Annotated in this window: 53 protein-coding genes and 1 pseudogene (1 of these 54 running past the window's edge); 20 read left to right on the forward strand and 34 right to left on the reverse strand. The window is 65.4% G+C overall.

The genetic code is table 11. The features are described from left to right. Positions 1-82 precede the first annotated feature (82 nt). The 4 genes and pseudogenes from AC1Q7F_RS28720 to AC1Q7F_RS28735 all read left to right on the forward strand — a co-directional run. Positions 83-742, forward strand: coding sequence for a response regulator (locus AC1Q7F_RS28720; RefSeq protein WP_492511992.1), 660 nt, complete (start codon positions 83-85; stop codon positions 740-742). A gap of 374 nt (positions 743-1116) precedes the next feature. Then, positions 1117-2157 (forward strand): efflux RND transporter periplasmic adaptor subunit, encoded by a 1041-nt coding sequence (locus tag AC1Q7F_RS28725; protein WP_492511993.1) that lies wholly within the window; start codon positions 1117-1119, stop codon positions 2155-2157. Further along, positions 2154-5237, forward strand: coding sequence for an efflux RND transporter permease subunit (locus tag AC1Q7F_RS28730; protein WP_492511994.1), 3084 nt, complete (start codon positions 2154-2156; stop codon positions 5235-5237). The genes AC1Q7F_RS28725 and AC1Q7F_RS28730 overlap by 4 nt, the downstream gene beginning before the upstream one ends. 300 nt (positions 5238-5537) lie before the next feature. Continuing rightward, a pseudogene (locus AC1Q7F_RS28735) lies at positions 5538-6064 on the forward strand (integrase core domain-containing protein); the annotation flags it as partial. 132 nt (positions 6065-6196) lie between these two features. Here AC1Q7F_RS28735 and AC1Q7F_RS28740 read toward each other — a convergent pair. Beyond that, complete coding sequence (locus tag AC1Q7F_RS28740; RefSeq protein WP_492511995.1) at positions 6197-6397, reverse strand: helix-turn-helix transcriptional regulator; 201 nt, start codon at positions 6395-6397, stop codon at positions 6197-6199. 253 nt (positions 6398-6650) lie between these two features. Between AC1Q7F_RS28740 and AC1Q7F_RS28745 the strand changes: the two genes are divergently transcribed. After that, the gene (locus AC1Q7F_RS28745; RefSeq protein WP_492511996.1) at positions 6651-7907 is read left to right on the forward strand and encodes an EAL domain-containing protein; all 1257 of its coding nucleotides are present in this window, start codon (positions 6651-6653) and stop codon (positions 7905-7907) included. Positions 7908-7914: 7 nt separating this feature from the next. On the opposite strand, the gene AC1Q7F_RS28750 is transcribed toward AC1Q7F_RS28745, so the two are convergent. The 12 genes from AC1Q7F_RS28750 to AC1Q7F_RS28805 all read right to left on the reverse strand — a co-directional run bounded on the left by AC1Q7F_RS28750 (position 7915) and on the right by AC1Q7F_RS28805 (position 16070). Further along, positions 7915-8715: an OmpA/MotB family protein gene (locus AC1Q7F_RS28750; RefSeq protein WP_492511997.1), complete on the reverse strand. Its 801-nt coding sequence runs from the start codon at positions 8713-8715 to the stop codon at positions 7915-7917. Beyond that, entirely contained in the window at positions 8705-9070 is a 366-nt protein-coding gene (locus AC1Q7F_RS28755; protein WP_492511998.1) for a hypothetical protein, read from the reverse strand. The genes AC1Q7F_RS28750 and AC1Q7F_RS28755 overlap by 11 nt, the downstream gene beginning before the upstream one ends. 69 nt (positions 9071-9139) lie before the next feature. Next, on the reverse strand, positions 9140-9898 hold the full coding sequence (locus AC1Q7F_RS28760) for a hypothetical protein (RefSeq protein ID WP_492511999.1): 759 nt from the start codon (positions 9896-9898) through the stop codon (positions 9140-9142). Further along, positions 9895-11373, reverse strand: coding sequence for a F0F1 ATP synthase subunit alpha (locus tag AC1Q7F_RS28765; RefSeq protein WP_492512000.1), 1479 nt, complete (start codon positions 11371-11373; stop codon positions 9895-9897). The genes AC1Q7F_RS28760 and AC1Q7F_RS28765 overlap by 4 nt, the downstream gene beginning before the upstream one ends. Further along, entirely contained in the window at positions 11370-12089 is a 720-nt protein-coding gene (locus AC1Q7F_RS28770) for a F0F1 ATP synthase subunit B family protein (RefSeq protein ID WP_492512001.1), read from the reverse strand. Before AC1Q7F_RS28770 ends, AC1Q7F_RS28765 begins: the two co-directional genes overlap by 4 nt. Before the next feature lie 3 nt (positions 12090-12092). After that, the gene (locus tag AC1Q7F_RS28775; RefSeq protein WP_492512002.1) at positions 12093-12335 is read right to left on the reverse strand and encodes a F0F1 ATP synthase subunit C; all 243 of its coding nucleotides are present in this window, start codon (positions 12333-12335) and stop codon (positions 12093-12095) included. A 3-nt stretch (positions 12336-12338) separates the two neighbouring features. Beyond that, positions 12339-13016: a F0F1 ATP synthase subunit A gene (gene atpB / locus AC1Q7F_RS28780; RefSeq protein WP_492512003.1), complete on the reverse strand. Its 678-nt coding sequence runs from the start codon at positions 13014-13016 to the stop codon at positions 12339-12341. Then, complete coding sequence (locus AC1Q7F_RS28785) at positions 13016-13285, reverse strand: N-ATPase subunit AtpR (protein WP_492512004.1); 270 nt, start codon at positions 13283-13285, stop codon at positions 13016-13018. Before AC1Q7F_RS28785 ends, atpB begins: the two co-directional genes overlap by 1 nt. Further along, the gene (locus AC1Q7F_RS28790) at positions 13275-13553 is read right to left on the reverse strand and encodes an AtpZ/AtpI family protein (protein ID WP_492512005.1); all 279 of its coding nucleotides are present in this window, start codon (positions 13551-13553) and stop codon (positions 13275-13277) included. The genes AC1Q7F_RS28785 and AC1Q7F_RS28790 overlap by 11 nt, the downstream gene beginning before the upstream one ends. Next, the gene (locus tag AC1Q7F_RS28795) at positions 13550-13966 is read right to left on the reverse strand and encodes a hypothetical protein (RefSeq protein ID WP_492512006.1); all 417 of its coding nucleotides are present in this window, start codon (positions 13964-13966) and stop codon (positions 13550-13552) included. The genes AC1Q7F_RS28790 and AC1Q7F_RS28795 overlap by 4 nt, the downstream gene beginning before the upstream one ends. Next, on the reverse strand, positions 13963-15384 hold the full coding sequence (gene atpD / locus AC1Q7F_RS28800; protein WP_492512007.1) for a F0F1 ATP synthase subunit beta: 1422 nt from the start codon (positions 15382-15384) through the stop codon (positions 13963-13965). The genes AC1Q7F_RS28795 and atpD overlap by 4 nt, the downstream gene beginning before the upstream one ends. 293 nt (positions 15385-15677) lie before the next feature. Continuing rightward, positions 15678-16070, reverse strand: coding sequence for a RidA family protein (locus AC1Q7F_RS28805; RefSeq protein WP_492512008.1), 393 nt, complete (start codon positions 16068-16070; stop codon positions 15678-15680). Between the two features lie 220 nt (positions 16071-16290). Between AC1Q7F_RS28805 and AC1Q7F_RS28810 the strand changes: the two genes are divergently transcribed. After that, the gene (locus AC1Q7F_RS28810; protein WP_492512009.1) at positions 16291-17187 is read left to right on the forward strand and encodes a LysR family transcriptional regulator; all 897 of its coding nucleotides are present in this window, start codon (positions 16291-16293) and stop codon (positions 17185-17187) included. 31 nt (positions 17188-17218) lie between these two features. Beyond that, positions 17219-17596: a RidA family protein gene (locus tag AC1Q7F_RS28815; protein ID WP_492512010.1), complete on the forward strand. Its 378-nt coding sequence runs from the start codon at positions 17219-17221 to the stop codon at positions 17594-17596. Between the two features lie 3 nt (positions 17597-17599). On the opposite strand, the gene AC1Q7F_RS28820 is transcribed toward AC1Q7F_RS28815, so the two are convergent. The 3 genes from AC1Q7F_RS28820 to AC1Q7F_RS28830 are packed head-to-tail and all read right to left on the reverse strand — an operon-like array spanning position 17600 to position 20745. Continuing rightward, positions 17600-18490 (reverse strand): SDR family oxidoreductase, encoded by an 891-nt coding sequence (locus AC1Q7F_RS28820; protein WP_492512011.1) that lies wholly within the window; start codon positions 18488-18490, stop codon positions 17600-17602. Between the two features lie 24 nt (positions 18491-18514). Then, on the reverse strand, positions 18515-19129 hold the full coding sequence (locus tag AC1Q7F_RS28825) for a 2-hydroxychromene-2-carboxylate isomerase (protein WP_492512012.1): 615 nt from the start codon (positions 19127-19129) through the stop codon (positions 18515-18517). A gap of 5 nt (positions 19130-19134) precedes the next feature. After that, positions 19135-20745 (reverse strand): AMP-binding protein, encoded by a 1611-nt coding sequence (locus tag AC1Q7F_RS28830; RefSeq protein WP_492512013.1) that lies wholly within the window; start codon positions 20743-20745, stop codon positions 19135-19137. A gap of 244 nt (positions 20746-20989) precedes the next feature. On the opposite strand from AC1Q7F_RS28830, the gene AC1Q7F_RS28835 reads away from it, so the two are divergent. The 6 genes from AC1Q7F_RS28835 to AC1Q7F_RS28860 all read left to right on the forward strand — a co-directional run bounded on the left by AC1Q7F_RS28835 (position 20990) and on the right by AC1Q7F_RS28860 (position 28399). Continuing rightward, entirely contained in the window at positions 20990-23440 is a 2451-nt protein-coding gene (locus tag AC1Q7F_RS28835) for a TonB-dependent receptor (protein ID WP_492512014.1), read from the forward strand. Between the two features lie 24 nt (positions 23441-23464). Further along, positions 23465-24289 (forward strand): alpha/beta fold hydrolase, encoded by an 825-nt coding sequence (locus tag AC1Q7F_RS28840; protein WP_492512015.1) that lies wholly within the window; start codon positions 23465-23467, stop codon positions 24287-24289. 11 nt (positions 24290-24300) lie between these two features. Further along, positions 24301-25728 (forward strand): aldehyde dehydrogenase family protein, encoded by a 1428-nt coding sequence (locus tag AC1Q7F_RS28845; RefSeq protein ID WP_492512016.1) that lies wholly within the window; start codon positions 24301-24303, stop codon positions 25726-25728. 12 nt (positions 25729-25740) lie between these two features. After that, positions 25741-26703: a cyclase family protein gene (locus AC1Q7F_RS28850; protein WP_492512017.1), complete on the forward strand. Its 963-nt coding sequence runs from the start codon at positions 25741-25743 to the stop codon at positions 26701-26703. A 54-nt stretch (positions 26704-26757) separates the two neighbouring features. After that, entirely contained in the window at positions 26758-27564 is an 807-nt protein-coding gene (locus AC1Q7F_RS28855; RefSeq protein ID WP_492512018.1) for a 3-ketoacyl-ACP reductase, read from the forward strand. Positions 27565-27634: 70 nt separating this feature from the next. Beyond that, positions 27635-28399 (forward strand): IclR family transcriptional regulator, encoded by a 765-nt coding sequence (locus tag AC1Q7F_RS28860; protein WP_492512019.1) that lies wholly within the window; start codon positions 27635-27637, stop codon positions 28397-28399. Between the two features lie 37 nt (positions 28400-28436). Here AC1Q7F_RS28860 and AC1Q7F_RS28865 read toward each other — a convergent pair whose 3' ends face one another. Genes AC1Q7F_RS28865 through AC1Q7F_RS28875 form a run of 3 tightly spaced genes read right to left on the reverse strand, consistent with a single transcriptional unit; the run spans position 28437 to position 32585 of the window. Continuing rightward, positions 28437-29363: an alpha/beta hydrolase gene (locus AC1Q7F_RS28865; RefSeq protein ID WP_492512020.1), complete on the reverse strand. Its 927-nt coding sequence runs from the start codon at positions 29361-29363 to the stop codon at positions 28437-28439. A gap of 11 nt (positions 29364-29374) precedes the next feature. Next, a complete protein-coding gene (locus tag AC1Q7F_RS28870; protein WP_492512021.1) occupies positions 29375-30835 on the reverse strand; it encodes an NAD-dependent succinate-semialdehyde dehydrogenase in 1461 nt (486 codons plus the stop codon). 4 nt (positions 30836-30839) lie between these two features. Then, positions 30840-32585 carry an acetolactate synthase catalytic subunit gene (locus AC1Q7F_RS28875; protein ID WP_492512022.1) on the reverse strand — a complete coding sequence of 582 codons (1746 nt, stop codon included), beginning with the start codon at positions 32583-32585 and terminating at the stop codon, positions 30840-30842. A 449-nt stretch (positions 32586-33034) separates the two neighbouring features. On the opposite strand from AC1Q7F_RS28875, the gene AC1Q7F_RS28880 reads away from it, so the two are divergent. Next, the gene (locus tag AC1Q7F_RS28880) at positions 33035-35356 is read left to right on the forward strand and encodes a TonB-dependent receptor (RefSeq protein ID WP_492512023.1); all 2322 of its coding nucleotides are present in this window, start codon (positions 33035-33037) and stop codon (positions 35354-35356) included. Positions 35357-35432: 76 nt separating this feature from the next. Here AC1Q7F_RS28880 and AC1Q7F_RS28885 read toward each other — a convergent pair whose 3' ends face one another. Both AC1Q7F_RS28885 and AC1Q7F_RS28890 read right to left on the reverse strand, forming a co-directional pair. Next, positions 35433-35852 (reverse strand): hypothetical protein, encoded by a 420-nt coding sequence (locus AC1Q7F_RS28885; protein WP_492512024.1) that lies wholly within the window; start codon positions 35850-35852, stop codon positions 35433-35435. Positions 35853-35893: 41 nt separating this feature from the next. Then, positions 35894-36859, reverse strand: coding sequence for an SDR family NAD(P)-dependent oxidoreductase (locus tag AC1Q7F_RS28890; RefSeq protein WP_492512025.1), 966 nt, complete (start codon positions 36857-36859; stop codon positions 35894-35896). 140 nt (positions 36860-36999) lie between these two features. Between AC1Q7F_RS28890 and AC1Q7F_RS28895 the strand changes: the two genes are divergently transcribed. Next, a complete protein-coding gene (locus tag AC1Q7F_RS28895; protein ID WP_492512026.1) occupies positions 37000-37884 on the forward strand; it encodes an AraC family transcriptional regulator in 885 nt (294 codons plus the stop codon). A gap of 15 nt (positions 37885-37899) precedes the next feature. On the opposite strand, the gene AC1Q7F_RS28900 is transcribed toward AC1Q7F_RS28895, so the two are convergent. Genes AC1Q7F_RS28900 through AC1Q7F_RS28910 form a run of 3 tightly spaced genes read right to left on the reverse strand, consistent with a single transcriptional unit; the run spans position 37900 to position 40496 of the window. Next, positions 37900-39180, reverse strand: coding sequence for an MFS transporter (locus AC1Q7F_RS28900; RefSeq protein ID WP_492512027.1), 1281 nt, complete (start codon positions 39178-39180; stop codon positions 37900-37902). 49 nt (positions 39181-39229) lie between these two features. After that, a complete protein-coding gene (locus AC1Q7F_RS28905) occupies positions 39230-40027 on the reverse strand; it encodes a sugar phosphate isomerase/epimerase family protein (protein WP_492512028.1) in 798 nt (265 codons plus the stop codon). 1 nt (position 40028) lies between these two features. Then, positions 40029-40496, reverse strand: coding sequence for a C-glycoside deglycosidase beta subunit domain-containing protein (locus AC1Q7F_RS28910; protein ID WP_492512029.1), 468 nt, complete (start codon positions 40494-40496; stop codon positions 40029-40031). A 704-nt stretch (positions 40497-41200) separates the two neighbouring features. On the opposite strand from AC1Q7F_RS28910, the gene AC1Q7F_RS28915 reads away from it, so the two are divergent. From AC1Q7F_RS28915 to AC1Q7F_RS28925, 3 genes are all read left to right on the forward strand, one after another. After that, positions 41201-42316 (forward strand): Gfo/Idh/MocA family protein, encoded by a 1116-nt coding sequence (locus AC1Q7F_RS28915; RefSeq protein WP_492512030.1) that lies wholly within the window; start codon positions 41201-41203, stop codon positions 42314-42316. Between the two features lie 2 nt (positions 42317-42318). Then, positions 42319-43386, forward strand: coding sequence for a sugar phosphate isomerase/epimerase family protein (locus tag AC1Q7F_RS28920; protein WP_492512031.1), 1068 nt, complete (start codon positions 42319-42321; stop codon positions 43384-43386). A gap of 151 nt (positions 43387-43537) precedes the next feature. After that, positions 43538-45154 carry a GMC family oxidoreductase gene (locus AC1Q7F_RS28925; RefSeq protein WP_492512032.1) on the forward strand — a complete coding sequence of 539 codons (1617 nt, stop codon included), beginning with the start codon at positions 43538-43540 and terminating at the stop codon, positions 45152-45154. A 54-nt stretch (positions 45155-45208) separates the two neighbouring features. Here AC1Q7F_RS28925 and AC1Q7F_RS28930 read toward each other — a convergent pair whose 3' ends face one another. The 5 genes from AC1Q7F_RS28930 to AC1Q7F_RS28950 all read right to left on the reverse strand — a co-directional run bounded on the left by AC1Q7F_RS28930 (position 45209) and on the right by AC1Q7F_RS28950 (position 50142). Further along, on the reverse strand, positions 45209-45691 hold the full coding sequence (locus AC1Q7F_RS28930) for a DUF6644 family protein (RefSeq protein ID WP_492512033.1): 483 nt from the start codon (positions 45689-45691) through the stop codon (positions 45209-45211). A 10-nt stretch (positions 45692-45701) separates the two neighbouring features. Further along, a complete protein-coding gene (locus tag AC1Q7F_RS28935) occupies positions 45702-46103 on the reverse strand; it encodes a DUF6644 family protein (protein WP_492512034.1) in 402 nt (133 codons plus the stop codon). A gap of 67 nt (positions 46104-46170) precedes the next feature. After that, on the reverse strand, positions 46171-48510 hold the full coding sequence (locus tag AC1Q7F_RS28940) for a TonB-dependent receptor (protein WP_492512035.1): 2340 nt from the start codon (positions 48508-48510) through the stop codon (positions 46171-46173). A gap of 231 nt (positions 48511-48741) precedes the next feature. Further along, positions 48742-49251: a luciferase domain-containing protein gene (locus AC1Q7F_RS28945; RefSeq protein ID WP_492512036.1), complete on the reverse strand. Its 510-nt coding sequence runs from the start codon at positions 49249-49251 to the stop codon at positions 48742-48744. Between the two features lie 75 nt (positions 49252-49326). After that, positions 49327-50142: a GntR family transcriptional regulator gene (locus AC1Q7F_RS28950; protein ID WP_492512037.1), complete on the reverse strand. Its 816-nt coding sequence runs from the start codon at positions 50140-50142 to the stop codon at positions 49327-49329. Between the two features lie 110 nt (positions 50143-50252). Between AC1Q7F_RS28950 and AC1Q7F_RS28955 the strand changes: the two genes are divergently transcribed. Both AC1Q7F_RS28955 and AC1Q7F_RS28960 read left to right on the forward strand, forming a co-directional pair. Continuing rightward, positions 50253-50564, forward strand: a complete 312-nt coding sequence (locus AC1Q7F_RS28955) for a putative quinol monooxygenase (RefSeq protein WP_492512038.1) — start codon at positions 50253-50255, stop codon at positions 50562-50564. After that, positions 50561-52201 carry an FAD-dependent monooxygenase gene (locus tag AC1Q7F_RS28960; RefSeq protein ID WP_492512039.1) on the forward strand — a complete coding sequence of 547 codons (1641 nt, stop codon included), beginning with the start codon at positions 50561-50563 and terminating at the stop codon, positions 52199-52201. The genes AC1Q7F_RS28955 and AC1Q7F_RS28960 overlap by 4 nt, the downstream gene beginning before the upstream one ends. Positions 52202-52355: 154 nt before the next feature. Here AC1Q7F_RS28960 and AC1Q7F_RS28965 read toward each other — a convergent pair whose 3' ends face one another. The 5 genes in view from AC1Q7F_RS28965 to AC1Q7F_RS28985 are tightly spaced (at most 41 nt apart) and all read right to left on the reverse strand, a layout consistent with a single transcriptional unit that may run on beyond the window. Next, complete coding sequence (locus tag AC1Q7F_RS28965; protein ID WP_492512040.1) at positions 52356-53102, reverse strand: SDR family oxidoreductase; 747 nt, start codon at positions 53100-53102, stop codon at positions 52356-52358. Between the two features lie 14 nt (positions 53103-53116). Next, a complete protein-coding gene (locus AC1Q7F_RS28970) occupies positions 53117-54040 on the reverse strand; it encodes a VOC family protein (protein WP_492512041.1) in 924 nt (307 codons plus the stop codon). Between the two features lie 41 nt (positions 54041-54081). Beyond that, positions 54082-54681 (reverse strand): NAD(P)H:quinone oxidoreductase, encoded by a 600-nt coding sequence (wrbA, locus tag AC1Q7F_RS28975; RefSeq protein WP_492512042.1) that lies wholly within the window; start codon positions 54679-54681, stop codon positions 54082-54084. Positions 54682-54696: 15 nt separating this feature from the next. Then, positions 54697-55656, reverse strand: coding sequence for a 3-carboxyethylcatechol 2,3-dioxygenase (locus AC1Q7F_RS28980; RefSeq protein WP_492512043.1), 960 nt, complete (start codon positions 55654-55656; stop codon positions 54697-54699). A gap of 13 nt (positions 55657-55669) precedes the next feature. Next, positions 55670-55808, reverse strand: the end of a protein-coding gene (locus tag AC1Q7F_RS28985; protein WP_492512044.1) for an alpha/beta fold hydrolase. It continues 743 nt past the right edge of the window; the window shows 139 of its 882 coding nt (coding positions 744-882); the start codon falls outside the window, past its right edge; its stop codon occupies positions 55670-55672.

A 55808-nucleotide genomic window follows, 5' to 3' on the forward strand; every position in this document is an offset into this window, starting at 1 on the left:
TTCGGCGACAGGTTCACAAAGGCCATGAACGCCTGATTTGAAACCGCCCAGCCGAGCACGGAATTCCCGATAGTCCCGAATCATGACGGATCGGATTACACTTATCATTGCGGACGATCACGCCATGGTCCGCCGCGGGCTGACCGCTTTTCTAGCCACTGCTCCTGACATCCAGGTGATGGCCGTCGCCACCTGTGGTGTGGAGGCGGTATCGGCCGCCCGCAGGCATGCACCCGATGTGGTGTTGCTGGACCTGTTCATGCCCGACCAGCCGGCCGTCGATACCGTGCGCCAGATTAAGCGGGTCAGCCCGCGCAGCCAGATCATCATGGTCACCTCCCACGAGGGGGATGAATATGTCGTGCCCACCACGCAGGCGGGTGCCATCTCCTATATCTTGAAGGACACGACGCCGGAGGACCTTGTCCGCGCCGTGCGCAAGGCGGCGGCGGGGGAAAGCGTGCTGAGCCCGCGCATCGCCAAGGCATTGGTGACGATCGTGTCCGGCACGCGTGGTGGCAAGCCGCAAGAGGACCAGTTGCACGCCGACCTGACCGAGCGGGAGATGGAAGTGCTGCACTGTATCGCCGGGGGCCTGTCCAACCTGGATATCGCAACGCGCCTGTCGATATCGGAGAAGACCGTGAAATCCCATGTCAGCAATATCCTGGGCAAACTCTACCTGACCGATCGCACGCAGGCCGCCGTCTACGCCTGGCGTGAGGGCATCGTCAAGGAATAGCGCTGCCATCATCCTTAAGGCCGATGTGCACCAGGGGCGCCTGAATACACTGGATATATCGCGGTGCCGCCTGCCTTCGCACGATGCGGGAACGGGCATTGCCGCCCCTATCGGTGGAGGGATCAGATGCCCGGTTTCCCCTGTTCGCTTCTGCTGTTCCCGCGCCGGCCCGACCACGCGTCCCGGCCGGCGGTGGACGAGTTCGCAGGCGGTCAAAACGACATATGCCGGATCTACGGCTGGCCGGGGAAATCGCCGCGCCCGGATGTTCCGGCGGATGGCTCAATCCCGCCACGGGTGCCCTTCGACTGGGGATGACCGACCCGGAAGCCATGCCGGACGCGCACCCGTGCCGCCCTTGAATGAGAAGATCCATGAACAAGCGTGTCCTGCTTCCGGCAATGGCCGGAATGCTGTTTTGTGGCCTTGTCGCCCTGACCGGGGGACAAGATGCGCCCACTCCCGGCGCCGTCACCGCCCTCAGCGTCACCGTGGCCAGGCCATGGCAGGGCCGCATCGCGCAGACCATCTCCGCGACCGGCATGACCGTCCCGCGGGAGGAAATCCAGCTCATGACGGAACTGGCCGGCATGCGGGTCCGCGACGTGCTGGCCGATGTCGGCGACGTGGTGGAGAAAGGGCAGGTGCTGGCCCGGCTGGACGGCCAGTCCATCGCCAACCAGTTGGAGCAGTTGCGCAGCGATTATGAGCGGGCGCTTGATGCCTTCAACCGCGTGGACGCGATCAAGGACAGCGGTGCGGTCAGCCGCCAGCTTGTCGTTGAAAGGCGCACGCAGATGCAGGCGGCCAAGGCCAGGCTGGACGATGCGGCGCTGAGCCTGAAACGCACCGCCATCCTGGCGCCGGAGGCCGGCATGGTGTTCGAGCGCAGGGCGGTGATCGGCGGTCTGGTCAGTGCCAGCGAACCGCTGTTCCGCATCGCCCGGCATCAGGAGATCGAGGTGGAGGCGCTGGTGCCGGAAGCCGCCCTGTTCGGGCTGCGGCCTGGCCTGCCGGCCACCGTCACGCTGACGGGCCAGGACGTGGCCATCGAGGGGGTGGTCCGCCTTGTCGCCCCGCGCGTCGATCCTGCGACGCGCATGGCGGCGATCCGCATCCGGCTTCCGGACGCGGACCCGGTTCCGGTCGGCCTGTTCGCCATGGTCCGCATCGTGCAGTCGCACCGGGAGGGCAAGGTGCTGCCCCGGACGGCCCTTCAGCAGGACAGTATCGGCACCTTCGTCTGGGACCTGGGCACCGGGAACAAGGCAAGGCGGCTGCCCGTGATGGTGGTCCTATCCGATGATGAACAGGTGATGGTGGATGCTGTTCCGCCGGATGCGAGCGTGGTCGCCCGTGCCGGTGCCTTCGTCAGGGAAGGCGACCATGTGCGCGTGGTGGGGGGCAATCGATGACCGGTTCCCACCGTTTCAGCTTTTCCACCTGGGCCATCCGCAACCCGATCCCGCCCATCCTACTCTTTCTCCTGCTGACGGTCGCGGGGCTGTTCGCCTATGGCCGGCTGCCGGTCAACAATATGCCCGCCATCGTGGTGCCCGTGGTCAGCGTGCAGGTCAGCCAGCCGGGCGCCACCGCCACGGAAATGGAAACGCAGGTCACCCAAAGAGTGGAAGGCGCGTTGACGGGCGTGCAGGGGGTGAAGCACATCACCTCATCGATTTCCGAGGGCTTGTCCAGCAGTACCGTCGAGTTTGACCTGGAAACCGATTTCGACCGTGCGGTCAACGATGCGCGCGACGCTGTCGCCAGCATCCGAGACCAGTTGCCGCGATCCGTTCGCGAGCCGCAGGTGCAGCGGGTTGACATGGATGGCGGCCCGATCCTGGTCTATGCGCTGGAGGCCCCGGAATTGCGCCCGGAGGAGGCGAGCTGGTACATCGACGATGTCCTGAATCGCGAACTGATGGGGATCCGGGGCGTGGCTGCCGTGCGGCGCCAGGGCGGCATCGACCATGAGATCACCCTGACGCTGGACCCGGTCCGGCTGATGGCGCTGGGCGTTTCCGCCGCCGATATCAGCCGGGCCTTGGCGATGACCAATATCGACCTGCCCGGCGGACGCATCACCGTGTCCGGCACGGAATATGCCCTGCGGACACTGGGCGGTGCCGGAACGGTGGCACGGCTGGCAGAAACCCGCATCGCAACGGCCAACGGCCGGGAGGTGCGACTGGGCGACCTGGGCACCGTCACCGATGGCGGGGCCGAAGCGCGCACCATCACCACGCTGGACGGAACTCCGGCCATCACCTTTCAGATCTTCCGTGCCAAGGGTGCCAGCGAGGTCGATGTGGCCCGCCGGGTGGGGGACAGGCTGGCGGCGCTGGAGGGGAGCCGCAACGATTTGCGGTTCCGCCCGGTCTTCTCCCTCGTGACCTTCACCGAGAACAGCCTTCACGCCACCCTCTCCAATTTTGTCGAGGGGGCTGCGCTGACGATCCTGGTCGTCTTCCTGTTCCTGCGCGACGGGCGGGCGACGCTGATCGCGGCCATTGCCATCCCGCTTTCGATCATTCCCACCTTCCTGGTGATGCATTGGCTGGGCTTTTCCTTGAACAGCGTCACCCTGCTGGCCATCTCGCTGGTCACCGGGGTGCTGGTGGATGATGCGATCGTGGAGATCGAGAATATCCACCGGCACATGCGGGAAGGGCGCCCGCCCCGTGACGCGGCCCTGATCGCGGCGGAAGAGATCGGGCTGGCCGTCATCGCCACGACGCTGGTGATCTGCGGCGTCTTCGTGCCAGTCAGCTTCATGCCGGGGATGGCGGGGAAGTTCTTCCTTCAGTTCGGCCTGACGGTGGCGATCGCCGCCTTCTTCTCCCTGGTCGTCGCCCGGTTGCTGACGCCCATGCTGGCGGCATATCTGCTGCGATCGCCCTTCCGGCATGCAGCCCCATCGCCATGGATCGCGCATTACCGCCGCCTCGTCGACTGGACGCTGGACAACCGGCTGAAGACCATGGGGCTGGCCCTGTTCAGCATGGTCCTGTCCTTCGGGTTGATCCCGTTCCTTTCCCCCGACTTCATCCCCTATGAGGACGTGTCCCAGTCCCGCCTGACGCTGGAAATGCCCCGTGGCACCACGCTGGCCGGGATGGAGGTGGCCGCCCGGCAGGCGGAGGCGATCCTTGTGAAGCGGCCGGAGGTGGAATATGTCCTGGCCTCGGTCGGTGGTGCCGCGATGAGCGTGGACGATCCCGGCGGGCCGGAAGGCATCACCCCGAGCGGCATCAATGTGGCTGTGCTGGACATTAAACTGGTGCCGCCGGATCGGCGCGACCTTGATCAGCGGTCATTCGAACGGCACCTGCTTCAGGAACTGCTGACGCTCCCGGACATGCGGATCAGTTTCGGGAATTCCGCCGGGGGAAAGGACGTGTCCATCACCCTGGTCAGCGATGATGGCGAGGCGCTGGCCCGGACGGCCGAAGCGCTGGAGCGCCAGATGCGCGCACTTCCCGAACTGAACAGCGTCAGCAACTCGGCCCCGCTCAGCCAGCCTGAACTGATTGTCACCCCGGATTTCGCCAAGGCAGCCCTGATGGGCATGTCGGTACAGGCGATCAGCGACGCGGTCAATATCGGCACCATCGGAGATATCGAGGCGAACCTGGCCAAGTTCAACTATGGCAACCGGCAGATCCCCATTCGCGTGCGCCTGCCGGCAGCGGCCCCTCGATCCATCGACATGCTGCGGAACTTGCCTCTGCCGACCGGCCATGGCGGCAGCGTGCCGCTTTCCGCCGTGGCCGACATCCGCTTCGACAGCGGCCCGACAAGTATCCAGCGCCATGACCGGCAGCGCCGGATCGCACTGGAAGCCAACCTCAACGGCGTGGCATTGGGCGTGGCGCTGGAAAGGGTCCAAGCGCTTCCGGCCCTGCGGCAGATGCCGGCCGATGTCCGGATGCAGAGTGCGGGCGATGCCGAGATCATGGAGGAACTGTTCGCCGGTTTCGGACAGGCCATGGGGGCGGGCCTGCTGATGGTCTATGCCATCCAGGTCCTGCTGTACCGGGACTGGATACAGCCCTTTACGCGGATGGCGGCCTTGCCGCTGTCCATCGGTGGGGCGTTCGTGCTGCTGCTCTTCACCGGTACTTCCTTCTCGATGCCGGCCTTGATCGGCATGCTGATGCTGATGGGCATCGCCGACAAGAACTCCATTCTGCTGGTGGACCATATGCTGGAATTGATCAAGCAAGGCCGTCCCCGGCGCGAGGCCATCGTGGAGGCCTGCATGGTGCGGGCCCGCCCCATCGTGATGACCTCGCTCGCCATGCTGGCCGGCATGCTGCCGGTGGCACTGCAACTGGGCTATGACACGGCCTTTCGCGCGCCGATGGCCATTGCGGTGATGGGGGGACTGATCTCCTCCACCGCCCTCAGCCTGGTTTTCGTGCCGGTCATGTTCAGCTATGTGCGGGATATGGAGGATTGGCTGTTGCCGAAGTTGAGGCGCCTCATCTGAAATCGCCATTGCGGTGGGTTAGCGAACAGAACGGCTTCGCTGGGCGATGCCGTTCAGCAGGGCGGCAAGCGGCGCTGCCGTCTGCATCGGACGCTGGCTGCCCTTCAGGCGATCCATCCGCCTTGGCATGGGGATGGCAGCATTGAGCAGGTATGCTATTCATTCTGGAGATGATACGAAATAACATATCTAATTATCGATTATTCGCGCGTCCGGGATGGAACTGAACGACGACCTTTTCGGGGCTACCTCCTGGCGGTCGCAAGGGGACCGGTGATGAGACGGCCGAAGGCAAGCTGCAAGCTGTACCTCTATGTCGCCATTGATCGGACAAGCAAATTCGCTGTCGTCCAAGTCGTCAGAAAACCGGACGCTCCTCTGCCTCGGCGTTCCTTGTCGCCTTGATCGCAGCCGTTCCTTACAAGATCCACACGGTGCTGACCGACAAACGGCATCCAGTTCACCTTCCCGCCGAGATACGCCGACGGCCCGACAGCCCGGTACATGACGCACATGTTCGATATGCGATGCCGGGAGAATGGCATCGAACACAGGCTGACCAAGATCAAGCATCCCTGGACCAACGGCCAGGTCGAGCGCATGAACCGCACCATCCAGGAAGCCACCGTCAAACGCTACCACTATGACAGCCATGAGCAGCAGTTCGAACAGCACCTCAATATCTTCGTGGCTGCCTACATTTCGCGCGGCGGCTCAAGACCCTCCGAGGGCTCACACCTGGGGTATTCATCTGCAAATCATGGACGAATGAACCCAAAAAGTTCAGGCTCGACCCACACCATCAATCCACGGGACTGAACACTTAGGTTATTTGGTCCATTCTAATTTTATTGGACATATCAATTATTTCGTCATTATTGCAGTCTGTTGCGGCGCCCTTGGGAAGGGGTGGTGCTGATTGCTTTGTGAAAAGTGTCGGTGAAGTGGCTGGGCGTCGATTAGCCCAGGCTCAAGGCGATCTCCCTAATTGAGAGATCGGTGTCCATCAACTGCTCCTTCGCTTTATGCACCCTGCGTTGGGCGACATAGCGAAAAGGCGATAGGCCTGTACTGGTTCTGAACGCCCTCCCGAAATGATCAGGGCCCAAGCCGGCCACAGCGGCCAACTTGCCGAGGGTCAGTTCCTCATCAGTGATCATGCGGCATCCTTCCGGAACCCGCTTTGATGCAGGTCAAGCTGCCGATCGCATGAAAATCATGGCTGCTCTGAGAACTCGTGGACCCAATATAACCGAAAGCAACAAAGACAGCATACGTTTGAATGATTTATAATCATTGATACTTCAAGGTGAGTGGAATTTAATTGTGCGCTGGGCCAATGTGGGTGCGATCACGCCTGCCGTGGAGATCACATCGGCACGCATGGCACGGCAATCGGTAAAGGGATAGCCGATGAAACAGCAAGCGGCGGATCTGCTGGCGACGGCCGAGCGCTATTGTCATGACCGGCCCCGGTACCATGGCGTCATCCTCGACCTGTCCGGGCTGCTGCATATCGAAGAACCGGTCTTTCGCCGCACCCTGCGCCGTTGGCTGGCGGGCGACGGCAAGCCCAGGCAGGATGGCGCTGCGGTGATGCTGTTCGACCTTGGGCATGACAAGCTGGTGCTGTCCGTACCCGAAAGTCTGCTGCCGGAACGGCGCCAGGCGCTGGCGCGTGTCGCCGCCGCCCTGGCCGCTCATCACCGTGGCGGGATGACGGCACGATGGTTCGACCTGCAGCATCAGGCGGAGGAATTCGCCGAGGCGGTTCGGCATCTTGTCGGCCAGATCGGCGAGGAGGAATATCCCGCCGCCCCGCCCGCCGCCGATGCGCTCGACCTGTTCATGGAGATCGAGCGGACCTTGCATGCCGTCGACCTCTCCTCCCTGCTGCGTGAGCAGATGGTGTTCCGCCTGGAGGATGGCGAGAACCTGGTCCCGGTGATGATCGAACGGACAGTGTCCATCGACGCGCTGGACCGGCTGTTCGCCACGCAGATGCGCCGGCAGCCCTGGCTGTTCGATCAGGTCACGGCGCTGCTGGATCGCCGGATGCTGTTCGATCTCCTGCGTGACGATGCTGTACACAGCCTGCCGGTTGCCGTGAAGCTGCACGCCGCGACGGTGGCTGGTGAGGAGTTCAGGGGGATGACGGCGCGTTTTCCCGCCCGGCTGCATGGCAAGCTGGTGGTGGAGATGCCGTTCCTGGAGTGGGCTGCCGATCGCGGGACGATGGAGAAAGCCCTGATTCAGGCACGGGCCGACGAGATCGGGGTGGCTATCGATCATGTGCCGGCTGCAGCTCCCTCGGACACAGAGTTGCCGCGCGCCGACTGGTACCGGATATCCTGGCTGGATGATGGTGGCGTACCCATCGACACGGCCGGGGGCATCACATGGTTGGGGCCGGTGGACCGCAAGCGCTGCATCCTGTCCCGCTGCCGCGACAGTCAGGCGCTGATCGACGCGCGGACGCTCGGTTTTCAATATGTTCAGGGTGCGGCGGCCACCCGCGCCTATCATGATGGCGTGAAGATCGGGGAGGAGCAGCGACGCGAGGCGACCCTCCCCCGTGCGCCGGCGCCAGCGGCGGAGCCGGACACTGTCGCCGAAACGCCCGCGTCCTCATGGTGGTCGCGCCTGTTCGGCGGCAAGGCCACCGGTTGATCAACTCTCATCGGATGGCGGATTGGGCGGTCGCGGCGTCGGTATCGATCACGATCTCCACGCGCCGGTTCTCCGACCGGCGGGCCGGGTCGCCGGTGAGCGGCCGGCTGTCGGCCAGACCTGTTGCCGCCAAGCGGCCGGGCGGTATGCCCATGGCGGTCAAGGTTCGCACCACGGCCGCTGCCCGGGCCGCCGACAATTCCCAGTTGGAGGGGAAGCGCGTCGTGCTGATGGCCAGGCCGTCGCTGTGCCCCTCTACGGTGATGCTGCCGGGCAGGCTGGCCAGCGACGGGGTCAGCTGGCGCAACAGGTCGATGGCCGCCGGCTGCAGCGTGGCGGAGCCCGAGGCAAACAGGATGGGGTCACGAACGACGATGGTTACCTTGCGCTCGTTGCTGCTGACATCCACCTCCGGCGGCAGGCCCAGAGATTCCAGTCGTGCCAGCCACTGCCGGGCGGCGGGGGAGAGGGGTGGCTGGGCCTCCGGTGCGGGTGTTCCCGGCGGGGGTGGTCCGGTTGGAAGGGAGGCGGTCGGCGGTGTCCGTTCCAATGCCTGCTCAACGGTGGCGGCTCGGTCGACCTCGCCGGTGACGGACAGGCGCCCGTCCATGCCCAGGATGGCCACCATGCCAAGGAAGACGGTCATCAGTACCGTGACCATGTCCATGTAGCTGATGACCCATTCCTCGCTTTCCTCCGCCGGTTCGGCCAACTTGGCGCGACCAGGCTGGTTCCAGCGTGCGGCCATGCGGGCGTGGTTGGTGTCCTGATTGCGCCTGGCGGACCCGTGATCGGGTTCAGCGGCCATGGACCACCTCGCCATGCATATCCACCAGATATGTCGCCATCGTCTTCCGGGTGATGGAGGGCGAGCGGTTCAGATGGGCCAGCACCACGCCCTCCGGCAGGTCCGCCACCCCCCGATCTCGTCTGGCCGGCCCCCGGAAGACGACGGCGATGGCCGCGGGCGCGGCCAGGATTTCGTCACGATGAAAGGCCAGCAGGGTGACGCAGATGACGACAACGACGATCAGCAATCCCACGTCGTTGTAGAGGAAGCGCGTATCACCGCCGGCATGGTTGACGAACCAGAGGAGGCCGGTGGTGGCAAGGATGTCCAGGACGCTGGTCAGGACGAAACGCGAGGAACAGGATCGGGCCATGGTGCAGTGCCGGGAAGGGTCAATTTTTGAACGAATACCATGGTATGTGATCGTGCGTGATGATGTAGCTCAATTATGAAGGGTGCTGCGGCCGGCCCAAAGGTCCGCTATCTCCTGGCTGATCCCTTCCTGGCGGACCGTGGAGATTTCAACATTCAATGCCTCGATGTGGTCGAGGATGCGTTCACGAGCGCCCGTGAGCGTCGCCAGCCGGGCCATCAACTCCGCGATGTGGGTCAGCAGCAGCAACTCCAGCAGCCGCGCCTGCCGGTTCTGCAGGGCGGCGGCGGCCACCAGCGTCCCGCCTGGAAGCTGGGTCAGCAGGTCGTGCCGTCCGGCCCTGTCCGGCATGGCCGGCAGGTCGGTGCGCACGATGCGGTGACCCAACGGATGCAGGACGGTGATCGCAGCACCGCGTGGCAGCATGCCGGCCAGCCGCAAGGCAAGGGCCGGCAGAGTGTCGACGGCTCCTGGGACCGGCAGTGCCGCATCCATGGGCTTGTTCCGGCCGCGCATGGCCGTCGCCGTCCGCCTGCCTGCCACCAGCGGTTTCCATTCCGCCGGCACGGCCGCCGCCAGCCGTCCGCACAGCCCGCCCGTGAATCCGCCCTCCGGTCCCAGCAGCAGTTGAACGACAGGTTGCGAAGAGGCCACGATGGGGGCCAGCACAGCCAGTGCCTGTCCGGCCGCCGCAGCATAGGCTGCCGCGGAAGGGAGCAGCGCGCTGGCTTTCTGCTGCCTGGCCGCGGTCAGGGAGCGCAGCGCCTCCACGACCTCCAGCAGGGCCGTCAGCATCGACAGCCGGTATTCGAGGGAAGCGAGGCTCATGGAAGACCGGCCTTTGCCGTGGCGATGATCCGGCGTAGGGCATCCAGGTCCGTCGGGTCGGTGCCGTCGACAGCACCGGTAACGGCGTCGCGCGCCCGCTCCACGGCGGCCAAGTCCATGCCCCTGGTCAGATCCTCCGCATGTGCCAGCAGCAGCGCCACCTCGGCCGCCAGGCTGCGGGGCCGTCCCTGGCGCTGCGCCAGCAGCACGCGCAGACGCCGGCCCCGTTCGACCGTGGCCCGGGTGCGCTCATCCACCAGACCGCCGAAGCGGGTGAAGGCCTCCAGTTCCAGGAATTGCGCATATTCCAGCTTCAGCCGCTCGGCCAACTGACGCAGCACTTTGGGCTGTGTGCGGGCGCCGACGCGGCTGACGCTGCGGCCGACATCGACGGCGGGGCGCTGCCCGGCCTGGAACTGCCGCGCGTCCAGACAGATCTGTCCGTCGGTGATGGAGATCAGGTTGGTGGGGATATAGGCTGACAGGTTGCCGGCCTGCGTCTCCACCACGGGCAGGCAGGTCAGCGACCCGCCGCCCGCCGCATCCGACAGCTTGGCCGACCGTTCCAGCAGGCGGGCATGCAGGTGGAAGATGTCGCCGGGAAAGGCCTCGCGCCCCGGCGGGCGCTGCAGCAGCAGGCTGATCTGTCTATGCATGGCCGCATGCTTTGAGAGATCGTCCAGCACCAGCAGCGCGTGGCGGCCCGTGTCGCGGAAATATTCGGCCACGGCCATGGCGGCGAAGGGGGCGATCCATTGCAGCCCTGGGGGAGAGTCGGGGCCGGCGACCACCACCACGGCCCGGTCGCCCACGCCGCCCGCGCGCAGGGTGGCGACGACGTCCGCCACAGCCGAGGAGCGCTGGCCGATGGCGCAGTAGATGGGAATGACGCCTGTATGGGCCTGGGCCAGCATGGCGTCGACGGCGATGCAGGTCTTACCCGTGGCCCGGTCGCCGACGATCAACTCCCGCTGCCCGCGCCCGATCGGGTAGAGCGCATCGATGATGGTGGTGCCCGTGGCCAGCGTCTCCGCCACCGTGCCGCGGTCGGTCAGGGCGGGGGCGGCCCGCTCCACGGGGGCCAGCCGCGCCGGCAGGGGGTCGGCACCGCCATCAAGGGCGCGGCCCATCGGATCGATGGTGCGGCCCAGCAACGCCTCGCCCACGGGCACGCGCATTGTGCCCCCGGCCATGGCGACGGCATCGCCGGCCCTGATGTGCCCGCCATCGCCCAGCAACAGGCAACCCAGCCGGTCCGGCTCCAGGTCCAGCACCAGACCCGGCACGCCACCGGGGAAGACCAGCATACCGTCGGCCGGCGCCTGTTCCAGACCGGCGACCAGAGCGATGCCATCGCCGATATGGACGACGCGACCCAACTGGCGCCAGACCGGTCGTGACAGGGGAGCTTGGCGGAGCCGGTCCCGCTGCCGGCGGGTCCAGGCATCAAGCGTCCGGGACAGCGTATCAGTCATCCGTGCAACCCGTCGCGCGCCACGGCCAGAGCGGCCCGCCAGCTATGTTGGATCAGGTGGTGGGGGGCGGTCAGCTCGATACCGGCGATCAGGGCCGGGTCGAGGTTCCAGGTGACGGCGCGTCCCGCTGGCAGTACGGCGACCAGTGCGTCGCGCAACGCCGGTGGCAGGTCGCGGGCCGTGGCCACCGCCAGCGGCGCATCGCCGGCCAGCAGTGCTGCCCGCTCCTCCGCCGGCAGCGCCGCCAGTTCCTGGCGTAGCACCTCGGCCAGGATGCTATCGGCCAGGTCGGGCCGCGCATCGGACAGCAGCCGGGCGGCGATGTCCAGGGCCAGTTCCCCGGCCCGGTTCAGCAATTCGGCCTCGGCCTGATCCCGTTCCGTCCGGATGCGTTCCTCTGCCGCCCGGTGCAGCGCGTCGGCGGTCCGGCGGGCGGCGTCCAGGATGCGCCGCCGCTCCTCCTCCGCCGCCTCGCGGGCCTTGGCGCGCAAGATCCCTGCCTCCTGCGCCAGGGCAGTGCGTTCCGCCGCCGCCGCGTCACGGGCGGCGGCGGCTTCCTGGCCCAGGGCGTCGGCCTGCCGGTGCCGTTCGGCCAGTTCCGTGTCCCGCCGGTCGATGGCGCTCAGCACGGGCTTGAAGAGAAACCGGCGCAGCAGCAGCACCAGCGCCAGGAAATTGACAAGCTGCAAGGCCAGAGTGGTGGGATCGATATGCATGGATCAGCCCGCGAACGGGTTGGCGAACAGCACCAGCAGGGCAATCACCAGGCAGTAGATGGCCGTCGTCTCGATCATGGCCAGGCCCACGAACAGGGTGCGGGACACGGTGTTGGCGGCGTCGGGCTGGCGGGCGATGGCGTCCAGCGCCGCCGCCACGGCCCGCCCCTCGGCCAGGGCCGGCCCGATGGCGCCGAAACTGACGGCGATGGCGGCGGCCAGGATACTAATCATCTCGATGGTCATGGGTCAGCTCTTCTCGATTGAACCGATGGCGCCGCCGATGAAGACGGCGGCCAGGATGGTGAAGATGTAGGCTTGGATCAGGCCCAGCAGCGCCTCCAGCGCCATCAGCGGCACCGGTACCAGGAAGCCCGCCAGCGACAGCACGATGGCGATGACGAATTCCCCGCTCATCACGTTGCCGAACAGGCGCAGGACCAGGGACAGGGTGCGCGTCAGTTCCGACAGGATGTTGAGCGGCAGCATCCACCAGCGCGGATGCGCGAAGCCGGCCAGATAGGCTCGCCAGCCGCGCCGGCGGATGCCCAGCACCTGTACGGACCCGAACACGGCCAGCCCCAGGGCGATGGCCGTCTCCAGATGTGCCGTCGGTGCCCCCAGGCCGGGCACGAGCCCCATCAGGTTGCCGGTAGCGATGAACAGGAACAGCCCGCCCAGCAGTGGCAGGAACGGCCGGCTGTCGGTCTGCATCACCTGGTCCAACTCGCCGCGCAGGGTGCTGACCATGGCTTCCAGCGCGATGCCCGGCCGGCCCGGCCGGTCGCTGCCGACCCGCGCCGACAGCAGGGCACTCAGCAGGGTAAGGACCAAGCTGACCAACATGGCATGCAGCACAGGCCAGGTGACGGCAAAAGGGCCAAGGGTGAAGGCGACGGGTGCCGCGAACGGAGCGGAGAGTTCCATCATACCCTCTCGTGACGGCGCATCAGCAGGGGCCGGACCGCCAGGAACCCGGCCAGCAGCGCCAGCAGCGGAACCGCCCCCTGGCGCGCCGCCAGCACGAACAGCAGCGCCGTCCCCGCCAGCCGCCCCGCATGTAAACCCATGGCAAGGACCGCGCGGCCACTGGCATAGAACCGGCTGTTCAGCGCTAGCAGGTGGAAGAACAGGAAGGCCAGCCCCGCCCCCACCGGCAGCCAGAGCCCGTTCCAGGCCAAGGTCTCAATTGTCATCCTGCTCCTCCGTGACGCGCCGCCAGGCCGCCCAGCAGCCGATCCCGATACCCGTGAACAGCAGCGACAGGGTCCAGAAGCGTCCGTCGCCGTCACCGTCCAGCCAGCGGCCCAGAAACAGGCCGGCCAGCGGCGGCAGCACGATCATCCAGCCCAGCGTACCGATCAGGGCCAGGGTGGCGCCCAGCCCGCGCCGGGTCTCCGCCGCCGCGCGTTCCCGGTCGCGCCGGGCGCGGCGGATGGGGTCCAGCAGATCGGGATCGTTCATGGCTGCCCTCCCCCGTCTGTTCGCTCTACGGCCACGCTGTCCAGCAGACGGTGCATCAGTGCCGCATGCAGTTTTTGCTCCGCGGCCTGGCTTTCGTCCCGCTGGAGCAGCAGTGCCGCCCGTTCCGCCTCCACCCGCGCGGCCAGCGGCGCCAGATCGTCGCCCACGGCCGCCTCAGGGCTGGTGATCAGCACGCCGTCGCGGTCCACCTGGAGCAGGCCACCGGCCACGGCCGCGTAAAGCATGCCGCCCCCGGTCGGTGTCAGGGCCAGGACCGATGGCGGCAGGACGGTAAGGAAGGGGGCGTGACCCGATCGGATGGCGAAGGCGCCGCTATCGTCGCGCGCCGACAGCTGGGCGATGTCGGCCCGGTCCAGGATCGTGGCCAACGGGGAGAGGATGCGCACCCTCATGCCGTCCCTCCCGCCTTCTCCCGCGCGCGGGCGTCGGCCAGGGTTCCGGTCATATAGAGCGACGCCTCGGCCCAGCCGTCGGTTTCGCCGGCCAGGATGGCCTCGCAACCGGCCAGGGTCTCTTCGATGTCCACACTGACGCCGCTTCGGCCCGTGAAGCTGCCCGTGACGTGAAAGGGCTGGGTCAGGAAGCGCAGCAGGCGCCGGGCCCGCGTCACCGTCTGCCGGTCGGCGGCCGACAGCTCGTCGATGCCCAGCAGCGCGATGATATCCTCCAGCGCCCGATACTGGGCGATGGCGGACCGCACGGCCCCGGCCACATCATAGTGGCGTTGGCCCACCATGCCCGGGTCCATCAGCCGGGCGGTCGAGGCCAGCGGGTCCACCGCGGGATAGAGCCCCTCCGCCGCCACGGCCCGTGAAAGCACCACGGACCCGTCCAGATGGCTGAACAGCTCGGCCACGGCCGGATCGGTGAAATCGTCGGCGGGGACGTAGACGGCCTGGATGGCGGTGATGGCGGCGCCAGAGACCGACGCGATGCGTTCCTCCAGCATGCCGATCTCGCCCGCCATGGTGGGCTGGTAGCCGACCCGGGCCGGCATGTGGCCCAGCATACCGGCAATCTCCGCCCCTGCCTGGACGAAGCGGAAGACATTGTCCATCAGCAGCAGCACGTCGCGGCCCATGGCGTCCCGGAAATACTCGGCCTGGGTCAGGGCCGTCAACCCTGCCCGCCAGCGGGCTCCCGGCGGTTCGGCCATCTGGCCCAGCACGATGGATGTCCGTTCCAGCACCCCCGACCCGCGCATGTCGTCCAGCAGTTCAGCCGCCTCGCGCGAGCGCTCGCCGATCCCGGCGAAGACCGACAGCCCGCCATCGCGCTCTACCACCGTGCGGATCAGTTCCATGATCAATACGGTCTTGCCGACCCCGGCTCCGCCGAACAGCGCGGTCTTGCCGCCGCGCGCCAGGGGGGCCAGCAGGTCGATGATCTTGACGCCTGTCCATAGCGGCGCCAGGCGCGCATTGCGCCGCGCCAGGGGTGGCGAGAGACGGTGGATGGGCCAGCGAGGCGCGTCGCCGACAATGGGTGGGCCACCGTCCAGTGGCCCACCCATGACATCGACGACCCGGCCCAGCAATGCCGGTCCCACCGGCACGTTCAGGCCGGCGCCCGTGCGCCGTGCGCTGTCGCCCCGGCGCAACCCGGCCGTCCCGCCCAGCGCTACGGTCCGTACCAGATCCGCCGACAGGTGGGTCCGCACCTCCGCAGGCACGCCGTCCCCGATTAGGATCAACTCATCAATAAAAGGCGATCCGTGGGGAAAGGCGATGTCCACAACCGATCCCCGGATCGCCCGGACGGTGCCGGATAACCGACCTTCGAACGTCTCTGGAGTGGGGTTGTCAGGCATTCTCTTCGCCGAGTTGCAGCAAGTTGGAACCGGACGTCTGGCGGGCCCTGGATATCCGGAACGTCGCGGGGAGGGCTCCGGTCCTTCGGAACCGTTCTCCCGCCAGGGTCGCTCGGGAAAAAAAACACCGCATTGCGCGAAATCAATCGGCATCGCTGAATTGCAGGATAGTGGCTGGAATTCATCCGCTTCAGTTCGGGCGTCGGCCGCATCCGTCTTGTCACAGGTCAAGGTCGGAACAGCCAAGCTGTTCCGCAGGCGGCAGAGATGCACGCCTGCGGAGCGGCCGTCGGTCAGGTGTAGGCCACGGCACTGATTTCGATCAATTGGTCGGGAAAGACCAAGCTTGGTACGCCGAGACAGGTTCCGGCGACCCGGTGCGTGCCCAGATATTCCTTGAACAGCGTGATGCACTCGCCGAAATCCCGCTGTGGATCTGTCAGGTAGATTTCCATATAGGCGATGTTCGATCTGGACACGCCATAGCCGGCCAGCACGCGATCCAGATTCGACAAGGTCTGCCGGGTCTGCGCCTGGATGTCGCCGGGGCCGACGAATTCTCCCTGCATGTCATGAGAGAACTGGCCGGAGATGTGGATGGTGCCGTTCACGGCATAGGCCTGGGTAACGCCGAATTCCTTTTCCCACGAGACGCCGTGATCGAAAGTGCGGACGATGTTGGTCATGATGTTGTTTCCGTTGGCTTGACAGGCCGCGACAGCGCCCGGGGACGGGCGGCGGCTTCCCGGACAGTAAGGGAATATTTGTTGAACGGATTTCCCCACTGATCGGATTTAATGCCATATGGGGATACAAAGTCCCTTCTGCCCGTTGATATCTCTTATTGCCATATAATGAAATATTTCATTATATGAAAGAAATGACATTGGAAAGCCGGGGTGTGGCATGCTGCGGGCAAACATGAACGACATCCTGGTTTTCATGGCTGTTGTGGACGCCGGCAGCTTCGTGGCGGGTGGACGTTCCATGGGACTGACGCGGTCGGCCGCCGGTAAGGCCGTTGGGCGGTTGGAGGGGCGGCTGGGCATCCGGCTGCTCAACCGGACCACGCGCAGTTTGGCCCTGACGGACGAAGGTCGCGTCCTCTATGACCGGGGGCAGCAGATCCTGTCGGCCATCGACGATGCCGAGGCCAGCGTTGCCAGTCCCGCCGGCACGCCGCGGGGCGTCCTGCGCATGACGGTTCCGGACGCTTTCGGGCGTTTGATCGTGCTGCCCCTGCTGGCGAAATTCCTGCGGACCTGGCCTGATATCCAGGTGGAGGTGAGTTTCAGCGACAGGGTCGCCGACCTGCTGGAGGATGGTTTCGATCTTGCTGTCCGCATCGGGCTCAGTAGCCCCGACAACCGGCTTGTCTCCCGCGTCATTGCCAAGTACCGGGCCGTCCTGTGTGCCAGCCCGGCCTATCTGGCTGCCCGGGGTCGGCCCGAATGTCTGGACGATCTGGTGGCGCATGACTGCCTTTATTTCAGTAGCGGGTCACGTCGTCAGGCCTGGCGGTTTCGTGACGCGGACGGCACCTGGGCGCGCGCGCAAGGGCGCAGCCGGTTGCGATTGGACAGCGGGGAAGCGATCCGGGATGCTGCCTTGGCTGGCCTGGGCATCGCCTTCCTGCCGGATTTCCTGGTGGCCGGCCATCTGGCAGCCGGCCGCCTGAGTCAGGTGCTGCCCGACCTGGAGATGGACGACGTGTCCATCGTCACCCTTTACCCCACCAAGCGCTTCCTGGAGCCGCGCGTCCGGCGCTTCATCGACCTGATGGTCGCGGAACTGGGCGGCTGACCTTCATCCTTTCAAAATTGCGGAGACCATCATGTTGCAAGCCGTCAACCGGCCTGGTGCCCGTCCCAATCCCGTCCATAGTCAGGGCATGGTCGCCACCGGCATGCGCACGCTCTATGTGGCGGGGCAGGTCGGCATCGACGGGGAAGGGGTCGCCGCCGACGGGATCGAGGCGCAGACCTGTGCAGCGCTGGCCAATGTGGAGGCTGTACTGACGGCCGGCGGCATGGCCATGGCGGATGTCGCCAAGCTGACCGTCTACCTGACCCGTGAGGAGGATGTGGCAGGCTTCCTGCGGGCCTTTACCCCCGCCCTGCCGTCGCCGCCACCCGCCGGTACGCTGGTTTTCGTCAAGGCATTGGCCTCACCCCGCTATCTGGTGGAGATCGAGGCCATCGCCGTGCGCTGAGGGTCAGCTGACCTTCTGCCGGTGATAAGGATTGTCGGGGTCGGGCAGGCCCCGCAATTCCCGCAGGCTGGGCACGAAGAAGTCGGGCAGAAGGTCGATATCGTCTGTGCCCGGTGGGGCGTAAGGTGACAGATCGGCGTGGTCGTGTGCGCGCAGGATCTCATCATCAATGAAGAAGTTCCCCGTCGTCTCCGTCGCGGGTGCGGTGAGGATCAGGTGGGCGGCGTCGGCCATGATCGCGGGCGAGCGCAGGGGACGGCCATCCTCGGCGGGTTTGAATTCGGCCATGGCGGCGGTGTCGATGGCCGTGCGCGGCCACAGCGCGTTGACGCCGACCCTGCCGCGATATTCCCCCGCCACGCCCAACACCACCAGGCTCATGGCATATTTGGCCATGCTGTAGGCGACATGCGGGGCAAACCAGCGTTCCTGCATATGCAACGGCGGGGAGATCGACAGGATATGCGGGTTCGGGGCCCGCAGCAGATGCGGCAGGCATTTCTGCGTGACCAGGAAGCTGCCCCGCCCGTTAACGCCATGCATCAGGTCGAAGCGCTTCATGGGCGTGTCCAGGATGCCGGACAGCTTGATGGCGCTGGCATTGTTGATGCAGATGTCGATGCCGCCGAAGGTGTGGGCCGTTTGCGCCACCGCCTGTTCCACCTGCGCCTCGTCACGGATGTCGCACAGGATGGGCAGCGCCTTGCCGCCCGCCGCGCGGATGGTGTCGGCGGCCGTGTGGATGGTGCCGGGAAGGGTGGGGTGCGGTTCCGCTGTCTTGGCGGCGATGGCGATATTGGCGCCATCGCGCGCGGCCCGCAGCGCGATGGCCAGCCCGATGCCGCGCGAGCCGCCGCTGATGAAAAGCGTCTTGTTTTTCAGGGAACGGGTCATGAAAGCCTCTTGAATTGGAAAGAATCACCAGCCGCCGGTTTCCAGCCAGGCTTCCGCCATGGCGAACCGGTCCGATCCCCAGAACGCCTCTCTGTCGATGACCAGGGTGGGGGAGCCGAAGATGCCGGCGGCCATGGCATCGGTCGTGACGGCCCTGGGCGCCTCCCGGAACGCCTCGCTGTCCAGCGCCTCTGCGGCGTCCCGGCGGGGCAGGCCGTTCGCTTTGACGATGTCCAGCACGGTATCGGCGTCGGCGATGTCGCGCGCTTGCGACCAGTGTGCGCGGTAGAGCGACAGGACCAGTGGCTCCACCTTCTCGGGCGCCACGGTCTTTGCCCACAGCACGGCGCGGGCTGCCTTCAGGGGGGAGAAGCCGAAGCGCGCATCGGGGGCCAGATGCAGGCCGTGGAAACGCAGCGACCGGCCGATATCGTGCTGCATATAGGGACCCTTCAACGGGGTCTGCAACGGTTGCGGCAGGCCCATCGCCCCGATCACCGTCATTTTCAGCAGGATCGGCCGCCAGTCCACGGCCCGGCCGAACCGGCGGGCCAGCGGTCCCACCCGCTCGGCCCCGATCCAGCCATAGGGGGAGATGAAATCGAAATAGAAACCCAGCGCCGCCGCTCCGTCCTGCACGTCGGTCACCCGTTCGACAGCAGGTCGCGCAGGACATATTTCTGCACCTTGCCCGACGCGGTCTGCGGGAACGCCTCCATGAAATGCCAGCGCCGGGGCACCTTGTACCCGGCCAGCCGTTCGCGGCAGAAAGCCTCCAGCCCGGCCGGGTCGGCGGCCCCGGGTGCCGTCAGCAGGACGCAGGCCGCCACGCTTTCCCCCATGTCCCGGTCCGGCAGGCCGACCACGGCCACGTCCCGGATGGCCGGGTGGGTCATCAGCACATCCTCCACCTCACGCGGATAGATGTTCTCTCCCCCGCGGATGATCATGTCGCGCAGGCGGCCCAGCACGCGGCAATAGCCCTGTTCATCCATGCTGCCGATGTCGCCGGTGTGCAGCCAGCCATCGGCATCGATCGCCGTCGCCGTTGCGTCGGGCGCATTATGGTATCCGATCATGATGCCATAGCCCCGGCCGCAGATTTCGCCGGACACACCCAGAGGGACGATATCGCCTGTCACCGGGTCCACGATCTTCACCTCCGTCTGCGGCAGGGGGCGGCCCACGGTTTCGACCCAAACGGGGTGGGCATCATCGACCGCCGTATGGGTCAGATAGGGCGATGCCTCTGTCTGGCCGAAACCGATAGCGACCTTAACGCCAAGGACAGTCTGCGCGTTGCGGACCAGTTCCGGCGACACCGGCGCCCCGCCCAGCGTGACCAGCCGCCAGCTTGACAGGTCACGGGGCCGCCGGGCCTGCTCCTCCAGCATCCGGATCAGCATGGTGGGCACGCAGATCATCGTGGTGCCGCGTTCCTGTTCGAACAGGTCCAGCAGGAGGCCGGCATCGAAGCCTGGGGCCAGCACCTGCGTTCCCCCCGTCTGCAGCGCGCCCAATGTCGCCAAGCCGCAACCTGCGGTGTGGAACATTGGCATGGCGTTGATCCAGACGTCGCCAGCGCCGGCCCCGATGGCGTGTGCATAAAGCCGGCCATTGTTGGCCAGCCCGCGATGGGTCAGGCAGGCGCCCTTGGGGAAGCCCGTCGTGCCCGACGTGTATTGGATCTGCGCCACCGCGTTCGGGGATATGGCGGGCAGGGGGCCGTCCTGCGCGGAAGACAGGAACGCATCCCAGGTCGACAGCGGGATCACGCGTGTCAGTCCTGGCAATGACGGCCGCACGCTGTCGACCAGTTCGCACAGGTCGCGCCCGCGATAATGATCCTGCACGATGATGCCACGGGCCTGCGACTGGTCCAGCACATAGGCCAGTTCCTTGGCCAGATAGGCCGGGTTGACGGTGACCAGCACCAGCCCCGCCAGCGCCGCGCCATATTCGATCAGCACCCATTCCGGCCGGTTGCCGGCCCAGATCGCGACATGCTGCCCCGGTTCGAAATGGCGGAGCAGGGCGCGTGCCACCCTTTGCGCGTCGGCGGCCAGTTCGTTGAAGGTCCGGCGCCGCCGCGCTCCTGGATCGACCTGCCCGTCGATCAGTGCCACGGCGTCGCCATGGATGCGGGCGGCCCGCCGCAGAGCGGTCCCGACCGGCTCCTCAATCAGCGGCACGGAGCGGTCGGCGGGGCAGTAGGAGGATGTCAGAAGACGGGTGCCATAGGGCCGGTCCGGCATGGTGGGATCTCCCTTTCTTCAGGGTTCCTGGTCGCTGTCCCTCCTATGCGGGCAAATGGCGGATGTGTCAAATATGAAATTTAGTGCAAATAGTGAAATTCCAGGCGGATCGCTATTGCCTGATCCTGAAATCCGGATATTTCATTATATGAACATCGTACATATATTGACACATCAACCCTGAGGCCGGATAGTGGCCGCAACAACAAGCGGCGGCGATGACCGCCCGCGATCGGAGGAAGTAATGAACAAGGGGATGCAGTTGGCTGCCGGCCACCGTCGGCGGTTGAGCCCGGTTGCTGTCGGCACGATGCTGGGTCTGGCCCTGCCCATGTTGGCGCAGGCGCAGCAGCCGGCCGAACAGGCCGGAAATGAACCGGAGCTGCTGGAAATCGTCGTCACCGCCCAGAAGCGTGAACAGCGCCTGCAGGATGTCGGCCTGACTGTCACCGCCTTTGACGGTGATCTGCTGGCCAACCAGGGTGTGAATGCCGTCACCGATCTGGCGAAGATGGTTCCCGGCCTGGACGTGACGCCCAGCCCCAGCGGTTCCCCGGTTTATACATTGCGCGGCGTCGGCTTCTTTGAAAGCTCGCTGAGTTCCGCCCCGGATGTGGCGATCTATCTGGATCAGGTGCCGCTGGCGATCCCCGCCTTTTCTGCGCTGACCGCCTTCGATCTGGAGCGGGTGGAAGTGCTGAAGGGGCCGCAGGGTACGTTGTTCGGCACCAACGCCACCGGCGGCGCCATCAACTTGATCGCAGCCAAGCCGACGCGGCAGGCGCAAGGCGGCGTCAAGGCCGACTATGGCCGCTTCAACACGGTGCGTCTGGACAGTTTTGCCAGCGGGCCGATCACCGATGACCTGAACGGCCGCGTGGCGGTGAAGCTGAACCGGGGTGATGCCTGGCAGCGCAGCTATACCCGCGATGACAAGTTGGGTGAACTGGACGATGCCGCAGGCCGCGTGCTGCTGGACTGGCAGGCGTCGGACGCGCTGCGCGTCGAACTGAACCTGAATGGCTGGCTGAACCGGTCCGACCCGCAGGCGCCGCAACTGGCCCGCCGGACCCTGCCGGCCGATTTGCAGGCCCCCATCGGGTCTTCAGGCTTTGGTGGCACGGTGACGGCGGCGCTGCCGCTGCTGGCATTGCCCGCTGCTCCGCGCGATGCGCGGGCCGCCAACTGGTCGCCCGATTACCGCCCCTATCGTGACGACCGCTTCTATCAGGCAGCGCTGAACGTCAATGTCGACCTGACCGACGATATCGCCCTGACCGCCCTGACCGGCTACAGCGACCTGCGCCAGCGCAAGGCGTCATCCTATTCCGGCACCGATCTGCCGGCCTTTGATCAGGCGTCCAACGATGCCGATGCCGACGATCTCAGCCAGGAACTGCGTCTGGCCAGTACCGATGCCGGGGCGTCGCTTCGTTGGATGGTCGGCGCCAATTACCAGCGGACGGGTAGTTACGAGAATATCGATGCCATCTATCCGCAGGCATCGACCGGAACCCGCGACGGCTTCACCGCCAATAGCTTCGACAGCCGGCAGGTCTTCAAGCAATGGGCGGCCTTCGGCAATTTGGAATATGATGTCGCGGACAACCTGACCCTGAAGGCCGGTATCCGTTATTCCGACAGCAAGCGGACGGCCGTCAACCGCGCCTATGATACGCCGGGCTATGTCGAGCCGAACCCCAGCAGTCCCGGCCTGACACGGTTCTTCAACATCGTGATGCCGGCCGTCTATGTCCCGATCTTCTGTCCGAGCGTGACATTCACGCCCGTGGTGCCGGGGAAGTCTATCTCCATCAACCCGGACACCTGTGTGTCGGGCGACTATCACGGCACCTTGAAGGAAGACAATATGCCGTGGAGCCTGGGGCTGGATTTCAAGCCGATGGATGGTCTGCTGCTTTATGCCAACGCGTCGCGCGGGTTCAAGGGCGGGGCCTTCCCCATCGCCAATGGCGCCTCGCAGGAACAATATTATCCGGTGCCGCAGGAGAAGCTGACGGCCTATGAGCTGGGGTTCAAGTCGAACCTGGCCGATAACCGCATCATCCTGAACGGTGCCGCCTTCTATTACGACTATGCCAACAAGCAGACGCGCGGCAAGACCGTCGATCCGTTGTTCGGCGCCCTGGAACAGTTGGTCAGCATTCCGAAGTCGCGCACATATGGCGCTGAGCTGGACCTGACCGCCGTACCCACCCGCGGCCTGACCCTGCGCACCGCCGTCACCTGGCTGGATGCAAAGATCAAGACCTATGACGGGATTGTCGGCGCGACCAGCGTCGGCGGCCTGCTGTTCCCGACACGGGCGTCGTTTGCCGGCACGACCCTGCCTTTCGCCTCGGAACTGGCCCTGGCGGCCAGCGCGGACTATGAATTTGCCCTGGATGATCAGCGCGATGCCTTCCTGGGTGCCAGCCTGCGGACACAGAGCAAAAGCTACGGCTCGCCACAGTTGTCCGCGCAGGATCGGCTGGATGCGCGCATCGACGCTTACACGACACTGGACCTGCGCGCCGGGGTGAAGGCGGGCGATGACAGTTGGACTGTCTCCGTCTGGGGCCGCAACGTCACCAATACTTTCTACTGGACCAACAGCCTGCGGGCCTTCGACACCATCGTCCGCTACACGGGCCGGCCGGCCGAATATGGTGTCACCCTGGGCTATAATTTCTAAAAAATGCGACGAGGAGGGAACGACATGTCAATCGCGCGCGGCATCCCGGTCCGGGACACGATCCTGTGGGTCGAGGATACGGGGGAGGCGGACCTGCCGGTGATCTTCTGCCTGCATTCGTTATGGCTGGACGGGTCGATGTTCGATGCGCTGGTCACGGCGGCGGCAGGCCGGTTCCGCGTTGTCCGCCCGGATTTCCGGGGGCAGGGCAGCAGCGCCCCGCACACCGGCGATGTGGTCGATATGGATTGCTGCGCCGACGACATGAACGCCCTGATCGACCTGCTGGGCCTGCGGTCGATGCATCTGGCCGCCGCGTCGATGGGCGGTGATGTGGCGGTGCGGATGATCGCCCGGCGGCCCGACCTGTTCGCGTCGCTGGCCATGCTGGGATCGTCGGTGCGGGCCGAGCAGCCGGACCAACTGGCGCATTTCACCGCCTGGCTGGAGGGGGCGCGGCGCACCGGCTTCGTGGGTGACAACCTGGATGTGCTGATGTCCATCATGTTCGGGGCCACGACGCGGGCACGGGCCGACGCACAGCCGATGCTGACGCCCTGGCGCAACATGCTGGAACTGACACCCGCGTCGCGCTGGCCGGCGCTGATGGGGGTGCTGAACCGCAGCAGTGCGGTCGACCTGCTGTCGGACATCCATTTGCCGACCCTTGTCGTTTCCGGCGCGGAGGATATCGCCCGGCCCCCGGATTGGGGGCGTGAGGTGGCCGACGGCATTCCCGGTGGCCGGCAGATCGTGCTGGAAGGGGTGGGCCATACCCCCATCCTGGAAGCCCCTGACAGGGTCATTCCCCTGGCGCTCCGCTTCTTTGCGGATGCGATTGCCCGATAGGAGCAATTTCGATGATCTTCGATGGCGCCTACACGATGACCATTGCCGGCCAGCCGATGGTCAGTGACAAGACCCTGCCCGTGATCAATCCCGCCACAGAGCAGGTGATCGCCCAGGTCCCGGATGCCAGCCGGGCGCAACTGGACGCAGCGGTGGCGGCCGCGAAGGCGGTCTTTCCCGCCTGGGCCGCCCGACCAGTGGCGGAGCGCCAGGGGCTGGTAGCCCGGATTGGCGATTGCCTGGAGGCCAACAAGGACGCTTTCTCCGCCTTGCTGACGGCGGAACAGGGCCGCCCCCGCGCCGGGTGCGATTGGGAGGTGGCGACCTGCGTCGACTGGTGCCGTGCCGTGTCCGGCTTCACCCTGCCGGTGGAGGTGCGGGAGGAGGCGGGTAGGCGGGTGGAAATCCGCCATACGCCGCTGGGCGTCGTGGGTGCCATCACGCCCTGGAACGCCCCCATCCTGATGGCCATCTGGAAAATGGCGCCAGCCCTGCTGGCGGGTAATACGCTGGTCCTGAAGCCCTCGCCCTATACGCCGCTGACCACGCTGCGTTTGGGGGAGTTGCTGCGGGATGTGCTGCCGCCCGGCGTTGTGAACATCGTCACTGGCGGCAATGATCTGGGCCAGTGGATCACCGATCACCCGGACATCGCCAAGGTATCCTTCACGGGATCGACGGCGACGGGCAAGCGGGTGATGGAAAGTGCGGCCCGCACCCTGAAGCGCGTGACCTTGGAGATGGGCGGCAATGATGCCGGCATCGTCCTGCCCGATGTCGATCCCAAGGCGGTGGCCCCGGCCCTGTTCTGGGGCGCCTTCTTCAACAGCGCCCAGGTCTGTGTGGCGATCAAGCGGCTTTATATCCATGCCGATATCTATGATGATGTGGCGCGGGAACTGGTGGATTATGCCCGAAGCATCCGCATCGGCGACGGGTCGATGCAGGGCAGCGACCTGGGCCCCGTCCAGAACCGCATGCAGTTCGAGAAGGTGCGCAGCCTGATCGAACAGACCAGGGCGGAGGGCCACCGTTTCCTGATCGGCGGCGACGTGCCGGCGGGGCCGGGCTATTTCATTCCCGTCACCATCGTGGACAATCCGCCCGAGGATGCACGGGTGGTGACGGAAGAAGCGTTCGGCCCCATCCTGCCGCTGCTGAAATATGATGATATCGAGGATGTGATCCGCCGCGCCAATGACAGCGAGACCGGCCTGGGCGGTTCCGTCTGGTCCAACGATATCGACCAGGCCCGCCGTATCGGGCAGCGGTTGCAGACAGGCACCGTCTGGATCAACGAGATGTTCGCCTTTTCCCCGCATGCGCCCTTCGGTGGCCACAAACAATCGGGCGTGGGTGTGGAGCATGGCATGGCCGGCCTGTTGGAATTCACCAATATCCAGACCATCACCAGCCGGCCGCTGGCCGCCGCCGGCTGAGGGAGCATCGATATGTGTGATATCTGCACGCCCGAAATCGGCGAACTTCTGAAGGACTCCCCCCGGAACTGGGGCAAATGGGGACCGGAGGATGAGGTCGGGTCCCTGAATTACCTGCAGGCGCTGCAGGTGCTGGGTGCCTTGGCGTCGGTACGATCGGGCAAGCTGTTTACCCTGCAGGTGCCGATGGCCGACCCGAAGGGCGATCCGGTCTGGCCCGGACGACGGGGGGCCGAACGGTACCAGATCATCGACGAGGGCCACTGGATCAGCGGCAAGGGGCCCCAATTCCCCGGCGGCCAGCATTATGCCGACGACGCCATCTCCGCCTATCTGCAAGGCTCCACGCAATATGATGCGCTGGGCCATGTCTGGTACGACGGGCAGCTTTATAATGGCTATGACGCCAAGACCACCATCGGCGGGTTGCAGAAGGCCAGCGTCCAGGCCATCGCCGAACGCGGCGTGGTGGGCCGGGCCGTGCTGCTGGACATCGCGCGGCTGCGGGGCAAGCCCTATCTGGACAAGGGTGAGACCTTCAGCCACGAAGACCTTTTGGCCGCCGCCGCCGCGCAGAAGACGGAGATCCGCAAGCGCGACATCATCGTCATCCGCACCGGCTTCATCGAATCCTATTACAGCGCCGGGGCCAGCGCCTTCTTCGCCGATTTCGTGGAACCGGGCCTGACCTATTCCCCGGAACTGGTGCGCTGGTTCCACGAGATGGAAATCCCCAATCTGGTCACCGACACCATGGCTAACGAGGTGACCGTCGATCCCGTCAGCGGCGTGATGCTGCCGCTGCATGGCGCGCTGATGCGCAATCTGGGCGTGGCGTTCACGGAGCTGTGCGACCTGTCGAAGCTGGCGGCCGACTGCGAAAATGACGGACAGTATGATTTTCTCTACGTCGCCGCTCCCCTCAAGGTCGTCCATGGTACAGGCGCCCCGGTCAACCCCGTGGCCATCAAGTGATCCGGGCCGCCCGACAGCATGGCAGCGACGGACGATCGGACGAAGGAAGCCAATATGACTGACAAGGATGTGAAGGCCGATGTCGGCCGGCCTGTCGCCATCGTCACCGGCGGATTGCAGGGGCTTGGCCTTGGCATCGCGCAGGAACTGCTGGGGTCCGGCTTCAACGTCGCCATCATCGATCTGGCGGCACACCCGGACCTGCCCGCCGAATTGTCGGACGCCGCCGGGCAGGGGGGCGTCTGGCGCTATTATTCGCTCGACATTGCCGATATCGATCGGCACGGGGCCGTCGTCGCCGCGATCGAGGCAGATTTCGGCCGTCTGGATTGTCTGGTCAATAATGCCGGGATCGCCGCCCGCCCTCTGACCGACATTCTGGAACTGGACGCCGCCGCCTTTGACCGGTCGGTTGACGTCAACCTGCGCGGGACCTTCTTCCTGACCCAGGCCTTCGCGAACCGGCTGATGGCCAGCGGGCCTGCCGAACCGGGATGCTACAGGTCGATCATCACCATCACCTCCATCGCGGCGGAGGTGGTCTTTACCGATCGTGCGCAATATTGCGTGACGAAATCCGCCCTTTCCATGGTGACCAAGCTGTTCGCCGCCCGGCTGGCGGCCAGCTTCATTCATGTCCACGAAATCCGGCCCGGATTGATGCAGACGCCGATGACGGCCACTGTCGGCAAGGAAACGATCGATACGCTGATCGGTGGCGGTCGGGTTCCGATTCCGCGCTGGGGGCTGCCGTCGGATGTCGGGCGGACCGTCCTGTCATTGGCGTCCGGTGCTGTTCCCTATACGACGGGGCAGGCGTTCTGGGTCGCCGGCGGCCTGAATATCCCCCGTATTCTCTGACCGTTTGCGCTCGACCGCCCGCATTCGATACGCCATTCCAAGCGAATGTGTTTTGATTTATGTAGGTCGCATGGAAAACGGCTACACCCTTCAGACTGTCGAACGCGCGCTCTCCTTTCTGGAGTTCGTCGCCGCCGCGCCGCAACCGCCCAGCATCCGCGATGTCTCCAAGGCGCTGAAGCTGAACATCACCACCTGCTACCATCTGCTGCGCACCCTGATGGCCCGTGGCTATATCGAGCGCAACGATGATGGCGGGCTGGAACTGGGCGATGGGGTCGGTGTGCTGGCCAGCGGCTATCGCCGGTCGCAAAGCACGGAACAGTCCCTGTCCGACATTGTCCGCCGCCTGTCGGCCCAGACCCTGGAAACCTCGTTCCTGTCTTTGCGGGAAGGGAACAATGTGGTGCTGAAGGTGCTGGTCGAAGGCTCGCAGAAGCTGCGCGTGTCCGGCCTGTATGTGGGCCTGAAGGGGCACGAATATCGCCGCGCCTCGGGCAAGGCGGTGCTGGCCCATCTGGATGAGGCATCGCGGGAGGCGATGCTGGCCGAAGCCCTGATCCCCCTGCCGGAGCGACAGCGCAAGAGCGTTGTGAAGGCGCTGGAGAAGGAATTGCCGCAGATCCGGGTGCGGGGCTGGTCCGCCGATGACGGTCAAACGGAGGACGGCATCATCGCCGTCGGCGCCCCCGTCTTCGACGCGGCCGGCACGGTGCTGGGGGCGGTGGGCATCGTCACCCCCACCTTCCGCATGGACAAATCGCGCGAGGCGTTCATGGATGCCGTGATGTCGGCGGCAGCGGAGGCGACCCGGCTTCTGGTTGAGAAGAACTGACACCCGGCCGCTGCGAAGCTGGCCAGGTGTTCATGTTTCACGCAGGCGGCAGCAGGCTTTCCAGGAAACGCACGCCACTGTCCAGCGCTTGACCCGCTTCCGGCAGGATGTCCGTGAACATCGGCCAGACATGGAACATCTCCGGCCAGACCTCCAGCGTTGTGCGCACCCGGTGGTCGGCCAGATGAGCCGCCAGTTGGAACGCGTCGCTCAACATCACCTCGCTTTCACCGACCTGGATCATGACGGGCGGCAGGCCACGCACGTCGGCGAAGACGGGGGAAGCCTCCGGGTCGTTGGCGGGCGTGACACCCAGGGCGCAGCGGGCCATCAGCAGCAATATCTCCCGGTTGCACAGCGGGTCGATGCCGTCGCGGGTGGTGTAGGACGCGCCGGTCATCTCCAGGTTGGCCCAGGGGGAGATGGCCACGCCGCCGGCGGGCAGGGCCAGCCCCAGGCCGCGTGCCCGCACCATGCTTGACACGACCATGGCGCCGCCGGCGGAATCGCCGGAGATCACGATGTTGGCCGCACCCCCCTCCCGCTCCACCAGCCAGCGCCAGGCGGTGACCACATCGTCCAGGCCGGCAGGGAAGGGATTTTCGGGGGCCAGCCGGTAATCGGGCAGGAAGACCCGCGCGCCCAGCCGCTCCGCATATTGGCCGGCAATGCCCAGATATCCGGACGGTCCTCCGCTGATATAGCCGCCGCCATGGATATAGAACAGCACGCGGCTGCCGCGCGCCTTGTCCGGCGTGACCAGCATGCCCGGCACGCCGCCCATATCCAGATCCGTGCAGACGACCCCGTCCGGCGGCCGGTTGCGGGCCAGTTCGCGGTTGTAATCGGCGCGGATATCCGCCAAGGGCCGGTCCGGCATCTCCCCCAGCAGCAGGGGGGCGAGCTGCATGGCCGCCTGTTTCCAGTCTTCCAGTCGTTGCAGCATGATCTCGCTGAGCGGCATGTTGTTTCCTCCTAATGGCCTGGCGCTGTCGGCGTGGCGATGGCGGTGTAACGGGTGGTCAGATATTCATCGATGCCTTCAATTCCGCCTTCGCGGCCCAGGCCCGATTGTTTGATCCCGCCAAACGGGGCGATCGGATCAGAGAGGATGCCGGTATTGATGCCCAGCATGCCCGTCTGCAATCCGGCCTGAAGGCGCATCACACGGTCAAGGTCGCGGGTGCAGGCATAGGCGGCAAGGCCATAGTCGCTGTCATTGGCCATCGCGACGGCGTCCGCCTCCGTTATGAAGGTCTGGATGGGGGCCACGGGGCCGAAGATTTCCTGATGCAGGATGGGCGCGTCGGGCGGGACCTGCGTCAGGATCGTTGGTGGATAATGATAGCCGGGGCCCGATGGTAACTCACCCCCCAGCACAAGCGTCGCCCCCCGCGCCACCGTATCCCGGACCAGCCCGTGAAGATTGTGCCGGGCAGCGGCATCGACCATCGGTCCCAGACTGTCCGGCGGCAGGGCGGCGAACCGTTGGGTCAACCGTGACGTGAAGGCGCCGGCGATTCCGTCCTGCACCAGAAAGCGGTTCGCCGCCGTGCAGGCCTGGCCCAGATTGCGCAGCTTGGCCTGCACGGCGCTGTCCACCGCCAGATCCAGATCGGCGTCATCGAACAGGATGAAGGGGTTGTTGCCGCCCAATTCCATGGAACTGCGCAGGATGGTTGCCGCAGCACCCGCCAGGATCAGGCGGCCGACCCGTGTTGACCCGGTGAAGGACACCTTGCGCAGCCGCCCATCCGACAGCAGCGTGCCCACCACGCTCTCCGCGCGGGTCGTGGTGATCAGGTTCAGCACGCCGGGCGGCAGGCCGACCTCCTGCATCAACCGTGTGAACAGGATGGCGGTCAGCGGTGTCTGTTCCGCCGGTTTCAGCACCATGGTGCAGCCGGCGGCCAGGGCAGGCCCGACCTTGCGGGTGATCATGGCCAGCGGAAAGTTCCAGGGCGTGATCAGCAGGCAGGGGCCGACCGGCCAGCGGCTGATGATCTGTCGTGACCCGCCACCCGGTGCCGGCTGTTCGCGGCCATGGATGCGCAGTGCCTCTCCGGCGAACCAGCGTAGGAAGTCGGCAGCGTAATTGACCTCCGCCTGCGCTTCCCCCGGTGGCTTTCCCGTTTCCAGGCTGATCACCCGTGCGAACCGGTCGCGGTCGGTCAGCAGCCGTTCATAGGCCCGGTGCAGCAGGTCGGCGCGGTGCCGGGGTGTTTGCCGTGCCCACCTTTCCTGTGCGCGGCAGGCGGCGTCCAGGGCGGACAAACCGTCCGGCACGGCGGCATCGGCGACCTGCGCGATCTCCCGCCCGGTTGCCGGGTTCTCCACGGCGATGCGGCGATTGTCCGCCGCATTGCGCCACTGACCATCGATCAGCAGCCTTGGCGGCAGGTCTGACAGGTCCTGGGAATATCCATGTTCCGGCATGGCATCAGGCGCTCTGCCGGCGGGCGGCCGCGTGCGGCCCGGCGGGGATGCCCAGCCGGGCTTCCTGCCCATCGAAAATGCGTAGCGGTGCGAAGGCGTCGGCATCGCTGATCACCTCCAGCACTGTCACCTGATCCGATGCCAGCGCCTTTTCCAGGGCCGGGCCGAAGGCGTCGGGATCGTCGATCCTTTCACCTTGTGCGCCCACCGACCGTGCCACGGCGGCGTGATCGACCTCCACGAAGCGGATGCCCGTGGTGCTGCGCCCGAAGCCCAGATTCTCCCCATGCCGCTGCATGGCCAATTGCGAATTGTTCAGGACGATCAGGGTCAGGGCGACACCTTCGCGCACCGCCATTTCCAACTCGCCCCAGACATGGGCGAAGCCGCCATCGCCGACCAGCCCCACGACCCGCGCGCCGGGCCGGGCCAGCTTCGCCCCGATGGCGAATGGCAGGCCCCAGCCCAGCCCCGCCAGGCCGCGCGGCGTCAGGAAACGCTGCCCCGCGCGGCGCGTGGTCAGGTATCCCGTGACCCACACGGAGGAATAGCTGGCGTCGGCCACAACGATATCGTCCGGCCCGATCAGGCGGTCCAGTTCCCCCATCAGCCGTTGTGGCAGGATCGGCCGTGTATCGGCCTGCATTTGCGGTGCGATGGCGTTGCCCCGGGCATGCCGTGCTGCTGCGATCTCCGCGATCAACGCGCCGGCCCTGTCCCTGCGCTTGGTCAGGTCCTGCCGCTGCAAGGCTGCCGTCAGGTCCAAAATAGCCGCGCGGGCGTCACCCACCAGACGCAGGGCTTCGTAGTTGCGACCCACCTCGGTCCCGTCGATATCGACATGGATATAGGTGGCGTCGGGTGCCGTCAGTCTCCAGGCGTCGGTGCCATTCTCGTTGGTCCGGGTGCCGATCAGCAGCACCACGTCCGCCTTGGCGATCAGGTCCCGATGCACCGATGCCGGACCGTTGCGCCCCAGCAGGTTCGCGGCGACGCCCAGCGACAGGGGGCCGGTTTCATCCACGGCACCCTTGCCCATGTTGGTGGTCGCCACCGGCAGACAGCCGATGGTGATCAGCCGGCCCAGGGCGTCCACGGCCTGCGCCGTGTGGACGCCGCCACCCACGATCACCAAAGGTGAAGTGGCATTGGCCAGCAGTTCGGCGGCCCGTTCGACGCTGTGCCCGTCGGGGCGTGGCCGGTCCAGCGGGAAGGTGCCCAGATCCTGCTGGCGCGCGACATCGGGGCCCCTGGATGGCTGCAGCAGCATATCCTTGGCCAGCAGCAGCACGACGGGACCCGGCCGGCCGCTGTTGGCGGCGATCATGGCCAGATCGATATATTCGGCAGCCCGGTCGGGATCGTCCAGCCGGCGCACCCATTTCGCCACCCCGGCGAATAGCGCGAAATGGTCGAGCTCCTGGAAGGCGTTGCGGTCGCGCTGGGAGGCCGGAACCTCCTGGACCAGCACCAGCATGGGGATGGACGCCTTCAGCGCCTCCGCCATTGGGGCGACCATCAGGGTGGCCGCCGGCCCGTTCTGCGCCGCCACCACGCCGATCCGGTTGGAAACGCGTGCATAGGCATCGGCCATGGCCCCGGCGGCATTCTCCGTCCGGTACAGAAGCTGGCGGATGCCGGCATCCTCGGCCGCCAGCATCAGCGCCGTGGGATTGCTCTGCCCGAAAATGAACTCGACGCCGTGGCGCACAAGGGCGGAAGCAATAGCTTCCGCAACGGTATCTGGCATTGGGATGTCTCCGTTTCATCGGCCATTTCGCGGCCTCCGCCCTGTCGTGAATGGTCACGGCAGCTTGACACCCGGTGGGCGCGGGGGCTGGGCGTGCCATGAAGCAGGGCGGTGATGATTTCATATATCAGTACAGTTTCGTTATTTGACATGATTCAGGCTGCTTGTAAAGCCGCCGGTGTGAAAATCATGCAGCATGGAAGCACAGCCTCATTGGCGCGCAGCAGGAAACATTCTGTCGAATTCTGATCAACGATCTGGATTATCCGTTGATAATCAATGATCTTTGAGAATGGCTCAGGCACGGTTGCGCCTGTTTTGTGGAATCCGCTTCGATAAGTAGTTTTTCTCTATTTGACATAAAAACAAATATTGAAACTAATGGCCCGACGGTGACCTTGGATGGTCCGCCGCAAGAATCACAAGCGATTGATGTCTCGGGAGGGAACATGTCTATGCGGCATCGTACTGTTGCCAGCAGCACCGCCTTGCTGGCGGCGCTGGGTCTGTCCTTGGCCTCGCCGGCCGTTGCCGCCGGTGAGGAACAGGGGCTGCAGCTGGAGGAAATCATCGTCACCGCGCAGAAGCGTGGTGAGAATATCCAGGAGGTGCCAATCTCCATCACGGCCCTGGGGGGCGAGGCACTGGAGATGCAGGGTGTGCGCAACGGTCTGGACCTGACCAGGTCGGTGCCGGGCCTGCAGATCAACAACCTGTTCCAATCCTCCAACCCCACCATCTTCCTGCGCGGCGTGGGCGTGAATGACTATAACGCCGCCTCGTCCGGCGCGGTCGGCGTGACGGTGGATGATGTTTTCCTGAATTCCGGTGTCGGCCAGCTGTTCGCCGTCTTCGATGTCGACCGGGTGGAGGTGCTGAAGGGGCCGCAGGGCACGCTTTACGGCCGCAACACCACGGGCGGTGTCATCAACTACACGACGCGGCGACCCAGCTTCTCTCCGGATTTCTCCGCCGCCGTCACGGCGGGCCGGTTCAACCAGATATTCTTCGACGCGGCGGGCGGTGGCGCGCTGATCGACGACACCCTGGCGGCGCGAGCCTCACTCACCGTGAAGCGTCGGGATGGCTGGGCTACCAACCTGCAGGACAGCCGCGACATCAACGGTATCGAAACCTATGCGGGCCGCCTGCAAATCCTGCTGACCCCGTCGCCCGACCTTGAAATCCATAACAAGATCGAAGGCGGCAAAAGCCGCTCCTCCGCCCTGGGGCATCAGTCGATGGGTACCGTCAATGCCCGTACGGGCCGCCCCTGCACGGGCGCGGAAATCCTGGCGCGCACCGTCTGCGCCAACCCCATCACCCGTTACATCGCCAACCAGGATGTCGATGCGCTGAATACCAATGTCCTGGACAATTACGAGAACCTGGACAATTTCGCCGACCGGCTGTCGGTGATCCATGATGGGGATGATCTGAACGTCACCTCCATCACCGCCTATGTCTATAACAAGCGCGATCTGAACACCGATGTCGATTACTCCCCCTATGCCGTGGCGGAACTGCCGCTCTGGAAGGAAACGTCGCGACAGGTCAGCCAGGAACTGCGCTTCACCTCCAATGGCGACGGTCCGTTCAAATGGGTGGCCGGCCTCTATTACCTGCAGGAGGAACTGTCCAGCCTGACGAATTTCAGCGTGCTGCGGGAACTGAACCCCGACCGGACCAAGCCTTTCTTCGACCCGGCCAACTCCGTGCTGATGCTGGAACGTGTATTCACGCAGCGGACCAGCAGCAAGGCCATCTTCGCCCAGGCCGATTATGCACTGACCGACAGGCTGACCGCGACCGCCGGCCTGCGCTATACGGACGACCGCAAGAAGCTGAGCTTCATCACCTATGGCGGCCCGGTCAATCCGGACACCAATCCCCGCGCCCGGCTGCGCGACCGGCTGGTCGGTTTTGTCGATGCCAATCCATCGAACATGACCATCGACCTGCCCAGCCGCACCGTCACCGAGCTGAAAAAGCCGACCTGGCGCCTGGCACTCGCCTATGAACTGGACGAGAATGCCAATCTCTACGCCAGCTATTCGCGTGGCGTGCGGGCCGGCGGCTACAATACCGGCGCGCTGTTCAACGGGATCGAGTTCAACGCGGTGGATAGCGAAAGTATCGACGCCTATGAGGCTGGTGTGAAGACCGACCTGCTGGATCGCCGTGTGCGCCTGAACATGGCGGGCTTCTATTATGATTACCGCAACCTGCAGGTCTTCAGCCTGGAGCCCAACCCGGCGGGTGGGGTTCCCTTGCAGCGTCTGCAGAATGCCGATGCCGATATCTATGGTGCTGAGATCGAAATCCAGGCCCGGCCTGTGCAGGGGTTCGACCTTGCGTTCGGCGCCGCCTATGTCCACGCCACCTACACGGATTTCATCGATCCCATCCGGGGTGATTTCAAGGGTAACACCCTGGACAAGGCCCCGCGCCTGCAGATCAGCGGCAGCGCCACCTACAGCGCTGATTTGAGCCCTGATTGGACAGGCCGGGTGGGGGCCGATTTCTCTTACCAGTCCAAGGTCAATTTCAGCGCGACAAATCAGGCGCCGATGGTTGGCGACCGGCATGGCGAGGTCAATCTACATGTGGGGATGGCCCACAGTTCCGGCATCGACTTCACGCTGTTCGTGCGCAATGTCGGCGACAAACGCTATCTGACAGACATGAACGATCTGTCGAGCCTGGGCTTCTACTTCCCCGTCTATAACGAGCCCCGAACCTATGGTCTGACAGTTCGTTACAAGCTTTGAGCGGCTGGAAGGTGACTGGCTTGAGTGGGGGACCTCCGTCTGAAACAGGCTGGCCAACTCCATCTTGTAGGCCCGCTCATGCTGAAGATATATGCCCCTTGTTCTGGTTCACCACCCAGCGGTCATACGCGACGATCAGGGCCTCGATGAGCCGGTTCCAGGTCTCGTCATCGGGAAGGGCATCGGCCGGAAACGCCGCCCCGGCGGTGGTCCGGTCTTTCAGATCGAAGGCGGCATGGCCATCATCAAGCCCCAGATTGATCTCTCCATCCGATCGGAAGCCGATGGAGGCCAGGTCGCCGTTCAGTTCCCGCGCCCTTTTGGCACGCATGCGCCAAAGGGCGCGCGCTTCCTTGCGTCCCCGTTCCGCCAGATCGCGGGCTTCGCCCCTGTACAGGAAATCGCCCGGCAGACCGGGAGAAAACGGCTGCGCCGCGGCGTCTTCACCTCCGTCGCCCAGCTCCAGGACGAAATCAGGCGCTTCATCAACGAACACAATGGGTCAGCAAAGCCCTTCGTCCCACCCCGCCCGACCGATCAATAGCGTTCGCCGATCAATTCCTCACTTCTGAGCCACAGCGCCTTCGCCGTGTCCACGTCGATGGCGTATTCGCGAACGCCCTTGCGCACGCCATCGCCATGTGCCAGCGGGGCGACGTTGCAATCCTCGCAGTAACGTCCGCCGATACTGTCACCGTCGGCGACGATAGCGACCCAGACGGAGGTCGCCGCGGCCTGCGGGATGGTCTTCAGCTTGAAGGCGGGGGCACCGGTTTCGGCCTTGGCGACGGTGTTGATGCGGGCGACGAGTGCATCCATGTCCTCCTGCGACACGCTGCGCTTCAGGCCGGTTTCGGCGCCGCCGGGATGGACCGATGCGGCCCGGATGCCGCGATGCTTCCAACGCCGGTCCAGTTCGACCGCGAACAGGGCATTGGCCGTCTTCGACCGGCCATAGGCGATCCAGGCATCATAGTCCGTGCGCTCGAAATTCGGGTCGCTCAGATCGACATCGGAGAAGCGGTGCGCCGCCGATGACAGAACCACCACCCGACCGCCATCGCGGATCACGGGCGCGATCCGGTTGATGAAAGCGAAATGCCCCAGATGGTTGGTGCCGAATTGCATTTCGAACCCGTCTGCCGTGCGACCGAAGGGTGTGGCCATGATGGCGGCATTGGCGATGACGGCGTCAAAGGGGCGCCCGTCGGCAACCAGGGCATCCGCCGCCGCGCGCACACTGGTCAGCGAGGCAAGGTCGAGAGTGACCAGAGAGAACTGGCCGCCACCCGCAACCGCTGCCGCCCGGACCACATCGCAGGCCTGTTCGGCGCGGGCAAGGTCGCGCACGGCGCCCACAACCTCCGCCCCATGGGCCACCAGCGCGCGGGCGGTTTCCAGACCCAGACCGGAAGAGGTGCCGGTGACGAGAATGCGCTTGCCTGAAAGTGTCAAACCGGCCAGCACATCGTCGGTGGTGGTCGTTACATCGAATTGAGTCATTGACGTTTCCTCATGTCTCGGGGGATGCTGTCTCCCTGTCCCGGCCATGATATCGGGACCGCCTTGCGACCAGCTGCCCGATCCTGGCGATCACTTGCCCGATCCTATCAATCAGTGACGAAGGGGAGGCGGTCACGCCGATGCATGACCTGATGGAGATCATGCAGAGCCGGGTGCTGCGGCACGCGACCTCGCCGCGGACCGAGACGCCGATCTCCCGGCTGACATTGAGTGTGTTGAACCGGCCCGGCAGTGGTGTCGCCACCATGCTGACGCCCGTCACCTGCCTGATCCTGCGGGGGCGCAAGCAGGTGACGGTGGGGGAGACGATGCTGGACTATGACAGCACCCGTTATTTCGTGGCCTCGCTGGACCTGCCGGCCACGGGCCGGGTGCTGGATGCCAGCCCGGCGGAGCCGTACCTTGCCGTGGGGCTTGAACTGGACCGGGCTATCCTGGCCGATCTGATTGCCGGCCTGCCACCGGGACTGGTCAACAACGCACCGGTCGCGGGTGATCAGCCCTGTTTCGGGACCAGCGCCGTCACGCCGGACCTGCTGGCGGCCTGGAACTGGCTCTTGTCGCTGTTGGACCAGCCGGAGGATGTGCCGGCCCTGGCGGCGGCGCGGGAACGGGAGATCCTTTACCGCCTGCTGCGGGGGCCGCTGGGCGGGCATCTGTGCCAGATCGCGCAGGGCGACAGCCGTCTAGCCCGCATCCGCCGTGTGATCGACTGGATCGGCAGTCATTATGAGGAAACGCTGCGCACCGGCATGCTGGCAGAGATCGCAGGCATGAGCGTCGCCTCCTTCCACCGGCATTTCCGGGCGGCAACAGCGATGAGCCCGCTGCAATATCAGAAGACCATGCGCCTGCACATGGCCCGGCGCCTGCTGGCATCGGGCATGGAGGCGGGGGAGGCGGCCTATGCCGTCGGTTATGAAAGTGCCTCGCAGTTCAGCCGCGAATATAGCCGGGCCTTCGGCATGCCGCCGTCGCGTGACGTTGAAAGGCTGGCGGGGTGAGGGCGAGGCAACCCCCTACCGCACGCCCTTGATGAAGGCCACGCAGAGCGTGCCCAGGGTGATGAAGCCGATCCCCATGGGGAACAGCACGCCATAGGTCCCGACCACGCTGACCATGGCACCCGCCAGCCCGACGCCCAGGGTCTGCGACAGGGTCGTGGTCATGTTGATGATGCCCAGATCCTTGCCGGCATCATCCTGCGACGGCAGCACCTTGGTGATCAGCACATAATCCACCGATCCGAAGCCGCCGAAGCCGGCCCCGATCAGGAAGGAATAGATGGCCATGCCTTCGAAGGTGGGGAAAGCCAGGGGCACCAGAATGGCCCCGACCATCACGACGGCGCAGATATAGATCAACGGCCGCGTTACCCCCAGCCGGTCGCTCAACCAGCCGGCCAGCGGCGTGCCGATGGCGGCCCCCGCCATGCCGGCCAGACCCATGGCCGGCACGTTCTTCACGGCGTCGGCACCCAGGCCCACATAATCCTGCAAGATGTAAAGCAGATAAACCTTCAGCGGGAAAAAGCCCGTCAGCATCAGGAACCGACCCAGGAAGGTCCAGCCGAAGGCCGGATATTTCACGGGATTGACCCAGAAGGTGGAGAGCAGCTTTGACAGGTTGAAGGGCGGCGTCGGTTCCCCGACATTGGACCGGCGGTTCACCACCACGAAGATGATGATGGCCAGCAGTAAAAGCACGCTGATGACGGCATAACCCAGCAGCATCTGCGCCGCGAAGGCGGCCCCGAACACCTGACCGAACAGCACGCCCCCCAGATGGGAAAGCCCGATGGCGGCGGAGAAGATGCCGCGCCGCGCCACCGGGACCCGTTCCGGGATATAGGCGGTGATCGGCGTGAAGACCAGATTGGTGCTGACCTGGATCAGCAGCCAATAGATGGCCAGTTCCGTGATGGTTCCGGCCTGCGACAGCAGCAGGGCCAGCACAATGGTCGCCCCGGCACCGCCCAGCATCCACGGACCCCGCCCGCCGATCCTGCTGCGGGTCCGGTCGCTGAGCGCGCCGGACACCGGTGCCGTGAACAGCGCGCCGATGGCCCCGATGCCGATGACGAAGGCCAGGCCGCCCGCCGCCCCTGCGGGGTCGATCTTCTGCACCTGCAGAGCCAGGAAGACCGATTGCAGGGCCGTCCAGAACAGGAACAGCGACACCGCCGCCAGCCCCAGCGTGAAGAGCAGCCCGAGCAGCCGCTGTTCACGCAGACTGGGCGCTTTCGCCCCCTGGGCCGGGGCATCGGTGCCGGTGATGGTGTCTTGGCGGGCGACGGACATGGGCGCTCCTTATGCGCAAGGTCGGGGATGGTTGCGGGGGCGGCTGCCCCTATCGTCCGTATCGCTCCAGCACGTTGAACAGGGTCCGGGCCGGCTGTTCGGACGGCAGATAATTGATGAACCAGCCCTCATATTCCCCGGCGATGGAGCCCTTGAAGCCATGGGCGGCCAGCATGCCCAGCAGTTCCTTGTAAGGCGTGTTCGGCTCTTCCCCCGCCGCATCGAACATGTGGGCCTTGGCGTGGCAATGCACCGTGTATTTCAGCAGCGGTTCGAAGGTGGAAAGCGGGTTGGTCTGGATCTGCCCCGGCGCGTTCGGCCCCTGCCAGCAGGAGAAGTCGGGCACCAGCCGGAACCAGGGTGAATCCACGGTCTCCAGCGCTTCCTGATAGTAGGAGGGCGGGTGCGGGGCGTGCAATTCCACGCCCCAGATGACGCCGTACTTCTCCAGCGTCGGCAGCACGGCCTGCACGAAGTCGATCAGTTCGCCCACCGGTTCGGCATTGAAGGCGGGGCGCATGACCTTGGCGCCCAGATACGCCGTCAGCGCGATCATCCGCTTGGCGTTGTGGATCAGCTCTTCCCAGGTCTGGGGCCGATCGCTGCGGATATTCTTGCCGAAATAGCAGCTGAAACAGAAAATCTCCATATCCAGCGAGGCCACCAGTTCCCGGATGGCCGTCAGGTCGTCCAGGTTGGGATTGGGCCAGCCGGGAATATGCTGTTCCGCGATGATCTCGACGCCGTCGCAGCCGATCTCGGCGGCTTTGCGGATGGCATCGAAGACGTTCATCTTGCCGGCATGGATGTCGGCGCCGAAAGTGTAGAGGCTGAGGCCGAGTTTCATTTCAACGCATCTCCAGTTCACCGGTCAGCCGGTAGGGCAGCGTGTCGTTGGGGAAGCCGTAGCTGAAGGTTGTGCGCATATCGATATCGACGCCGACCTGATTGGTGGCGGTCACGATGTCGGCCAGCGCCGCGTCGGTCAGCAGCACTTCTGCCACCTCGCCCATGCCCCACCAGATTTCGTGCAGATATTTGGCATAAGCGACGGGGACCTTCTGCCCGCGCAGGGCGATGAAGGTATCCGCCTCCGGCACGGTATGGCCATTCACGATGATCTTGATGAAGGATACCGTGGACAGATAGGTGCCCGTGTACCAGGGATTGCGGATCAGCAGACGCCAGCCGTCGGGCGTCCTTTCAATGGCGTTGTCGGCGAACAGGTCGCGCTGACCCACGCGGGAAAAGACGACGATCCCCTGTTTGGCCCTGTCGGCCTGGTTCCGGTTCGTCCGTTGCAACTCGTTGCTCATCGAGCGTGTCTCCTCGGCATGATCTACGGTTCTCCCGCCTGCGAGGCAGGGCCTGGGGGTGCTGGAGATAAGGGGAAATCAGGGGGAACCGGCGGGAGGCGCTGATCGGCCACCGTCCCCGATGGGAACGGTGTCGCATGCAACCATGTTGATGATGAACATGTGATGCCCCGCTGACCAGGGCAATGCATGCCTTGGTATGTCTTGCGAGGATCGGTTTGTATCATCGCCGCCGGGCAGCCATCCCGTGCGTTCGCTTCATCCTCTGAATAGCAGGCATTCTACTGGCATGCAAGAGCTCTCGTCAGCGGGCCGACAAGATTGGGGGCAGGCCAGTTCGCAGGTTTCTGGTAACAAGAATGGCAGAAACCCAAGCCTGAATGGCTGTGCGATGCCGTTGCAGTCGGTGGCGGCGCAGGCCGCGCAAGCCTTTCGTCCTTCGTCCTGCGTCTGGGTTGCGGGGTGATCTGGGGTCGAATAAAGGTGAAAATAGCAAAAACTAGAATTCTTGCATTCTAGCTTGTGAACCTGTATCACTATCCATGCGATGCACGGTGCGGGTTCTGGACCCCATGACGAATGCGCCGGCCATGACAGGCTGGCCGGCGCAGCGCCTGCAATCCGCTTCCCGATCAGATGGCATCGAACGCCCCCGCGTGGCGTCAGTCGACGCGCCAAAATCCAAAGATGGCAGGAGAGACGTGATGCGGCGGCTACGCATGGGACTGATCGGCGGCGGTGCCGGTGCCTTTATCGGCCCGGTTCACCGCATCGCGGCCGAACTGGACCGGGAGATTGAACTGGTCGCCGGCGCTTTCAGCAGCGATCCCGCCCGGTCGCGTCAGGCCGGCGACATCTACCGTATCGATCCCAGGCGGGCCTATCCCGATGTGGCGACGATGCTGGCGACAGAGGCGGGCCGTGACGATGGGATCGACTTCGTCACCATCGCCTCGCCCAACCACCATCATTTCAGCGCTGCGCGCATGGCGTTGCGGGCCGGGGTGGCGGTGATGTGCGACAAGCCGGCGACGGCCACTCTCACGGAAGCCAAGGAACTGGCCGCCATCGTCGCCCGTACCCGCCGGCCCTATGGACTGACCTACACCTATTCCGGTTACCCGCTGGTGCGCGACGCGCGGGCGCGGGTGGCGGCGGGCGCGCTGGGAACCGTGCGCAAGGTCGTGGTGGAATATCCGCAAGGCTGGCTGGCCGGGTCCGCCGAAGGCAAGCAGGCACTGTGGCGTACCGATCCTGCCCAGGCGGGCGAAGGTGGGGCCATTGCCGATATCGGCGTGCATGCCTTTCATCTGGCGGAATTCGTGACGGGACTGCGCGTCACGCAATTGCTGGCCGATCTGGCCGCAATGGTTCCAGGCCGTGTGCTGGACGATGATTGCCAGGTGCTGCTGCGTTTCAACAACGGCGCGCGCGGGGTGCTGCTGGCCTCCCAGATCATGGTGGGGGAACGCAACGGACTGCGCCTGCGCGTCTATGGTGACAAGGCGGGCCTGGATTGGTGCCAGGAACAGCCGAACATGCTGACCTGGCGGCATGGTGACGGGCGAACGGAGATCATCCAGGCGGGCGATGCCGGCCTGGGTTCCGATGCACGCTGGGCCACCCGCACGCCCGGCGGCCATCCGGAAGGGTATCTGGAGGCCTTCGCCAACCTCTATCGCGACTTCGCCCGGCAATTGCGGGGGGAGGAGGGCAGCCTGCTGCCCGGCATCGATGACGGGCTGCGCGGCATGGCCTTCATCCATCTGGCCGTCACTGCCAGCCGGGCCGGCGCCGGCTGGGTCGAATTCGAGGTGTAGAGATGCGCACGATCAAGGGACCCGCCATCTTCCTGGCGCAGTTCGCGGGCGACAAGCCCCCGTTCAATTCGCTGGATGCCATTGCCGGCTGGGCGGCCGCGCTGGGGTACAAGGGCGTGCAGATCCCCAGTTGGGATGCCCGCCTGTTCGACCTGGAAAGGGCGGCAGGCAGCCGGGAATATTGCGAGGAGGTGTGGGGCACGCTGGCCCGCCATGGGCTTGCCCTGACGGAACTGTCCACGCACCTGCAGGGACAGCTGGTGGCGGTGCATCCCGCCTATGACGCGCAGTTCGATGCCTTCGCCCCGCCATCCGTGCGCGGTAATCCCCGCGCGCGGCAGGAATGGGCGGTGCGGCAGATGCATCTGGCGGCCCGCGCCAGCCACAATCTGGGCCTGACGGCGCATGCGACCTTCTCTGGCGCACTGGCCTGGCCCTATCTCTATCCCTGGCCGCAGCGTCCGGCGGGTCTGGTGGAGGATGCGTTTGCCGAACTGGCCCGACGTTGGCGGCCGATCCTGGACGCGTTCGACGATGCCGGCGTCGACCTCGCCTATGAGATCCATCCCGGCGAAGATCTGCATGACGGCGTCACGTTCGAGCGGTTCCTGGCGGCGGTGGATAACCATCCGCGCGCCACTATCCTTTATGACCCCAGCCATTTCGTGCTGCAGCAGCTGGATTATCTGGCCTTCCTGGATATCTACCGGGCGCGGATCAAGTGCTTCCATGTCAAGGATGCGGAATTCCGGCCCGATGGCCGTTCCGGTGTCTATGGCGGCTATCAATCCTGGCTCGACCGGCCGGGGCGGTTCCGGTCGCTGGGCGACGGGCAGGTGGATTTCGCGCGCATCTTCACCAAGATGGCCCAGTATGATTTCCCCGGCTGGGCTGTGCTGGAATGGGAATGCGCGCTGAAGCATCCCGAACAGGGGGCGGCCGAGGGCGTGCCCTTCATCGACCGGCATATCATCCGGGTTACCGAACATGCTTTCGACGATTTCGCCGCTGGCGGCGCCGACCGGGCGCTGAACGCGCGGGTCATGGGCATTGGAGCGATTTTCGGTTGACCGGAAACCGCTCCGGCGGCGACTGCCGCCGCGGCGCTTATGCGCCGTGAAGCCAAGCCGCGGATGCGGCGCCGGGGTTTGAGGAACTGAAAAGCGAGAGCGTGTTTCCGGTCAGCGGAAATACGCTCTAATGGATCGGAAAGATCAAGGAATGGCTGATTTCGACTATATCGTGGTGGGTGCGGGCTCAGCCGGCTGCGTCGTGGCACGGCGGCTCAGCGATGATCCGGCCAACCGCGTGCTGCTGGTGGAAGCCGGCGGCACGAACCAGAGCGTGTTCATCAAGATGGCTGCCGGCTTCGCGAAGATCATGGGCAATCCGGACTATTACTGGTCCTTTCCCGTGGTGCCGCAGCCGGGACGCCGGCCGGAACGGCACAGCTATGGGCGTGGTCTCGGCGGTTCGTCCGCCGTCAACGGCACCTGGTACCTGCGCGGACAGCCGCGCGACTTCGATGGCTGGCGTGACCGGGGGCTGCTTTCCTGGGGCTGGGATGCCATGCTGAAGGCCTATGGCCGGATCGAGGAATACCGGGCCCCCGGCGCCGACCGTTCGCGCGGCTTCGACGGCCCGCAGCAGATCACCCAGGCGACCTATCGGGGCGAGGTTTTTGATGCCATCGTCGGCGCCTGCCGGGAAATGGGCATTCCCTGGACGGAGGATATCTGCACCCCGGCCGTGGAAGGGGTGGGGCGCACGCAATATACCGTGAACCGCAAGGGACAGCGGGCTTCGGCCTATGAATCCTTCCTGGCCCCCGTATGCAACCGCCCCAACCTGTCCATCGTCACCGATTGTCTGGTGAAGCGGGTGGTGATCGAGGGCGGGCGGGCGATCGCCATCGAATGCGAGCGAGGTGGGGAAATCCTGCGCCATACGGCAGGCCGGGACATCGTGCTGTCGGCCGGCGTCTATCGCTCCCCCCAACTGCTGATGCTGTCGGGCATCGGGCCGGGCGCGCATCTGGCGGGCCACGGCATCCAGGTGCTGCGCGACCTGCCGGCGGTGGGGGAGAATTGGTGCGACCATCAGAAGATGGGCATCTCTTACGATCTGCGCAACCATCCGGGCCTGAACCGGGAATTCCGGGGCTGGCGGCTGCCGCGCAATGCCCTGCGCTATTTCCTGACGGGCACGGGGCCGCTGGCGCGGGTCGGCATGCCTGTCACGGCCCTGGTATCGGGGGAGGGAGCGCCCGCCGACTGGCCCGACATGCAGCTTGCCGCCTCTCCCTTCGCCATGCGCACCGTCAAGGAAATGGCCGCCAATCCCGGCAGCCCGATTTCCGACAGGCCGGGCATCACCTTCGCGGGTTTCCACCTGCGGCCCAGGGGGCGCGGTACCGTGCGCCTGGCCAGCGCCGATTTCCGCGACGCCCCCATCGTCGATCCGCGCTTCTGGCAGGAGGAGGAGGACCAGCGCAAGGCGCTGGAACTGTTCCGCCTGCTGCGCCGGATGGCGGGGGCGAAGGCCCTGGCGCGTTTCGTGGGGGAGGAAAGGCAGCCCGGACCGGCCTGTCAGGGCGACGCGGAGATCATCGCCGAACTGCGCGGCATGACCGATCCCGGTCTTCATGGCACCGGCACCTGTTCCATGGGCACCGATCCGGTCATATCCGTGGTGGATGATGCCTGCCGCGTGCATGGAGTTGAGGGGCTGCGCGTCGTCGATTGCTCCATCATGCCCACGCCCGTGTCGGGCAATACCAACGGCCCGGCCATGGCTATCGGCCAGCGGGCGGCGGACCTGATCCTGCGGCGGGGATGACGCGAAAACGGCCCGCGACGATCATCGCGGGCCGTTTTCATTTGAAAATCACCGTCAGACGAAACCGATCCAGCATCCTGCGACGACGGCGCCGATCCAGAATAGCAGTGACAGGCCGCCGGCCATGCGGGCACCGGCCGGCGGATGCCGGTCATGGTCCCAATCCCCGATGCGGCGCCAGACCGCGGCGTGAAAGACGGTCATGTTGAGCCCGGCCAGCAGCAGCATGAGCATCTTGCCCTTGAAAGGCCCTTTCTCGACATAATCAACGGCATGTCCGCTGAACAGCAGCAACCCTGTCACGACGGCCAGGGCGAAGGCGGTCCAGGTGAAGGGCAGCATCTCCCGGATCAGGTGTCGGGTGCTGCGACGGTGCGCGGCATGGCCGATCAGGCGCAGATCGACGATGGCGATGGTGCCCAGGACCAGCGTTATGGCGATGACATGCAACGCGCCGACGCCGGGCAACGCCAGGGCGCTTTCCCGCATGAACTGCCCAACGGGCGACGCCTGAACGGATTGAAGAAAGTCGCTCATGATGCCCCTTTCAAACCGCGTAGGCGACCCAGTGGCCGCAGGCGATCACGGCGATCCACAGGCCTGTTGATATCCAGCCCAGCGGCTTCGGCCACCGTGACGCCAGAAGCGTCACCATGATGGCGGTCAGCAGCAGCACCAGCTTCGCCCCGAAGACCGGATTGCCAAGCAGCCTGTCCGGCCGCGCGGCGGCCATGATCAGTCCCGTCAGCAGCGAAACGGTCAGCGCCCCCCAAAGCCAGGGCCGATAGCGGCGCAGAACCGTGCCCACCTCCACATCGGCCGCCAGGACACCGGCAAGCCGCAGGTTGCCGACCAGGGCCGAACCGATGATGAAGGCGATGGCGATGATGTGGACGACCAGCAGGGTCGGGATGATCCAGGGCACGGCGAGCCAGGCAGTGAATTCCATCATCTGTTCCCCCTGGGCGCAGGTCAGGGCGCGGGCTTCTCCCCTCGACCCGACCTGCGCCGATTGCTCAGAACTTGAACCCGGCCCGCACGCCGAAGGTGCGCGGATCGGAGATCTGGGCCGTGCCATCGGTCATGGCCGGGTAATTGGCCGACAGGGCGACACTGCCCAGGGCGATGTCATTCTCCAGGTTCTTGGCATAGGCCTGGACGTAATAGCGGTCGCCCGGCGCGTTGTAGGTGGCCGTCAGGTCGGTGCGCGTGAAGCTGGGCTGACGGAAGAAGTTGCGCAGGGCCGTGTTGATCAGGTGATAGCCGCCGCTGATCCGCGACCGCACGCCCAGCACCAGCGACCCTTCGCCCAGCGGCAGCGTATGGTCATAACCCAGGGTGGCCGTCCATTTCGGCGATCGGTCCAGCTGCTCCCCCTTCAGATTGACGCCGGGGGAGACCAGATAGTCGGTGTAGCGGGCATTCAGCCAGGCCAGCGACAGGTTGAAGCGGTTGCGCGCATCGGGCTGGGCCAGGGCCTCCAGTTCCACGCCGTCGATCTTCGCCTTGCCGGCATTGCTGGTCACCAGACAGGGCGCGCCGCCGCAATAGGTGGCCGAGATCTGGCTGAGCTGCAGGTTGGAGTAGTCATAGTGGAAATAGGCGCCCGTCAGCCGGACCTTGCGGTCGGCCAGACTGGTCTTCACACCGGCCTCATAGGCGGTCAGGGTTTCGGGTGAATAGAACAGATCGGTGGCGGGAACCGGCGCATTGCAGTTCAGTTGACCCGCCAGACAACCCTCGTTGAAGCCACCGGCCTTGTAGCCCGTGGAGACGTTGCCATAGAGCATCGTCTCATCCGTCAGGTCGTAATCCAGGCCCGCCCGCCAGGTCAGCTTGGTATAGCTGACGGCGGCGTTGTTCAGCGAATCCCGCTGGCCGCGCGGATTGGTGGTTCCGGGCTGCGTGGCGGGGGTGAAATCCAGCGGGTCGGTGACGTTGGCATGGTTGATGGTGGCACCGACACGCGACTTGTCATCGCTGGTATGGCGCAGACCGCCCGTGACGCGCAGATCGTCGGTCAGGTTGAAGGTCGCCTGCCCGAAGAAGCCCAGGGTCTTGGAAATGGTCGGGTCCTGCGGGAAACCATAGACGTAGCCACGCTGGCCGGGCGTGAAGCCGCGCGTGCCGAACAGCAGGAATTCCACGCCCGACTGTTCACGGAAATAATAGACCCCGCCCTGGGCCAGCAGGCGGTCGGTCTGGTAGGCGAAGCGCAGTTCGTGGGACTGCTGCTCATACTCGCCATCGAACGTCGCCTCCAGCGGCACCCGCGTGCCCGGCGGCGGCAGGCCCGGCAGCGCCTGATAGGTCAGGCCGACATAGCCGCGCTGCAGCTCGTCGCGCGTGAATTCGCGGTAGGATCCCAGGTAGGTGGCGGTGAGGTTCTCCACGATATCGACCTCCAGCTCGCCATGGATGCCCCAGGTGCTGTTGTCGCTGGCGGATTTGCGGTTCTGGGTGAAGCCCAGGGTGCGCAGTTCCTTCGATGACTGGTCGGAAAGGCGGACCGGCACGGCCCCGCGCTGTCCGGTCGGGGCCGCCGTGACCGGCATCTGGAAGAAGTTGGACAGGGCCACCCCGGTCTGGGGATTGCCCTTCATCGTGCTGGTGTCACCCTTCACATAGAGCCGCACCCGCTCCCCGATATCGGCCTTGGCGCTGAGCCGGAAGGAAAGGTCCTTCTTGCCGGCATCGAGCGAGGGGGTGGACGCGCCCTCGTACAGGTAGCTGTCGCGGTAATTGTAGTTGGCGGCCGCACGAATGGCGATGTTGTCATCCACCGGCACATTCACCATGGCGGACGCCAGCAGCGTATCATAGCTGCCATAGGCAAGGTCGCCCGACGCCTGGAACTCGCCCTTGGGACGGGCCGAGATCAGGTTGATCAGGCCGGCCGTGGTGTTGCGACCATAGAGCGTGCCCTGCGGCCCGCGCAGCACCTCCACCCGTTCCAGGTCGAAGAAGCTGACCTCCTGTGCCTGTGGCCGCGCGATATAGACGCCATCCACCAGGAAGGCGGCGGACGGGTCGCCCTTCTCGCTGTTGTCGGTGCTGGAAACGCCACGGATGGTGATCTGCACGCCCGCACCATTGACGCGGTCGATGGCCAGGTTCGGCACGGCATCGGCCAGATTGGTCGGGTCGCTGATGCCCTGGTCGCGCAGATTGTCGGCGCTGACGGCGGACACCGACACAGGCGTCTTGGATAGCAGCGTCTCCGCACGCACCGCCGTGACCACGATCTCTTCCAGCACGAACGCCTCCAGCCCGGGATTGGCCGGTGCGGGCGTCTGCGCGAAGGCGGTGGTCAGGCCGGTCAGCAGGGCTGTGCCGGCCAGAAGGAATTTCTTCATGAGTACCTCCCCAATATATTTATTGTCGTCGGTTGGATTGTGTCGGCAAGGACGGGGACGGCTGGCTGAAACCACACCCGGACCCTTGTTGTTCTGATTGCGGAATCGTCCGTGTCTGGGCGTGCAACCTCCCTCTCCGGCCCCCGGTGAAGCATCCGGATGCCGGTTGGTCATGGCTTGATTTTGAAGATTTCACGGGCCGCGATGGCTGTTTCGCGGACTGCGGCGAGTTCAGAAGGCTGGTTCCGCGCTGACGCTGTCGGATGCGTATGCGTGGGCGTTGCGGACCAGCCAGGCGATCAGAGACACCTCATCCTGGTTGCGGGGGGCATAGATCATCACGGTGTCGGGCGACACGGTGGGGTATCCGGCCAGCGGGTGCGGTTCCGCCCACCCTTTGGCAATGGCGTCGCTGCGCAGGGGTTCGGGCAGGACGGTATGCAGGCTGCCATCATCTTCCAGATGCACATGGGCGAATTCATGACCCAGAAGGAAGGCCCGTGGCCGTTCCATGGGCCGCCCCCCGCGCAGGTAAAGCCCGATGGTACCGGGCGGGGCGCGCCGGCTGCCGCCGGGTTCCACGTCGGGTAGGGCCGACAGTGCCGTCAGCAGCGACCGCCCCAGCTGCCGCCGGTCCGCCGGGATCTGGTCGATCTGGCTGTGCGGGGCATGCGGGGTCGTGCGGGGCCGGGGCCCGTCGCGGGCGGACAATCCGCCCTCACGCGGGGCAATCATATCCATGGTTTCACCTGTTAATTCTGTGTCGGTGTCACGGCGAGCACGCCGCTTAGGTGTCAACACTTCCCGTGCGACTGCTCAGTCGGGCAGGATCACGCATTCCACCCGTCCGCCGGGCATGCCGCGCACGCGGATGGTTACGGCGGAGGGGCCGGCCTGTCCGGCGGCGGTCAACGCGCCGCGCACGGCCTCCACATACAGGTTCAGTTGCACCGGCAGATAGCGCCGGTCGAGATAGGCCAGGGCCTTGCCCGCGATATTGGCGATCTTTTCCGCCATGAACAGGGCAGCGGTGGCCGCGTCCTTCTTCTCGCAGGCGTCCAGCAGGGGCTGGAAACCGTTCTCCAGCGGATAGGGCGGGGGACTGCCCACCACCTCATGCATGCCACGGAACATGGCCAGCCGGTCCAACAGATCATCGATCATCTGCGTGACATGGCGCCCGCCATGGCGGCAGAGCGTGCTGATCAGCCGCCGGAACGCCAGCCGTCGCCTTGTGGCGCCGCGCGGGCTCTGCGCCACTTCCGGTGATACCTCGATCCGGGCGACGGCGCGGCGGACGATGGCCATGTCCGCCTCCGTCAACCGGTCCGCTCCTGCCCGGATGGCCATGGCGGCGTTGAGTGTCAACAGGGAGAAGACCTGTTCCAGATCATCGATGGAATAGCTGACGACCCGTCCCTGCTGGTTGGTTTCCGCCTCGATCAGTCCTTCCTGCTGCAACATGCGCAGCGCCTCGCGCACCGGTCCCCGGCTGGTGTCGAAATCCAGGGCCAGTTGCACCTGGGAGAGCGGCTGGCCGCCCTTCAGCTTGCCGGACAGGATCATCCGCCGCAGCCGGCGATAGACGGCGGCGACATTCTCACGAGACGGGGCTGGGGCGCGTTCATTCATGATGCAAACCATTCTAGCAAGATTTGTCGACAGCGCAACGGCAAACTGTTGACACTTTGATCTTCATCTGCACATTGTACCGGCATAACGATCCAAGCAGGGAGGATGATATGCCGACGGATGCACTTGCCGTCTGGGCAACGATGGAGGCACGCCCCGGGAAGGAGGACGCCGCGCGCGTCTTCCTGACAGAGGCTGCGCGCCGCCTGCAGGCTGAACCCGGCACCACCAGCTTCCGTGCCATGGACCTGGGCGGCGGCCGTTTCGCCATCTTCAACACTTTCATCGACGAGGATGCGTTCAAGGTCCATGTCGGGGGAGAGGTGGCGCGCTGGGTGCAGGACAGCCGCGAGGACCTGTTTACAGAGCCCTATGCCATCACCCTGTGCCGCACCTTCGCCGCCAAGGGGGATGTCCCATGAGCACCGTACCGGATTGTGAGGTTCTGGTCGTCGGTGCCGGTCCCACGGGCCTGATGGCGGCCTGCCTGCTGGTGCGCAGCGGTGTGAAAGTACGGATCATCGAACGGCGGGTCGAACCCACGCGTGAATCCCGTGCCTTCGCGGTCCAGGCGCGCACGCTGGAACTGATGCAATCCATCGGTCTGGCCGACCGTTTCCTGGCCCGTGGCGTTATCGCCGGTTCGGTGAACCTGCATGTGCGGGGGCCGTTCCGGGGCGGGCTGAATTTCGATCTGGCACGGACGGCCGACACGCCCTTTCCATTCATCCTGATGATCCCGCAATCGGAGACGGAAACGCTGCTGATTCAGGATTTGGAGGCGCAGGGTGTACGGGTGGAACGGGGGCAGCAATTGCTGAACCTCGTGCAGGATCAGGACGGGGTCAGCGCCCATGTCACCGCCCTGGACGGTACGGTCGAGGAAATCCGCAGCACCTATATCGTCGGTGCCGATGGGTCGCGCAGCATGGTACGCGAGGCGGCGGGCATCGGCTGGGATGGGGAGATGCTGCCGCAGCGCTTCCTGCTGGCCGATTGCAAGGTGGAATGGCCGCTGGACCACCACCGGTTCCGTGTTTTCATCAATGGCAGGCGTATCGGCCTGTTCCTGCCGCTTTATGGCAGCCGGCTGTCGCGCGTGATGGCGACCGACCTTTCCGGCGGCCTGGGCGATGGGGAGGCGGCACAGCCGCTGCCCCTGGACCTGAAGGAAATGCAGGAAGGGATGTCGGCGGCCATCAACATGCCCATCACCTTGAGCGATCCGGTCTGGATCACGCGTTATCGCGCCCATCACCGGTTCGTGGACTGCTATCGGTCGGGTCGCGCCTTGGTGGCGGGCGACGCCGCCCATATCCATTCGCCGGCGGGCGGGCAGGGCATGAATACCGGCCTGCAGGATGCGGCGAACCTGGCCTGGAAGCTGGCGGCCGTCCTGCAGGGTGGCAATGCCGCGCTTCTGGACACCTATGACGGGGAGCGCCGTCCCGTGGGCGAGAAGGTGGTGAAAAGCACAGGCCGCCTGTTCGCCGCCGCCGCCGGTCAGGCGGGGTTCAAGGCGGCGCTGCGCGATCTGATCCTGCCGCTGGCGTTGAAGATCATTTCCCGCGCGCGGCCCATCCAGACCAAGGCCTTCCGCCGGCTGTCACAGCGCGACATCATCTATCCCGCCGGTACGGCGGCGGTCGCATCCGACAAAGCCGGCTGGAAGAAGGGGCCGGTGCCGGGCGCACGCGCGCCGAACGCCCCCCTGCGGTCGGGTCGGGAGGTTTTCGACCTGCTGGCCGGATACCGGATGACGGTGCTGGCCCTGTCGCGCCGGCCGCTGGACGCAAGGCAGATCGAACACCTGAACCAGTCGCTGGCCGGGCTGGTGGCGGACCGGCCCAATCTGTCGACGCATCTGGTGGCGCGTCAGGATTTCGGGATGGGTCCGGGGGTGGAATTCACCGGCCTGCCGGATGTGTTTGAGCGTTACGGCGTGGATCTCCGGGATGGTCAGGCCCTCTACATCATCCGTCCCGACGGATATGTGGCCTGGCGCAGCCCGACTTTGAACATCCAGGGGGCAGCAGCTTTCCTGGCGGATGTGGCGTAACTTTTCCGATCTGACTGCGGATGCACCGCCGGTCGGGGCAGGGATCACCCTGTCCTTGGCCGGCGGTCTTTTTTTTTCGCTGAAACGCGGCGCATAAAAAAGGCGCCCGCCGTTGCCAGCGGGCGCTCAGTCGGGGTGGGAGCTTCCCCGTCCGTCAGAAATTTCCAGGATAGAGGCCGCCGTCCATCTGGATGTTCTGCCCCGTGATGTAGCCGGCGTAACGCCCGCACAGGAACGCGCACATGGCGCCCATTTCGTCGGGATCGCCCACACGGCCGGCCACAGGATTCTTGGTCAAATGCATCGTGATTGCTTTGGAATGGCGCAAGCGGTTGGTGTCGAAGGGACCGGGCAGCAGGTTGTTGATGGTCACACCCTTGCCCGACAGGCTGGGCACCAGACCCAGCACGAAGCCCGTCAACCCGGCCCGCGCCGCACTGGACAGTCCGATCACCGGGATCGGCACACGCACGGAGGAGGAGGTGATGTTGACGATGCGGCCATAGCCACGCTCGGCCATGCCATCGACCGTCAGGCGGATCAGGTCCACCGCGGTCAGCAGATTGGCGTCCAGCGCCTTGATCCAGGTATCGCGATCCCAGTCCCGGAAATCGCCCGGCGGCGGGCCGCCATTATTGTTGACCAGGATATCGGCCTGCGGGGCCGCCGCGATCACGGCCGCGCGGATTGCCGGATCGCTGATATCGCCAAGGACGGGGATCACCGTCACCTCCGGCGCCTCCCGCCTGATGTCGGCGGCGGTCGCCATCAGCGTTTCCTCGGTCCGCCCGTTGATGACGACATTGGCGCCCTCGCGCGCCAGGGCCATGGCGCAGGCGCGGCCCAACCCCTGGCTGGCCGCGCAGACAATGGCGCTCCTGCCCTTCAAACCCAGGTCCATGATGTTCCTCTTGCTCAATCGATCTCGTAATTACGGCCGAAATCGGGGGGCGGGGGGCCATCGGCGGACCAAAGGAACATGCCGTCCTGCTTGGTCCATTCAATGGCCTCCCAGTCGCATTGGGCCGGGATATGGTCCATATCGTAGTAATACTCGCACATGCCGTTCCACGGATCGCGGAAATAGTGGAAATAATTGGACCCGATGGCATGGCGCCCCGGTCCCCAGGCATGCTTGTAGCCCTTGGATTTCAGCTTCACCGCCGCCAGCTCCGCCTCGTCGATGGAGGCCATCTCGAAACTGGCATGGTGGAAACCGGGGGCCGGCGAATTCAGGAAGCCGATGACATGATGGTCGCTGTCGCCGGCGATGCGCAGGAAGGCGCCATATTCATCCTTCAGCGTGTCGGACACCTTCATGCCCAGCACCTGGCAATAGAAGCTCAGCTTGCGCGTCACGTCCGGCGTGAACAGGATCAGATGGCCCAACCGGCGCGGATTGGTGGGCAGCGCCCGGGTCGGGCAGCCGCGCGTTCCGGCACGCGGGTTCAGGCCGGGGCTGTTGATCACCGGCCCCGGCTCGGCCGCGCGCTCGGCATTGTCCGCGACCTGCACATTCACCAGGTGCCCATCCGGGTCCAGGAACCACAATCCCTCGGCGGCACCGGCGAAGGGGCGGGGCAGCAATGGCACCCCACGTGCGTGCAGGCGGCCGGCGATCGTCTCCAGCCCCGCTGCATCCGTACCAAAGGAGACATGGTGGAAGCGCCGCGACTGTCCCGTCTCCACCAGCACGATCTGGTCCTGCGCCCGACCCTTGCAGCGAAAGGCCAGATGGTCGGCGCGGTTTTCCACCGACAGGCCGAAGGTCTCATAGAAGTCGGCACCGGGGGCCAGGTCCGGCACGCCCAGGGCCAGGTGTTGCAAGCCGTTGATCATCTTGGCACTCCTCCTCCCGTTTTATGATTGCCCCGACGCCTTTAGGCGCCGAGCCGGCCTGCCAGCCGGGCGACTGTTTCTCCCTGGTGGCGGGCACCTTCCAGTTCGGTTTCCGACGGAAGCCGCTCGCCCTTCATGCCGCTGACGGTGCTGGCGCCATAGGGGGAGCCGCCCGTCACCTCGTCGATGCGCATCTGCCCCTGATGCGAATAGGGCAAACCACACACCAGCATGCCATGGTGCAGCAGATTGGTGATGATGGAGAAGAGGGTCGTTTCCTGCCCCCCATGCTGGGTGGCGGTGGAGGTGAAGGCAGCCCCGATCTTGCCGCGCAGGGCGCCCGTGTACCAGAGCGGACCCGTGCGGTCCCAGAAGGCCGCCATCTGGCTGGCGATGCGCCCGAACCGGGTGGGGGACCCGACGATGATGGCGTCGTAACCGCCCAGTTCCTCCACCGTCGCGATAGGAGCCTTCTGGTCCAACTTGAAATGGGCCGCCTTGGCGACCTCCTCCGGGGCGGTTTCGGGCACGCGCTTCACCACGGCGTCGGCCCCGGTGCGCCGCGCGCCATCGGCCAGCGCCTCGGCCATGATCTCCATATGGCCATAGGCGGAGTAATAGAGGACGAGAACCTTTGTCATTGCGCTGTTCCTTGTTCAGGCCGCCTGATGCCGGGCGGTGGCGATGCCCATGCCGGCATTCCATTGCGGGATGTCACGGTAGAAGATCTGCTGATGGTCGAAGGGGCCCGTGGCCGCCATGGCGGCATAGGCGGCGACCCAGTTGCGCACCTCGTGCCCGCCGCAGCCGGCGATCCGCGTCAGTTCCGCCTCGCCCAGGGTGGCGATGCTGTCGAAATCCAGCGCCGCCATCTGCTCCATGAAGGCGCGGTCCCAGCCGGGGTTCAGCGGGGTCGCCCTGCCTTCCCCGCGCGCCAGCTTGCGCGCCGTCTCGTAGTTCGCCTGCTCACGCGCACGCCGCGCCTCCATGGGTGGGTTGCGGCCGGCGATCAGCATTTCGGCCACGGGCGGCGGGGCCGTCTGGATGCTGGGGATCGGCGGGTCGTGCGACAGGCCGCCCGAGCCCAGGATCAGCACCCGCTTGTTCAGACCCGACAGCCAGCGCCCGACCGCCGTCCCGAGCCGCCGCACCTGCCGGAAGGACGGCAGGGGCGGGCCGGAACAGTTGATATGGATGGGCAGCACCGGATAGCGCGCCACATCGCCCGTCAGCAGCACCAACAATTGCGCGAACCCATGGTCCAGCTGCGCGCGGTAGGACATGGCGGCATCGACATCGGCCGCATGCAGGGCGCGCACGCAATCCAGCGCCAGCGCCTCCGGCACGTCGAATACATCGCCCATGCCGCCAATGTCATAATCGCCGATGGCGGTGGCGCGGATGCCGACGGTGAAGGGCGGCAGCATGTCGTAGAAGAAGCCCTTGAAATGGTCGGGCGCGAATTCGACGATCAGTTCGGGATCGAATTCGGCCACTTCCGCTGCCAGATCGGCGAAATGACGCCGCACATCGGCATCCACCTGCGGGTCGGCGTCTACATGATCCATCAGCGGGGTGTGGGAGGCGCAGATCATACGCACAGTCGGGGATGGCATCGGCTGTCCCCCGTCAGGCGGCGGGCCGGCGGGCGGCCGGCGCGTGCTGTGCCAGGAAATCCAGATGCAGGCGGTTGAACTCATCCGCCTTCTCCCACTGCGGCCAGTGGGCGCAATCATCCATGATCACCAGCCGCGCATCGGGGATCGCG

The organism is Niveispirillum sp. GW835-FHT14G11, from assembly GCF_058793615.1.

Excerpts from the sequence above, each read along its gene's own strand:
- AC1Q7F_RS28720 (WP_492511992.1), top strand. The coding sequence starts at position 83 with ATGACGGATCGGATTACACTTATCATTGCGGACGATCACGCCATGGTC.
- AC1Q7F_RS28725 (WP_492511993.1), top strand. The coding sequence starts at position 1,117 with ATGAACAAGCGTGTCCTGCTTCCGGCAATGGCCGGAATGCTGTTTTGT.
- AC1Q7F_RS28730 (WP_492511994.1), top strand. The coding sequence starts at position 2,154 with ATGACCGGTTCCCACCGTTTCAGCTTTTCCACCTGGGCCATCCGCAAC.
- AC1Q7F_RS28740 (WP_492511995.1), bottom strand. The coding sequence starts at position 6,397 with ATGATCACTGATGAGGAACTGACCCTCGGCAAGTTGGCCGCTGTGGCC.
- AC1Q7F_RS28745 (WP_492511996.1), top strand. The coding sequence starts at position 6,651 with ATGAAACAGCAAGCGGCGGATCTGCTGGCGACGGCCGAGCGCTATTGT.
- AC1Q7F_RS28750 (WP_492511997.1), bottom strand. The coding sequence starts at position 8,715 with ATGGCCGCTGAACCCGATCACGGGTCCGCCAGGCGCAATCAGGACACC.
- AC1Q7F_RS28755 (WP_492511998.1), bottom strand. The coding sequence starts at position 9,070 with ATGGCCCGATCCTGTTCCTCGCGTTTCGTCCTGACCAGCGTCCTGGAC.
- AC1Q7F_RS28760 (WP_492511999.1), bottom strand. The coding sequence starts at position 9,898 with ATGAGCCTCGCTTCCCTCGAATACCGGCTGTCGATGCTGACGGCCCTG.
- AC1Q7F_RS28765 (WP_492512000.1), bottom strand. The coding sequence starts at position 11,373 with ATGACTGATACGCTGTCCCGGACGCTTGATGCCTGGACCCGCCGGCAG.
- AC1Q7F_RS28770 (WP_492512001.1), bottom strand. The coding sequence starts at position 12,089 with ATGCATATCGATCCCACCACTCTGGCCTTGCAGCTTGTCAATTTCCTG.
- AC1Q7F_RS28775 (WP_492512002.1), bottom strand. The coding sequence starts at position 12,335 with ATGACCATCGAGATGATTAGTATCCTGGCCGCCGCCATCGCCGTCAGT.
- atpB (WP_492512003.1), bottom strand. The coding sequence starts at position 13,016 with ATGGAACTCTCCGCTCCGTTCGCGGCACCCGTCGCCTTCACCCTTGGC.
- AC1Q7F_RS28785 (WP_492512004.1), bottom strand. The coding sequence starts at position 13,285 with ATGACAATTGAGACCTTGGCCTGGAACGGGCTCTGGCTGCCGGTGGGG.
- AC1Q7F_RS28790 (WP_492512005.1), bottom strand. The coding sequence starts at position 13,553 with ATGAACGATCCCGATCTGCTGGACCCCATCCGCCGCGCCCGGCGCGAC.
- AC1Q7F_RS28795 (WP_492512006.1), bottom strand. The coding sequence starts at position 13,966 with ATGAGGGTGCGCATCCTCTCCCCGTTGGCCACGATCCTGGACCGGGCC.
- atpD (WP_492512007.1), bottom strand. The coding sequence starts at position 15,384 with ATGCCTGACAACCCCACTCCAGAGACGTTCGAAGGTCGGTTATCCGGC.
- AC1Q7F_RS28805 (WP_492512008.1), bottom strand. The coding sequence starts at position 16,070 with ATGACCAACATCGTCCGCACTTTCGATCACGGCGTCTCGTGGGAAAAG.
- AC1Q7F_RS28810 (WP_492512009.1), top strand. The coding sequence starts at position 16,291 with ATGCTGCGGGCAAACATGAACGACATCCTGGTTTTCATGGCTGTTGTG.
- AC1Q7F_RS28815 (WP_492512010.1), top strand. The coding sequence starts at position 17,219 with ATGTTGCAAGCCGTCAACCGGCCTGGTGCCCGTCCCAATCCCGTCCAT.
- AC1Q7F_RS28820 (WP_492512011.1), bottom strand. The coding sequence starts at position 18,490 with ATGACCCGTTCCCTGAAAAACAAGACGCTTTTCATCAGCGGCGGCTCG.
- AC1Q7F_RS28830 (WP_492512013.1), bottom strand. The coding sequence starts at position 20,745 with ATGCCGGACCGGCCCTATGGCACCCGTCTTCTGACATCCTCCTACTGC.
- AC1Q7F_RS28835 (WP_492512014.1), top strand. The coding sequence starts at position 20,990 with ATGAACAAGGGGATGCAGTTGGCTGCCGGCCACCGTCGGCGGTTGAGC.
- AC1Q7F_RS28840 (WP_492512015.1), top strand. The coding sequence starts at position 23,465 with ATGTCAATCGCGCGCGGCATCCCGGTCCGGGACACGATCCTGTGGGTC.
- AC1Q7F_RS28845 (WP_492512016.1), top strand. The coding sequence starts at position 24,301 with ATGATCTTCGATGGCGCCTACACGATGACCATTGCCGGCCAGCCGATG.
- AC1Q7F_RS28850 (WP_492512017.1), top strand. The coding sequence starts at position 25,741 with ATGTGTGATATCTGCACGCCCGAAATCGGCGAACTTCTGAAGGACTCC.
- AC1Q7F_RS28855 (WP_492512018.1), top strand. The coding sequence starts at position 26,758 with ATGACTGACAAGGATGTGAAGGCCGATGTCGGCCGGCCTGTCGCCATC.
- AC1Q7F_RS28860 (WP_492512019.1), top strand. The coding sequence starts at position 27,635 with ATGGAAAACGGCTACACCCTTCAGACTGTCGAACGCGCGCTCTCCTTT.
- AC1Q7F_RS28865 (WP_492512020.1), bottom strand. The coding sequence starts at position 29,363 with ATGCCGCTCAGCGAGATCATGCTGCAACGACTGGAAGACTGGAAACAG.
- AC1Q7F_RS28870 (WP_492512021.1), bottom strand. The coding sequence starts at position 30,835 with ATGCCGGAACATGGATATTCCCAGGACCTGTCAGACCTGCCGCCAAGG.
- AC1Q7F_RS28875 (WP_492512022.1), bottom strand. The coding sequence starts at position 32,585 with ATGCCAGATACCGTTGCGGAAGCTATTGCTTCCGCCCTTGTGCGCCAC.
- AC1Q7F_RS28880 (WP_492512023.1), top strand. The coding sequence starts at position 33,035 with ATGTCTATGCGGCATCGTACTGTTGCCAGCAGCACCGCCTTGCTGGCG.
- AC1Q7F_RS28890 (WP_492512025.1), bottom strand. The coding sequence starts at position 36,859 with ATGACTCAATTCGATGTAACGACCACCACCGACGATGTGCTGGCCGGT.
- AC1Q7F_RS28895 (WP_492512026.1), top strand. The coding sequence starts at position 37,000 with ATGCATGACCTGATGGAGATCATGCAGAGCCGGGTGCTGCGGCACGCG.
- AC1Q7F_RS28900 (WP_492512027.1), bottom strand. The coding sequence starts at position 39,180 with ATGTCCGTCGCCCGCCAAGACACCATCACCGGCACCGATGCCCCGGCC.
- AC1Q7F_RS28905 (WP_492512028.1), bottom strand. The coding sequence starts at position 40,027 with ATGAAACTCGGCCTCAGCCTCTACACTTTCGGCGCCGACATCCATGCC.
- AC1Q7F_RS28910 (WP_492512029.1), bottom strand. The coding sequence starts at position 40,496 with ATGAGCAACGAGTTGCAACGGACGAACCGGAACCAGGCCGACAGGGCC.
- AC1Q7F_RS28915 (WP_492512030.1), top strand. The coding sequence starts at position 41,201 with ATGCGGCGGCTACGCATGGGACTGATCGGCGGCGGTGCCGGTGCCTTT.
- AC1Q7F_RS28920 (WP_492512031.1), top strand. The coding sequence starts at position 42,319 with ATGCGCACGATCAAGGGACCCGCCATCTTCCTGGCGCAGTTCGCGGGC.
- AC1Q7F_RS28925 (WP_492512032.1), top strand. The coding sequence starts at position 43,538 with ATGGCTGATTTCGACTATATCGTGGTGGGTGCGGGCTCAGCCGGCTGC.
- AC1Q7F_RS28930 (WP_492512033.1), bottom strand. The coding sequence starts at position 45,691 with ATGAGCGACTTTCTTCAATCCGTTCAGGCGTCGCCCGTTGGGCAGTTC.
- AC1Q7F_RS28935 (WP_492512034.1), bottom strand. The coding sequence starts at position 46,103 with ATGGAATTCACTGCCTGGCTCGCCGTGCCCTGGATCATCCCGACCCTG.
- AC1Q7F_RS28940 (WP_492512035.1), bottom strand. The coding sequence starts at position 48,510 with ATGAAGAAATTCCTTCTGGCCGGCACAGCCCTGCTGACCGGCCTGACC.
- AC1Q7F_RS28945 (WP_492512036.1), bottom strand. The coding sequence starts at position 49,251 with ATGGATATGATTGCCCCGCGTGAGGGCGGATTGTCCGCCCGCGACGGG.
- AC1Q7F_RS28950 (WP_492512037.1), bottom strand. The coding sequence starts at position 50,142 with ATGAATGAACGCGCCCCAGCCCCGTCTCGTGAGAATGTCGCCGCCGTC.
- AC1Q7F_RS28955 (WP_492512038.1), top strand. The coding sequence starts at position 50,253 with ATGCCGACGGATGCACTTGCCGTCTGGGCAACGATGGAGGCACGCCCC.
- AC1Q7F_RS28960 (WP_492512039.1), top strand. The coding sequence starts at position 50,561 with ATGAGCACCGTACCGGATTGTGAGGTTCTGGTCGTCGGTGCCGGTCCC.
- AC1Q7F_RS28965 (WP_492512040.1), bottom strand. The coding sequence starts at position 53,102 with ATGGACCTGGGTTTGAAGGGCAGGAGCGCCATTGTCTGCGCGGCCAGC.
- AC1Q7F_RS28970 (WP_492512041.1), bottom strand. The coding sequence starts at position 54,040 with ATGATCAACGGCTTGCAACACCTGGCCCTGGGCGTGCCGGACCTGGCC.
- wrbA (WP_492512042.1), bottom strand. The coding sequence starts at position 54,681 with ATGACAAAGGTTCTCGTCCTCTATTACTCCGCCTATGGCCATATGGAG.
- AC1Q7F_RS28980 (WP_492512043.1), bottom strand. The coding sequence starts at position 55,656 with ATGCCATCCCCGACTGTGCGTATGATCTGCGCCTCCCACACCCCGCTG.